This is a genomic window from Hymenobacter jeollabukensis (assembly GCF_005771675.1).
In the GTDB taxonomy this organism is placed as follows: domain Bacteria; phylum Bacteroidota; class Bacteroidia; order Cytophagales; family Hymenobacteraceae; genus Solirubrum; species Solirubrum jeollabukense.
In genome coordinates this window covers 401,099-458,769 of record NZ_VAJM01000002.1, presented here as the reverse complement: position 1 = coordinate 458,769, position 57,671 = coordinate 401,099, and the positions used below count along the sequence as shown (strand labels likewise).

General features: G+C 65.2%; 47 protein-coding genes (2 of these 47 running past the window's edge). 28 read left to right on the top strand and 19 right to left on the bottom strand.

Annotated elements, in window-relative coordinates:
• Positions 1–603: the beginning of a T9SS type A sorting domain-containing protein gene (locus FDY95_RS06030; protein WP_138075848.1), read on the bottom strand. Its footprint begins 1,944 nt before the window's first position; only the first 603 of its 2,547 coding nucleotides appear in the window; its start codon is at positions 601–603; its stop codon lies off the left edge, out of view.
• A gap of 97 nt (positions 604–700) precedes the next feature.
• On the opposite strand from FDY95_RS06030, the gene polA reads away from it, so the two are divergent.
• Positions 701–3,595, top strand: coding sequence for a DNA polymerase I (polA, locus tag FDY95_RS06025; RefSeq protein WP_138075847.1), 2,895 nt, complete (start codon positions 701–703; stop codon positions 3,593–3,595).
• Between the two features lie 79 nt (positions 3,596–3,674).
• Here polA and FDY95_RS06020 read toward each other — a convergent pair whose 3' ends face one another.
• Positions 3,675–4,127 (bottom strand): hypothetical protein, encoded by a 453-nt coding sequence (locus FDY95_RS06020; RefSeq protein ID WP_138075846.1) that lies wholly within the window; start codon positions 4,125–4,127, stop codon positions 3,675–3,677.
• Positions 4,128–4,316: 189 nt separating this feature from the next.
• Here FDY95_RS06020 and FDY95_RS06015 point away from each other — a divergent pair, with 189 nt between their 5' ends.
• Positions 4,317–5,303 carry a YpdA family putative bacillithiol disulfide reductase gene (locus FDY95_RS06015; protein ID WP_138075845.1) on the top strand — a complete coding sequence of 329 codons (987 nt, stop codon included), beginning with the start codon at positions 4,317–4,319 and terminating at the stop codon, positions 5,301–5,303.
• Positions 5,304–5,387: 84 nt separating this feature from the next.
• On the opposite strand, the gene FDY95_RS06010 is transcribed toward FDY95_RS06015, so the two are convergent.
• The 4 genes from FDY95_RS06010 to FDY95_RS05995 all read right to left on the bottom strand — a co-directional run bounded on the left by FDY95_RS06010 (position 5,388) and on the right by FDY95_RS05995 (position 9,951).
• Entirely contained in the window at positions 5,388–5,879 is a 492-nt protein-coding gene (locus FDY95_RS06010; protein ID WP_138075844.1) for a hypothetical protein, read from the bottom strand.
• 277 nt (positions 5,880–6,156) lie between these two features.
• Entirely contained in the window at positions 6,157–7,638 is a 1,482-nt protein-coding gene (locus tag FDY95_RS06005; RefSeq protein WP_138075843.1) for a hypothetical protein, read from the bottom strand.
• Positions 7,639–7,663: 25 nt separating this feature from the next.
• Complete coding sequence (locus tag FDY95_RS06000) at positions 7,664–8,938, bottom strand: OmpP1/FadL family transporter (RefSeq protein WP_138075842.1); 1,275 nt, start codon at positions 8,936–8,938, stop codon at positions 7,664–7,666.
• A gap of 155 nt (positions 8,939–9,093) precedes the next feature.
• Positions 9,094–9,951, bottom strand: a complete 858-nt coding sequence (locus FDY95_RS05995; protein ID WP_138075841.1) for a cyanophycinase — start codon at positions 9,949–9,951, stop codon at positions 9,094–9,096.
• Between the two features lie 437 nt (positions 9,952–10,388).
• On the opposite strand from FDY95_RS05995, the gene mgtE reads away from it, so the two are divergent.
• Positions 10,389–11,780, top strand: coding sequence for a magnesium transporter (gene mgtE, locus FDY95_RS05990; RefSeq protein ID WP_138075840.1), 1,392 nt, complete (start codon positions 10,389–10,391; stop codon positions 11,778–11,780).
• 51 nt (positions 11,781–11,831) lie between these two features.
• On the top strand, positions 11,832–12,617 hold the full coding sequence (locus tag FDY95_RS05985; protein WP_138075839.1) for a hypothetical protein: 786 nt from the start codon (positions 11,832–11,834) through the stop codon (positions 12,615–12,617).
• A 103-nt stretch (positions 12,618–12,720) separates the two neighbouring features.
• Here FDY95_RS05985 and arfB read toward each other — a convergent pair whose 3' ends face one another.
• The 3 genes from arfB to FDY95_RS05970 all read right to left on the bottom strand — a co-directional run bounded on the left by arfB (position 12,721) and on the right by FDY95_RS05970 (position 14,148).
• Entirely contained in the window at positions 12,721–13,128 is a 408-nt protein-coding gene (arfB, locus tag FDY95_RS05980) for an alternative ribosome rescue aminoacyl-tRNA hydrolase ArfB (protein WP_138075838.1), read from the bottom strand.
• 82 nt (positions 13,129–13,210) lie between these two features.
• A complete protein-coding gene (locus FDY95_RS05975) occupies positions 13,211–13,633 on the bottom strand; it encodes a hypothetical protein (protein ID WP_138075837.1) in 423 nt (140 codons plus the stop codon).
• A 44-nt stretch (positions 13,634–13,677) separates the two neighbouring features.
• The gene (locus FDY95_RS05970) at positions 13,678–14,148 is read right to left on the bottom strand and encodes a nuclear transport factor 2 family protein (protein WP_138075836.1); all 471 of its coding nucleotides are present in this window, start codon (positions 14,146–14,148) and stop codon (positions 13,678–13,680) included.
• A gap of 219 nt (positions 14,149–14,367) precedes the next feature.
• Between FDY95_RS05970 and FDY95_RS05965 the strand changes: the two genes are divergently transcribed.
• On the top strand, positions 14,368–15,111 hold the full coding sequence (locus FDY95_RS05965) for a head GIN domain-containing protein (RefSeq protein WP_138075835.1): 744 nt from the start codon (positions 14,368–14,370) through the stop codon (positions 15,109–15,111).
• A gap of 98 nt (positions 15,112–15,209) precedes the next feature.
• On the opposite strand, the gene FDY95_RS05960 is transcribed toward FDY95_RS05965, so the two are convergent.
• The 3 genes from FDY95_RS05960 to FDY95_RS05950 form a co-directional block, all read right to left on the bottom strand.
• Positions 15,210–18,101, bottom strand: coding sequence for a PA14 domain-containing protein (locus FDY95_RS05960; protein ID WP_171025551.1), 2,892 nt, complete (start codon positions 18,099–18,101; stop codon positions 15,210–15,212).
• Positions 18,102–18,462: 361 nt separating this feature from the next.
• Complete coding sequence (locus FDY95_RS05955; RefSeq protein ID WP_138075833.1) at positions 18,463–19,035, bottom strand: hypothetical protein; 573 nt, start codon at positions 19,033–19,035, stop codon at positions 18,463–18,465.
• A gap of 106 nt (positions 19,036–19,141) precedes the next feature.
• Positions 19,142–21,265, bottom strand: coding sequence for a T9SS type A sorting domain-containing protein (locus tag FDY95_RS05950; RefSeq protein ID WP_138075832.1), 2,124 nt, complete (start codon positions 21,263–21,265; stop codon positions 19,142–19,144).
• Positions 21,266–21,420: 155 nt separating this feature from the next.
• On the opposite strand from FDY95_RS05950, the gene FDY95_RS05945 reads away from it, so the two are divergent.
• A complete protein-coding gene (locus tag FDY95_RS05945; RefSeq protein WP_138075831.1) occupies positions 21,421–22,110 on the top strand; it encodes a hypothetical protein in 690 nt (229 codons plus the stop codon).
• Positions 22,111–22,131: 21 nt separating this feature from the next.
• Here the strand turns inward: FDY95_RS05945 and FDY95_RS05940 are convergent, their stop codons facing one another.
• Positions 22,132–23,043: a DUF72 domain-containing protein gene (locus FDY95_RS05940; RefSeq protein ID WP_138075830.1), complete on the bottom strand. Its 912-nt coding sequence runs from the start codon at positions 23,041–23,043 to the stop codon at positions 22,132–22,134.
• Positions 23,044–23,389: 346 nt separating this feature from the next.
• Here FDY95_RS05940 and FDY95_RS05935 point away from each other — a divergent pair, with 346 nt between their 5' ends.
• From FDY95_RS05935 to FDY95_RS05905, 7 genes are all read left to right on the top strand, one after another.
• Positions 23,390–24,142 carry a septal ring lytic transglycosylase RlpA family protein gene (locus FDY95_RS05935; RefSeq protein ID WP_138075829.1) on the top strand — a complete coding sequence of 251 codons (753 nt, stop codon included), beginning with the start codon at positions 23,390–23,392 and terminating at the stop codon, positions 24,140–24,142.
• A 161-nt stretch (positions 24,143–24,303) separates the two neighbouring features.
• Positions 24,304–24,903: an outer membrane beta-barrel protein gene (locus FDY95_RS05930; RefSeq protein ID WP_138075828.1), complete on the top strand. Its 600-nt coding sequence runs from the start codon at positions 24,304–24,306 to the stop codon at positions 24,901–24,903.
• A 19-nt stretch (positions 24,904–24,922) separates the two neighbouring features.
• Positions 24,923–25,546 carry an outer membrane beta-barrel protein gene (locus FDY95_RS05925; RefSeq protein ID WP_171025550.1) on the top strand — a complete coding sequence of 208 codons (624 nt, stop codon included), beginning with the start codon at positions 24,923–24,925 and terminating at the stop codon, positions 25,544–25,546.
• Positions 25,547–25,756: 210 nt separating this feature from the next.
• The gene (locus tag FDY95_RS05920) at positions 25,757–26,392 is read left to right on the top strand and encodes a hypothetical protein (RefSeq protein ID WP_138075826.1); all 636 of its coding nucleotides are present in this window, start codon (positions 25,757–25,759) and stop codon (positions 26,390–26,392) included.
• A 100-nt stretch (positions 26,393–26,492) separates the two neighbouring features.
• Positions 26,493–28,931 (top strand): penicillin acylase family protein, encoded by a 2,439-nt coding sequence (locus tag FDY95_RS05915; protein ID WP_138075825.1) that lies wholly within the window; start codon positions 26,493–26,495, stop codon positions 28,929–28,931.
• A gap of 6 nt (positions 28,932–28,937) precedes the next feature.
• Positions 28,938–29,477: an energy transducer TonB gene (locus FDY95_RS05910; RefSeq protein ID WP_138075824.1), complete on the top strand. Its 540-nt coding sequence runs from the start codon at positions 28,938–28,940 to the stop codon at positions 29,475–29,477.
• Positions 29,478–29,486: 9 nt separating this feature from the next.
• Positions 29,487–29,864 (top strand): hypothetical protein, encoded by a 378-nt coding sequence (locus FDY95_RS05905; RefSeq protein ID WP_138075823.1) that lies wholly within the window; start codon positions 29,487–29,489, stop codon positions 29,862–29,864.
• Between the two features lie 84 nt (positions 29,865–29,948).
• On the opposite strand, the gene FDY95_RS05900 is transcribed toward FDY95_RS05905, so the two are convergent.
• Positions 29,949–31,184, bottom strand: a complete 1,236-nt coding sequence (locus FDY95_RS05900) for an alpha/beta hydrolase family protein (protein ID WP_246073941.1) — start codon at positions 31,182–31,184, stop codon at positions 29,949–29,951.
• Positions 31,185–31,524: 340 nt separating this feature from the next.
• On the opposite strand from FDY95_RS05900, the gene FDY95_RS05895 reads away from it, so the two are divergent.
• The 5 genes from FDY95_RS05895 to FDY95_RS05875 all read left to right on the top strand — a co-directional run bounded on the left by FDY95_RS05895 (position 31,525) and on the right by FDY95_RS05875 (position 37,249).
• Positions 31,525–31,926, top strand: coding sequence for a BlaI/MecI/CopY family transcriptional regulator (locus FDY95_RS05895; protein ID WP_138075821.1), 402 nt, complete (start codon positions 31,525–31,527; stop codon positions 31,924–31,926).
• Positions 31,904–33,211: a TonB family protein gene (locus FDY95_RS05890; RefSeq protein ID WP_138075820.1), complete on the top strand. Its 1,308-nt coding sequence runs from the start codon at positions 31,904–31,906 to the stop codon at positions 33,209–33,211. Before FDY95_RS05895 ends, FDY95_RS05890 begins: the two co-directional genes overlap by 23 nt.
• A 128-nt stretch (positions 33,212–33,339) precedes the next feature.
• Entirely contained in the window at positions 33,340–34,320 is a 981-nt protein-coding gene (locus tag FDY95_RS05885) for a hypothetical protein (RefSeq protein WP_138075819.1), read from the top strand.
• 362 nt (positions 34,321–34,682) lie between these two features.
• Positions 34,683–35,993: a cysteine dioxygenase gene (locus tag FDY95_RS05880; RefSeq protein ID WP_138075818.1), complete on the top strand. Its 1,311-nt coding sequence runs from the start codon at positions 34,683–34,685 to the stop codon at positions 35,991–35,993.
• A 218-nt stretch (positions 35,994–36,211) separates the two neighbouring features.
• A complete protein-coding gene (locus tag FDY95_RS05875; protein ID WP_138075817.1) occupies positions 36,212–37,249 on the top strand; it encodes a hypothetical protein in 1,038 nt (345 codons plus the stop codon).
• Positions 37,250–37,432: 183 nt separating this feature from the next.
• Here FDY95_RS05875 and FDY95_RS05870 read toward each other — a convergent pair whose 3' ends face one another.
• On the bottom strand, positions 37,433–39,004 hold the full coding sequence (locus tag FDY95_RS05870; protein ID WP_138075816.1) for a DHA2 family efflux MFS transporter permease subunit: 1,572 nt from the start codon (positions 39,002–39,004) through the stop codon (positions 37,433–37,435).
• A 79-nt stretch (positions 39,005–39,083) separates the two neighbouring features.
• On the opposite strand from FDY95_RS05870, the gene FDY95_RS05865 reads away from it, so the two are divergent.
• Positions 39,084–39,458, top strand: coding sequence for a four helix bundle protein (locus tag FDY95_RS05865; protein WP_138075815.1), 375 nt, complete (start codon positions 39,084–39,086; stop codon positions 39,456–39,458).
• Between the two features lie 102 nt (positions 39,459–39,560).
• Here the strand turns inward: FDY95_RS05865 and FDY95_RS05860 are convergent, their stop codons facing one another.
• From FDY95_RS05860 to FDY95_RS05850, 3 genes are all read right to left on the bottom strand, one after another.
• Entirely contained in the window at positions 39,561–40,679 is a 1,119-nt protein-coding gene (locus FDY95_RS05860; protein WP_138075814.1) for an HlyD family secretion protein, read from the bottom strand.
• Between the two features lie 143 nt (positions 40,680–40,822).
• The gene (locus FDY95_RS05855; protein WP_138075813.1) at positions 40,823–41,254 is read right to left on the bottom strand and encodes a universal stress protein; all 432 of its coding nucleotides are present in this window, start codon (positions 41,252–41,254) and stop codon (positions 40,823–40,825) included.
• Between the two features lie 116 nt (positions 41,255–41,370).
• Positions 41,371–42,717 (bottom strand): TolC family protein, encoded by a 1,347-nt coding sequence (locus FDY95_RS05850; protein WP_138075812.1) that lies wholly within the window; start codon positions 42,715–42,717, stop codon positions 41,371–41,373.
• 215 nt (positions 42,718–42,932) lie between these two features.
• Between FDY95_RS05850 and FDY95_RS05845 the strand changes: the two genes are divergently transcribed.
• From FDY95_RS05845 to FDY95_RS05805, 9 genes are all read left to right on the top strand, one after another.
• A complete protein-coding gene (locus tag FDY95_RS05845; protein WP_138075811.1) occupies positions 42,933–45,038 on the top strand; it encodes a sigma-54-dependent Fis family transcriptional regulator in 2,106 nt (701 codons plus the stop codon).
• A gap of 595 nt (positions 45,039–45,633) precedes the next feature.
• Positions 45,634–47,028 carry an AAA family ATPase gene (locus tag FDY95_RS26220; RefSeq protein WP_171025549.1) on the top strand — a complete coding sequence of 465 codons (1,395 nt, stop codon included), beginning with the start codon at positions 45,634–45,636 and terminating at the stop codon, positions 47,026–47,028.
• A 118-nt stretch (positions 47,029–47,146) separates the two neighbouring features.
• On the top strand, positions 47,147–48,178 hold the full coding sequence (locus tag FDY95_RS05835) for a 5-methylcytosine restriction system specificity protein McrC (RefSeq protein WP_138075810.1): 1,032 nt from the start codon (positions 47,147–47,149) through the stop codon (positions 48,176–48,178).
• A gap of 238 nt (positions 48,179–48,416) precedes the next feature.
• Positions 48,417–50,060, top strand: a complete 1,644-nt coding sequence (locus FDY95_RS05830; RefSeq protein WP_138075809.1) for a TldD/PmbA family protein — start codon at positions 48,417–48,419, stop codon at positions 50,058–50,060.
• Positions 50,061–50,115: 55 nt separating this feature from the next.
• Positions 50,116–51,444 carry a TldD/PmbA family protein gene (locus FDY95_RS05825; RefSeq protein ID WP_138075808.1) on the top strand — a complete coding sequence of 443 codons (1,329 nt, stop codon included), beginning with the start codon at positions 50,116–50,118 and terminating at the stop codon, positions 51,442–51,444.
• 152 nt (positions 51,445–51,596) lie between these two features.
• Entirely contained in the window at positions 51,597–53,090 is a 1,494-nt protein-coding gene (locus FDY95_RS27055; protein ID WP_138075807.1) for a TlpA family protein disulfide reductase, read from the top strand.
• A gap of 200 nt (positions 53,091–53,290) precedes the next feature.
• Positions 53,291–54,937 (top strand): TldD/PmbA family protein, encoded by a 1,647-nt coding sequence (locus FDY95_RS05815; RefSeq protein WP_138075806.1) that lies wholly within the window; start codon positions 53,291–53,293, stop codon positions 54,935–54,937.
• A gap of 158 nt (positions 54,938–55,095) precedes the next feature.
• The gene (locus FDY95_RS05810; RefSeq protein WP_138075805.1) at positions 55,096–56,421 is read left to right on the top strand and encodes a TldD/PmbA family protein; all 1,326 of its coding nucleotides are present in this window, start codon (positions 55,096–55,098) and stop codon (positions 56,419–56,421) included.
• 78 nt (positions 56,422–56,499) lie between these two features.
• A complete protein-coding gene (locus tag FDY95_RS05805; RefSeq protein WP_138075804.1) occupies positions 56,500–57,222 on the top strand; it encodes a hypothetical protein in 723 nt (240 codons plus the stop codon).
• Here FDY95_RS05805 and FDY95_RS05800 read toward each other — a convergent pair whose 3' ends face one another.
• Positions 57,223–57,671 carry the 3' portion of a porin family protein gene (locus tag FDY95_RS05800; RefSeq protein WP_138075803.1) on the bottom strand. Its footprint extends 190 nt past the window's final position, so the window shows 449 of its 639 coding nt (coding positions 191–639); the start codon falls outside the window, past its right edge — the gene reads right to left on this strand; its stop codon occupies positions 57,223–57,225.

The following is a 57,671-nucleotide window of genomic DNA, read 5'->3' as shown; positions in this document are numbered from 1 at the left end:
AGCGCCGTTGGGCAGCAGCCGGAACAGACGGTTGACGCTTACGCCGCTAAAACTCTGAAAGTCGCCTCCCACCAGAATTTTCCCGTCGGGCTGTATCGCCGTAACGTACCGTACCGCCCCGGCGTAGGCCCCAGAACCAGCGTCAAAGCCTGGGTCAGGGGAGCCATCGGTATTCAGCCGCATCAGGTTGAAGCGGGTCAGATTGCCGTAGCGAAGGGTATCGGACCCAACCAGCAGCAGTTTTCCGGAGGGCAGCTGAGACACATTTAGGGCGCCCCCGGCTCGGCTGCCATTCAGGTTGGCGTTGAAGCTGGTATCCGGCGAATGGTTGGCATTGTAGCGCATCACCCCCACCGACCTGCGCCCTTCGGCCTCACTGAAAAAGCCTACTACGACGTGCTTGCCATCGGTCTGTTGGATAGCCGACGTTATTCCCACTGGGGTATTAAGCTCCGAAAGGTTGGGCGTTGGCTCCAACGTCTGTCCTACCCCGTGCTGCCACTTGGCACCCATGCAACACAGCAACCACAAGATTAGTAAGCGTTTATTCATATTATTTTGTCTTATCTCAAAGCAAAAATACGCCAATAATCTGTAGCCCATGAAGTCGTACGGCGGTCGGGGTGCCTACTAATTTGCCAACTACTTTAGTCGTAAAACCAGTATACGACCCTGCCTAATGCCTACCTTAGCTCCTGCTATGTCCGACACCGCTGCCCGCCCCAAGCTCTTCCTGCTCGACGCCTTCGCGCTGATTTACCGCTCGCACTTCGCGTTCAGCAAAAACCCGCGCATCAACTCCAAGGGCCTGAACACCGGGGCCATCCTGGGCTTCACCAACACCCTGGTGGAAGTGCTGCAGAAGGAAAAGCCCACCCACATCGGCGTGGCTTTCGACGCGGCCAAGAAAACCTTCCGCCACGAGCAGTACGCCGACTACAAGGCCCACCGCCAGGCCATGCCCGAGGACATCGGCGTGGCCATTCCCTACATCAAGCAGATTATCACGGCTTTCCGCATTCCCATTCTAAAAGTGGATGGCTTCGAGGCCGACGACGTCATCGGCACCTTGTCGTGCAAGGCCGAGAAGGAGGGCTTCGAGGTGTACATGATGACGCCCGACAAGGACTACTGCCAGCTGGTGACCGAGCACGTGAAGCAGTACCGCCCGGCCTTCATGGGCAACGCGGCCGAGGTGGTGGACGTGGAGCGCGTGAAGGAGAAGTTCGGCGTGGAGCGCGTGGAGCAGGTTATCGACATCCTCGGGCTGATGGGCGACGCCTCCGACAACATTCCGGGCATTCCGGGCATCGGCGAGAAGACGGCCAAGGCGCTGATTGAGAAGTTCGGCTCGGTGGAAAATCTGCTGGCCAACACCGACCAGCTCAAGGGCAAGCAGCGCGAAAACGTGGAAAACTTCGCTCAGCAGGGCCTGATGTCCAAGGAGCTGGCCACCATTCACACCTCGGTGCCCATTGAGTTCCGGGCCGAGGAGCTGGCCCTGGAAAAGCCCGACGGCGCGGCCCTGAAGGCCCTGTTTGAAGAGCTGGAGTTTCGCCAGCTGGCCGCCCGCATCCTCGACGACGCCGGCGCGGGCCGCGGCAACGTGCCCCCCGGCAGCGCCGGCGGCACCCGCGGCGCCCGCCGCCCCAAAGTGGCCAGCCCCGGCGGCCCCGGCCTGTTCGACTCGGCCGACGGCTCGGTGCAGCGCGCCGCCGAGGGCGCCGACGCCGACGAAATCGAGCTGGACGAGCCGGAGTTCGTGGGCTCGCGCCGCACCCTGGGCGACGTGCCCCACCAGTACCACCTCGTCGATACGCCCGGCGCCCGCAAAAGCCTGGTGCAGTTCCTGGTGAAGCAGAAGGAAGTCAGCTTCGACACCGAAACCACCGGGCTCGACACCATGACCTCGCGGCTGGTGGGCCTCTCGTTCAGCTGGCACGTGGGCGAGGCGTACTACGTGCCCGTGCCCTGGGGCCCCGACGACGTGGAAGCGGCCCAGGCCATCGTGGACGAGTTCCGGCCCTTCTTCGACGCGGAAAACGTGCGCAAGATCGGGCAGAACATCAAGTACGACCTGAGCATCCTCAAGCACTACGGGGTGACGGTGCGCGGCCCCCTGTTCGACACCATGTTGGCCCACTACCTGCTGGAGCCCGACATGCGCCACAACATGGACGTGCTGGCCGAAACCTACCTGCACTACTCCCCCATCAGCATTCTGGAGCTGATCGGGCCCAAGGGCAAAAACCAGAAAACCATGGGCGACATCCCGCCCGCCGAGGTGAAGGACTACGCCTGCGAAGACGCCGATGTGACCCTGCAGCTCAAGCACGTGTTTGAGCCCCGCTTGGAAGCCCAGGGCCTGCTGCCCCTGCTCAACGACGTGGAAAACCCGCTGGTGCCCGTGCTGGCCGACGTGGAGTACGCCGGCGTGCGCATCGACGCCTCGGCCCTGGCCGACTACTCCGGGATTCTGCAGGGCTACATCACGGAGACGGAAGAGCAGATTTTCAAAATCAGCGGGGAGCCGTTCAACATCGGCTCGCCCAAGCAGCTCGGCGAGGTGCTCTTCGACAAGCTGCAGGTCGGCGGCAAGCCCAAAAAGACCAAAACCGGCCAGTACGCCACCGGCGAGGAAGTGCTGAGTCTGCTGGCCGCCGAGCATCCTATTGCGGCGCTGATTCTGGAATACCGCCAGCTCACTAAGCTCAAGAGCACCTACGTCGACGCGCTGCCCCAGCTGGTGTGCGAGCTGGACGGCCGCATCCACACCTCCTTCAATCAGGCCGTGGCCGCCACCGGCCGCCTGAGCAGCACCAACCCCAACCTGCAGAACATTCCGATCCGCACCGAGAAAGGCCGCGAAATCCGCCGCGCCTTCGTGCCGCGCGACAATGACCACCTGCTCGTAGCGGCCGACTACTCGCAGATCGAGCTGCGCATCATGGCCTCGTTCTCCCAGGACCCAACCATGATTGAGTCGTTCCGCCAGGGCCTCGACATTCACCAGAGCACGGCCAGCAAAATCTTCAAGGTGCCGCTGGACCAGGTGGACTCAGACATGCGCCGCAAGGCCAAAACGGCCAACTTCGGCATCATCTACGGCATTTCGGCCTTCGGCCTGGCCCAGCGCCTGAACATCAACCGCAAGGAAGCCACCGAGTTGATCGACGCTTATTTCGCCGAGTTCCCAGCCGTGAAGCAGTACATGGACGAGAGCATCCGCAAGGCCCGCGACCTGGAGTACGCCGAAACGCTGCTGGGCCGCCGCCGCTACCTGCGCGACATCAACTCGCGCAACGCCACGCTGCGCGGCTACACCGAGCGCAACGCCATCAACGCGCCCATTCAGGGCACGGCGGCCGACATCATCAAGGTGGCCATGATTCACATCCACGACTGGCTGGAGCAGGAAAAGCTGGGCACCAAGATGATTCTGCAGGTGCACGACGAATTGGTGTTCGACGCGCCCAAGGACGAGGTGGCGCACATTCAGCCCAAAATCCGGGAGCTGATGGCCAATGCCCTGCCCATGCAGGTGCCCCTGGAAGTGGAAATCGGGACGGGCGCGAACTGGCTGGAAGCCCACTAAACTGCCGGCGCTGCCACGAAAAAGCCCGCCCACTCCTTGAGGAATGGGCGGGCTTTTTCGTGGCGGCGTCGGCGCGGGTCTATTGCGCCGTGAAGGTGGTTTTGGTTATCGTCGTGACGGTATCCGCCCGCTGAGTGGTTACCAGTAGCAACGTTGTGCGGTCGATGGTGCGGATGACGCCGGTGAAGCTGTAATTGCGGGTGGCCGTGGCATTGGTGACGCTCAGCGTGCTGTCGGCCAGCGTCCAGCGCCCCGTCGTCGACTGCGCGTCGGCGGTGGCGCACTTCAGCAAGCCTTCGTCGGTCACCACCTCGTTGCTGTTGCCGAAGCGGTAAGTGTTGTCCTTGACGCAGTCGGCCCGCGGGCGAAACACGTCGGTGGCCGTGCGGCCATTGACCCGCGCGGTGGCCGCCGTGATGCGCCAGGCCCGGGCCAGCAGCAGTTCGGTGGTCGACAAGGGTTGCTCGTTGTCTTTTTCGCAGGCGAAGGCCGCCAGCAAACTCAGGGCGGCAAAAACAGTAGCGCGTTTCATACGGTATACCAACGGAAGCAAGCCGCTCGGCGTATGCGGCTCCGGTCCGCGCCGCCCAATGGCCCGCCAAAGCTACGGCCGGCGGCCACACCCGGCGCGGAATTTCTTTACCGCGCCCGCCGAACTTCCCCCGGTATACGCCGGTTGTTGGCCCAACGTGGCCCGCTTCCGGGCTTTTTTTCTTTCCGTATGCAGCCTTCCGATGCTTCTGCCATTGCCGCCACCGACGCCGTCGTTATCGGGGCCGGTCCCGTCGGGCTGGCCTGCGCCATCGAGCTACAGCGCCGCGGCCTGCGCGTCGTCGTCATTGATAAAGGGGCGCTGGTCAATTCGCTGATCGGCTACCCCACCAACATGGAGTTTTTCTCCACGCCCGAGCTGCTCGAAATCGGCGGCCACCCCTTCGTGACCAGCAACTACAAGCCTCACCGCGAGGAAGGCCTCGACTACTACCAGCGCGTGGCCCGCGCCGAAAACCTGCCCCTGCGCCTCTACGAGCGGGTGCTACGGCTCGAAGGGGAGCCGGGCCAGTACCGCGTCGTGACCGACAAAGGCGACATCAGCACCCGGTACGTGGTGGTGGCCACGGGCTTCTACGACGTGCCGGTGCTGCTCGGCGTGCCCGGCGAGGACCTGCCCCACGTCAGCCACTACTACAAGGAGCCCTACCAGCACGCCGGGCAACGCGTGCTCGTCATCGGGGCCAAGAACTCGGCGGCCAAGGCGGCGCTGGCCCTCACCCGCGCCGGCGCCCACGCCACGCTGGTGGTGCGCGGGGCCGAAGTCAGCGCCTCGGTGAAATACTGGATTCGGCCCGATTTGCTCAACCGCATTGCCGAGGGCCGCATCACGGCGCACTTTCAAACCACCGTCGAGGCCATCCGCCCCGGCGCGGTAGACCTGCTTACGCCCGCGGGCCCGCTCACCGTGCCCGCCGACTACGTGTACGCCCTCACCGGCTACCGCCCCGACTACCGCCTGCTGGCGGCCCTAGGCATCAGCACCCAGCCCGACGCGGCCTGCACGCCCAGCTACAACCCGGACACCTTCGAAACCAACCGGCCCGGCGTGTACCTGGCCGGCACCGTGTGCGGCGGGCTGAACACCAGCCGCTGGTTTATCGAAAACGGCCGGCACCACGCCCGTGTCATTGCCGCCCACGTGGCCCCGGATTAACGGAGCGGCCGCTATGACCTAGCGGGAAACGAGCGCGCCCCCGCCAAGTGGCGGGGCGCGGCGTAGCTGCAACTGAGGCCAGATTTACTGCTTGGCGAAGGTGTACGTGTAGGTGTAGCGGGTCGTGCCCTCGGTGCGCGAGCCAGAGGTGCGCAGCGTGTTTTCGCTGAGTTCGAGCACGTCGTAGCTGCTGCTGCCCAGTACTTCGGCTTCGGTGCGCAGCACTTTGTCGCTATCGGTCAACGACCAGGTACCGTTGTAGGCCTGGTGGGTGGTGTTGCCGGGGGCGCGCGTAGGGCCTTCGTCCTGGCGGAAGGTGTTGGGTTTCTCGAACCGGAACAGGTCGTCGCGGTCGTAGCTGGGCATGAAGTCGTTGTAGTAGTCCGTCGACGTGCGGCCGCCGGTAGTGGGCTTGGCCGGGCTCACGGTGCAGGCCGTCAGCTTCCAGTCCTTGCCCACGAGCAGCTCGGTCGGCGTCTGGGGCTTGACGGTTTCTTTGTCCTTGTCTTTGTCGCAGGCGGTGAGCAAGGTGGCGGCAGTCAGGGCCAGCAGCAGGGGGAAACGAAGCGTTTTCATAGCGGTTGGGAAGTGGCGTTGAATTGTAGTGCAATGTTACGCCGCCCGGTAAACGCCGCATAATTTTACCCAGACACGAATAGGTTATACCCAGCCCGACAGTCCGGCAGCCTTAGCAGAAAATCAACCCACCGCATCACATCTACGTGTTAGAGCACGGGCGCTTTTTGCAGGCTCAACCATTTACCCCAACCGTCATAATCACTTCACTGCCAACAAAAAACCCCGCGCTGCTCGAGGCAACGCGGGGCTCTGAAATGCCACACGGCAATGGGCGCTAGGGAATGCGCACGCCGCGGTAGGCATTGGGGTTGACGAAGGGAATGGTCGAGCCGTACTGGGCGTTGATGGCCTTGATCATCTCGTTTGCAATAACCGCGTAGCCGCGGGGCGTGGGGTGCACGCCGTCGAGCGAAAACAGGTTGCCGGTGATGAAGCTGGCCGTGTTGTTCACGCCGTTGGTGATGAACCCGCTCTGGGCTACGCCCGAAAAGAACGCATTCGAGTCGAACACCGCCAAGCCCTTGGAAGCGGCTTTGCTGCGGATGGCCGTGTTGAAGGCAGCAGTAGCCGTCAACACCTGCTGCTGTTCCTCATCATCCAGGATCAACGCGCTGGGCAACGGATTTTCCGGCGTCCCGAATGCCTTCGTCGTATCCACGGCGGCGGTCCTGATCAGTGCCCCCAGCAGCGTTTGGTAGTCCAACTGGTTAACGGCCCCGGTGGTGGGGTTACGCAGCTGCGAAATGGCCAGTTCACGCCAGTATCTGCCCCCTACTGTACCCAGCAGCCCGAGGTAGGGCGAGGACGTCAGCGTCAACAGCTGGCGGCCGCCGGTATCGTTGCGGATGTCGTCGCGCGCAATAAGCTTGCGGGTGCTGCCGGCGCCGGTCAGGGCCACAAAGCCCGTGGAGCCCAGGCGCGTCAGCTGGGCGCGGAAGCGCGGGCCAACGGTCGTAAAATAGGGCACGTTGGTCACGTCCGGTATCGTGGCGACAATGCCTTTGGCACCGCCCGCCGTCAGCGCGTCGATGACCTTGCTGTTCTTGTCGGCGAAGTCCGTCGGGGAGGTAATAAAGCTCGAGTAACCGCCGGCCGTAGCGTAGCCCAGCACGTCGTTATTGCCGAGCCAGTTGGAGAAGAACGTCGGGTTCGATGCCGTCACCCGGGCCAAATACGTCTGGGTCGCCTGCGCATCAGGCGTAATCCGCTCGAAGTAAGGGTTGCCGGCCTGACTGCCGTAGCCCACGGTTTCGATATCTGAGAGTCGGATGCCCGGTACGCCGAGGTTGTTGATGTTGAAATCAGTAATCTTGGTGTAGAGCGGGCGGGGAGGCATCTGCAGCGGAATCGGGGTAGTCTGCCGCGGCGGGGTGTAGAAGCCGCGCACGGCCAGGCCCGTCGTCACGTTAGCCGTGATGGGCGAGGGCTCATCAGGCGGCGTAGCCGTCGTGAAGCCCGCCAGGCGCAGGTAGCCCGAGCCGTTGGACTGGGCGTCGGAAAACAGCGGCTGCGTGAAAGGCCCGCCCCCTACTTTGGCAAACTGCTGCGAGAGGATGTTCGGGTAAGAATACACCTGCCCTTCCAGGTATAAGCCCCCGTCGCTGAAGCCCGCGGTGAGTGAGTTGCCGACGGCAACGTACTTGGAGAAGTCGGCCGTGCCCCGGTCGTACTTGGGGGAGTGCATTTCGGGCTGGCAGCCCGCCAGGCCGAGGCCCAACAGCAGCGCCGACGAGGAATATTTCTGAAGCGTGTTCATGGGATGAACGTCGGAAAGTCTGGTATTAGAAGGTGTAGTTCAGCCCGATGCCCGGAATGACGATGTTCGTCTTGTAGGTACCGGCCACGCGGTCGGTGGTGCCATTGGCCACCAGTTCTTCCTGCGTCTGAGTGCGCTTTTTCAGGCTGATGAACTGCGTGGAGAGGTCCACGCCGAAATGTTCACCGAACTTGTAGCTCAGGCCCGCGGTGGCGCCGAGGCGGTTGGCGTCGGGCGTTTCGGGCGTCACGTAGCCGTCTTTCACCGGCGACTGGTCGAGGCTGCCGCCGAGGCGCACGGTGAAGGCATCGGTCACCTTGTACTGGCCACCGAGGCGGAAGGTGAACGAGTTTTTGTAGTCGCGCACTGAGCTGCTGGTCGTCGAGCCGTTCACCGGCTGGTCGAAGGTGAATTCCAGCTGCTTGTACTTGCTCCACTGGGCGTAGTTCACGTCGAAGCCGATGGTCAGCTTCTCGCTGGGCATCACCCCGATGCCAACGTTGAAAGTAGCGGGCAGCGGCAGCGTCACGTCGAACTTGCTGGCGGTGAAGCGGCTGGCCACCACGGCACTGTTGGGCAGGTTGGAGAAGGTCACGTCGCCGCCCTTCACGTGAGCATCGATCTGCGAGCGGTAACTCAGGCCCACGCTCACTTTGTCGAGGGGCTTGTAGTACACGCCCACGTTGTAGCCGATTTTCTGGTCGGCTTTGCCGTCGAGTTCGATGTGGCCAAATTCCCCGTTGCCGGCGTTCTGCACCGGAATGTCACGCTGCAGGTTCACCGCGCCGTAGGCAAACACCACCAGGCCCGCGCCCACGCTGAGCTTATCGGTAATGGCGTAGCTCACGGTGGGCTGCACGAAGACGGACTTCAGGTCGATTTCCGTCAGGGCGGAGCGGCCTTCCCAGCCATCGGCGTAATCGAGCTTGGAGCCGAAGGGCGTGTACACGGCAATGCCCGCGCGCCACTTGCCCTCGGTGGGCCCGAAGCCGGCGTACACGTTGAAGGGCGTGGTCACGGTGTTGTCCAGCTGCCGGTCGAAGCCGTACTGCGCGTACTGCGGGCGGAAAGCTTGGCGGGCCATCGTCGCGTTGACGCCGATCTGTACGCCCCGCTCGCGCACCATGGCCAGCGCACCCGGGTTGTAGAACATGGAAGCCTGGTCCAGCGCCAGGCCGGTGCCGACGCCGCCCATGCCGTTGTTCTTCTGCCCGGCCAGCGTAACCTGGAACCCGCCCGCCTGTGCGACGGTGGTTCCCAGCAGGGCGCCCCCGGCGAGGAGTAGTTGTTTTAGGTTCATACCCAAAGGAAAAAAGGGAAAAGGGGGTTGTGTGAGCTAAATGTAGGGGGTTGCCGCGAACAAACAAGGCGGCATGCCGAGTATTTCAGTACTCAAAGTGAGTAATTACTATACCGGGCGCAAAGCTGGTGAAAATACCATTATCTGTATGTAGATCATTCAACTTCGCGACGGGCCGATTCATCGGTCGTTTCATCGGTTTCGGCCGGCAGCACGCGGCGGGTGCGCAGGTCCAGCCGGCGGCCGGCCACCAGTAGGTGCACATGCAGGTTTTCGCCCGCCACCGGCTCGCCGCGCCCGATGCGGCCCAGGTTGTCGTTGCGCACCTGCCGCCCGTCCACCACCATCACCACCCCGTCGCCGAACACCCGCAGGTGCCGCCCGCCCTCAACGATGACGCCCGTTTCCTGGCCCAGCCCCAGCCCGATGGCGGCCGGGTGCTGCAGCACGGCGTGGGCCAGCCGCCCGAAACGGCCGCGCTCGGCAAAGTGCTGATCTACAATCATTTGGGGCAGCAGGCCGAAGCCCGGCGCGGTGTGCATGCCGCCCTTGGTGAGCGAGCGGGCCCCGTGCCCAGCCACGATCATGCTGGCCGAAACCACCGAAGCGCCGGCGCTGGTGCCGGCCAGCACGAAGGCCGGGTCGTGGTGAAAGCGGTGGCGCAGCACCTCCAGCGCGGGCGTGTGCAGCCAGTGCTCGGTGATGCGCTCCTGGTCGCCGCCGGTGAAGAACACGGCGCCGGCGCGGTGCAGGCGCCGCAGGGTGGCGGGCCGGTCGGCGGGGTTGTGCTCGTCGACGCGCAGGTGCTGGGCCCGGCCGCAGCCCAGCTCCAGCAGCCCGTCGACGTAGGCCCGGCCGGTTTTGACGGGGGAGCGGGTGGCCGCGGTGGTTACCACTTCCACCGGGCCGGCGTGGGGCGAGAGCCGCTCGCAGAGCAAGGCCAGCAGCGCGTCGTCGTCGCCGCCGCCGAGGAGCAGGGCGGTGCCTTTGGGCAGGGTACGAACTGGGGGCATAGGCAAAACGCGGAAAGCGAGCAAACCGCCGGCTCGGGCATGGCAGCGGCCAAAGCTACGCGGCCGGGCCGAATAAGGCGGCGTAAGCAGGTGTACGGCCCGGCCGTGCCCCACAAGGCCGGCGCTGGGGGCAGCTGATTCCCACCGCGTTGCCCTTCCGATGCTCCGCCGACAATCCGTCGTCCCGCTGGGCAGCCAGCGGCTAAATCAGTGGTTTTTGAGACCCGACGGGCGGCGGCGGCGCACGTAAACGCGCGGGGCACTGTTGAGCCGGCAGAACCCACGCCGCCGGCCCGTTGGTAGCCTAAAAAAAATCGGCCGCAATGGGCCGGAATTCGGCCGGGCCCGTTCCAAATCCGGGAGGCAAAAACTACTTTTGCGCGCCCTTTCACCAAAACCCGTTTTGCCTAGCGAAACACCTTCATTGCCGCCGTTTTATGACCACGCAACAGCAACTGGCCCTGGCCCAAATTCCGGACCTGCTCGAACAGCGCGACTTGTTTCGCCTCAAGAAGCTATTGCGAAGTCTTGACACGCCGGAACTGGTGGAGCTGATTGAGAAGCGGACGGAGCAGGACCAGCTCATCATCTTCCGGCTGCTGCCGCTCACGCGGGCTACGGAAGTGTTTGAGTTTCTGGACCTGGAGGTGCAGCGCCACTTCCTCGAAAGCCTCTCGCAGGAGCGTATTGCCGACATTCTCAACGAGATGTCGCCGGACGACCGCACCGCCCTGCTGGAGTTTCTGCCCGACGACTTGGTTCGGGAGCTGATTCAGACCCTCTCGGAAAAGGAGCGGCGCGTGACGCTGGAGCTGCTGGGCTACCCCGAGTACTCGGTGGGCCGCCTGATGACTCCCGACTACATCGCCGTGCGCGAGGAGTGGACGGTGCGGCAGGTGTTCGACTACATCCGGGAGCACGGCTCGGGCTCCGAAACGGTGAGCGTGGTGTACGTCATCGACGAGCGCGGCGTGCTTATCGACGACATCCGCATCCGCGAGTTCCTCTTCGCCCAGCCCGAGCAGCGCGTGAGCGAGCTGATGGACCGCCGCTTCGTGCGGCTGCAGGCCATGCAGGACCAGGAAGAAGTCATCGACGTGTTCCGGCGCAACGACCGCACGGCCCTGCCGGTAGTCAACGAGGAAGGCGTCCTGTTCGGCATCGTGACGATTGACGACATCCTAGCCATCCGGGAAGAAGAAGACACCGAGGACATCCAGAAACTCGGCGGTTCGGAAGCTCTGGACGAGCCCTACCTGGCCACTTCGATCTGGCAGATGGTGCGCAAGCGGGCGGGCTGGCTGGTGATTCTGCTGCTGGGCGAGATGCTCACCACCTCGGCCATGCACCACTTCGAGGACGACTTGCAGCGGGCGGCCGTGCTCGGGCTGTTCATTCCGCTGATCATTTCGGCGGGCGGTAATGCCGGCTCGCAGGCCACCTCGCTGATCATCCGCGCCATGTCGCTGGGCGAGTTTACCTTGAGCGACTGGTGGATGGTGATGCGCCGCGAAATTGCCTCGGGTTTGGCGCTGGGCGCCATCCTGGGCGTGGTGGGCGCGGCCCGCATCATCCTCTGGGCCACCGTCATCGACCCGGGCTACTTCGGCGAGTACTGGCGGCTGATTGCCGTCACAGTGGGCATTTCCCTGTTGGGCATCGTGCTCTGGGGCGCGCTGTCGGGGGCCATGCTGCCGATGATTCTCAAGCGCCTGGGCCTGGACCCGGCTACGGCCTCGGCGCCCTTCGTGGCCACGCTCGTGGACGTGACGGGACTGATCATCTACTTTTCGGTGGCTACGGCGGTGCTGTCGGGCACGCTGCTGTAGGCAATGATTGAATGACGGAATGATTGGAAGGCTGAAAAACAAGTAACTCCCATGACTTCAGCCTTTCACACAGCCCGACCGGCGCCCGCTGCCGGCGCCCCTGCGAAGCGGGCCCGTTGGCATTATTCAATCATTCGGTCATCCATTCATTCACTCCTCGTCCTGCTGCTGAGCGGCTGCGCCACCGTGGGGCGGCTGAACCAGGTGGCGCAGCTGCCGGCCGGTCAGTACACGGTATGGGCCACCGACGACGCGGCCCTGCGCACCACCGCGCCGAGTCGGGTCCAGTACCAAGTGTACCAGCTCGGCGACACACTGCGTTTCGACCATTACCCCGCCCCGGACTCGGCCCCGACGCAGCATTTCTACCAGCTGCCGCTGCGCCGCTACGTCACGCTGCAGGCCCGCCGCTTCGACGTCGACGTGTTTACCATCCCGTTTAAGGTGCGGCCGGCGCGGGCGGGCGTGCCGGTGCAGCTGAACACCAACTTCAACGGGGCGCTGTACTTCGGCCGGCGCCTGGATTTTTACCGCTTCAGCACCTACCGCGGCCCGGCTGGGCGCGTCGTGCCCGCCATTCGGGCCACGGGCTTCGGCTACGGCGGCTTCGTGGGGTTGGGCTCCACCTTCATTACCGGCGACGTGACGCGGCAAACGCCCGGCCCGGAGTATGAGGGCTTTGTGGTCCATGCGGGCGCGGCCGGCATTTTCGATGCCCGGGTGTTCAACGTGGGCCTGGCCGTGGGCGTCGACCACCTGCTCGGGCCCGACGGGCGGGTCTGGATTTACCAGCACCGGCCCTGGTTCGGCATCCTCTTCGGCCTCGATCTGAACTAACCGGCGCCGCGCTAATAGTCCGAATCCGGGCGCGCCTGTACCGGGCAGCCGACGACCGGGCGGCCGGCTGCCCGGTGCGGAACCCGACAACGGAGTTGACCTCCTAGAAATCCACCCGGCCGCGGTTCGACTTCTTGTCGCCGTGCTTCTTCTTGCTTTCCAGGCGTTTGCGCACAGCGCCTTTGCTGGGCTTGGTGGCTTTGCGGGCCTTGGGGCGGTGCAGGGCCTTGGTCAGCAGCTCGTAGAACTTTTGCTGGGCCAGCTCCTTGTTGCGGCCCTGGCTGCGGTCTTCCTGCGAAGTCACCAGCAGCTCGCCCTCCGAAGTGAGCTTCGAGGCCAGCTTTTCCAGCAGGCGCTGCTTCTGTTCGTCATTGAGCACGGCCGAATCGGCCACGCGGAAGCGCAGCTCCACTTTGCTTTCGACTTTGTTCACGTTCTGCCCGCCCGGGCCGCTGCTGCGGGCGGTCTGGTACTGCAGTTCGGGCAAGAAGGCGTCGAGGGGCGGAAGCATGCGGGCAGAGCAGGAAAAATAACCACGGCTACGCACCGGGCGCCGCCTTGGGTTGCGTAAGTTCGGGCTTTCTGCGGCTTGCTCAGGGCAATAAGCCCAACAGCACCCAGCCCAGCAGGCCCAGGCGCAGCGTCCAGGCCAGGGTACGCAGCCAGTTGGTGCGCACCAGTCCGTACACGGCGGCGTAGCTCCAGCCATCAGCGGCGAGGCGGTTGTGCAGCGGCACCGACACCAGAAACGTCACGGCCCAGATGAACCCGACCAGGGCCAGCGCCCCCAACGCTGGCGCGGTGCGCGCCTGCCAGGTCCAGGCACCCGCCAGCAGCAGCTCGCCCACCATCGGTGCCATCACCACCCAGCCCATACGCTTCAGATGGGCACGGTGAAACGCCGGAAAGCCGGCGGCCGGTACCAGCGCGAAACTGGGGTAATGCACCAGCTGCACCGTCCAGATGACGCCGGTGAGGTAGGCCGTTATGGCCAAATTCAGCAACAAAAGCAGCATCGGCGAGATACGCAGGGCGCTGGCTGGGGAGACGAAACCCGCTTCTACAGGGCCCGCAAGGTGCGGAACTGCTGCAGGCCCTTCTCGGCTTTGGCCCGCACCTGCCGCTGCAGCCACGGCGACCAGCCCAGCAGCCAGCCCACCGGCCCCAGCGCCTGTCGCGACCAGCGCCAGAAGCTGAAGTCGTCGTGATGGGTCAGGATGCGGCCGTCCTGGAAGGTGAAGTGCGCCCGGATGTGGTTGTGCACCTTGCGGCCGGTCTGCGAGAAGGTGTAGTGCGCGTCCCAGATGGCGGCGCCCTGCTGCTCGTCGGCCCGGATGTCGTTGTAGCTCAGGCGCAAATCTTTGCCCCGCTCGCAGAGCATGCGCCACATCAGCCCGATTTCGGCGCCCCGCAGCCGGAAAGCGGCGTCCTCGAAGGTGGCCTCGGGGTGATAACAGGCCGCCATTCCGGCGGCGTCGCGGCGCTGAAACGCCTGGTAGAAGCGGTGCAGCAGTTCTTCGTTGGGCGTCATGGCAGCGGACTGATCGTGGGCCTAAAGCTCACGAAAAAACCGCTTCCGCCGGCGGAAACCAGTTTGGGCGGCGCGTTAAGCGTGCCCACCGCGGGCTCCTTTGGGCAATGATGCATTGGCTAATGGGTGGAGCTATAACAATTACCTAAGCCGGCCCAGGCAACGGGTGGCGGTATTGCCAACATCTGCTACCTTGAATATCCCATTCAATCTTCGCCTATGAAAACCTCCCGCCTCCCCCACCTGGCCTGCCTGCTGCTGCTGCTGGCCGCCGCCACCGCTTTCCGTCCCGTCGCCCCGGGCCCGCCGTCCGCCCTTCGTGCCGCGGCCGATACCCGCGAGGTCCGCACGGTGGGCGCGTTTACCCGCGTGCAGCTCGCCGGCTCCATGGAAGTCATCGTGACGCAGGGCAACGCGCAGAAAGTGGAAGTCGTGGGCCAGCCTGAGGACGTGAAAGAAGTCGAAACCACCGTGGAAAAGGGCCGCCTGCGCGTGGGCACCGTCAACCACACCGGCATGAGCTGGCGCAACTTCAAGGGCCCGGTAAAAGTGTACGTGACCGTGACGACGCTGGAAGGCCTGAGCGTGAGCGGCTCGGGCAACCTGCACGCCGACAACACTTTGACGGGCAAAGCCGTGACGGTAGCCGTGAGCGGCTCGGGCCAGCTGCGGGCCCCGCTGCAGGCCGAAGTGGTGGAAGCCAGCGTGAGCGGCTCGGGCCAGATGCGCCTTAACGGCAGCACCCGCTCCCTGTCGGCCAGCGTGAGCGGCTCGGGGCGAATCGAAGCCGCTGAGCTCAAGGCCAGCACCTGCGAGGCCCGCATCAGCGGCTCGGGCAACTGCCGCCTGAACGTGGCCGAAACCCTCGACGCGCACATCAGCGGCTCGGGCAACATCTACTACGCCGGCTCGCCCCGCGTAACCAGCCACGTTGCCGGCAGCGGCCGCGTCAGCAAGGGTTAAGCATCTGCTCAACTCTTGCTGACGCACACCGCTGGTACAGCCGAACGGCCCGCCCCGCCATCTGCGGAGCGGGCCGTTCGGCTGTGGCCCGCAGGCCATTATTGCACCAGCACCTTGGTTACGCAGCTGCCGGCCGGCGTGGTCAGGCGCAGCTGGTACGCCCCGCGGCCCAGGCCGGGCGCCGCCAGCTGCTGCTCCTGCACGCCCGGCAGCAGCACTTGCCGCAACAGCACGCGCCCGCTCAGGTCCAGCAGCTCCAGCCGGGCATCGGCCGGGGCGGGCTGCTGCAGCTTCAGCGTGAAGCGCCCGTCGTTGGGATTGGGATACACGCTGATGGCCATGGTTTTGCCACCCGGTCGCGTCACGGCCACGGCGTCGCTCACGGTGGTGGCTCCGTCGTAGTCGACCTGCCGCAGGCGGTAATAGCTCAGGCCCGGCAGGGGCTGCGCGTCGAAGTGGCGGTAGCTGCGGCGGGTGCTGCTGTTGCCGGCGCCCGTGATGCGCGCCACGCTGCGGTAGCTGCGCCCGTCGGCCGAGCGCTCCAGCTCGAAGTGCTGGTTATTGATTTCCTGGGCCGTTTCCCAGGTTAGCTCCACCTGCTCGCCCTGCACCCGGGCGCGGAAGCCCACCAGCGTGATGGGCAGCGGCCCGCGGGGCGCCTGCAGCGCCGAGCAGAACGAGGTGCCCGCCACCAGCTGCCGGGCCAGGCCGGTATCGGTGCTTTCCCATTCCAGCTGCAGCACGTTGCTGCCGTTGAACTCGCCGTAGTGCACCAGCAGGTTGTGCAGCCCCACCGGGAGGAATACCGTGGCGCTGATGGTGCGCGGCGAGTGGCCGGTGCCGTTGTCGATGAGGGCGGCGGCCAGCGTGGGCGGCGAGGCCAGGGCCGCGTCGTCGAGCCAGAGGTAAGAAGCGTCGTCGGAGGTCAGGTAGAACGTGTAGTTGCCGGCCGTGGGCACGTAGAGGCTGCCGCGGTAGCGGGCGCTGAACTGGTCGGGGTTTTCATTGGAGCCCTGGGCCGGCGGCACGATGTCGCCCCAGCTGCCCACGGCCCCAAAGTTCAGCTGCGGGTCGATGCGGGAGAAGGCCGCCGTAGTGCGCTTGAAAAAGCCCTGGTTATCCGTCTGGTCATCGAAATAGCCCGGGTAGTATTCCCCGAACAGGCCCGCCGACACCAGGCTGCCGCCCGGGTCGCTGCCGCTGCAGCCGCCGGGCGGCGGGGGCGTCACCACGAAGGCAAAGGCCAGCGGCTGTTCCAGGGCGCCCTCGGCATTGTACACCGCCACGCCCGCCGTGTACTGGCCCTGCGGCACGGTGGAGGCGGCCGTGAGCACGCCGGTCGTGCTGTTGATGCTGATGCCCGCCGGCAAGCTGCCCGCGTTCAGCAGCGCAAAGCCCTGCACGGGCAGCGGGCTGGTCGCGCTGGGCGTGGGCGACGAGGCCGCCCGCCCGCTCACCGTCGACAGACTGGCCGGAGAGTAGCTGAGCGCCGTGGGCGGCTGGCGCAGCGGCTGCACCACCGTGCAGAGGGCCGCCGCCGGCACGGGCTGGCGCGTGATGCCCGCCGCAGTGCTGGCCCATTCCAGCATCAGCACGTTGCCGCCGCCGCTTTCCCCATAGTGAATCAGCAGGTTGTGCAGGCCGGCGGTCAGGAACACCGTCACCGAGTCGGTGCGGGCGGCGTGCAGGCCGCCGTTGTCGATGGTGGCCCGGCTGGTCTGGGCCGGCGCGTCGAGGGCGGCGTTGTCGAGCCAGAGGTAGGAGGCGTCGTCGGAAGTCAGGTACAGCTTGTAGCTGCCGGTGGTGGGCACGTAGAGGCTGCCGCGCAGCCGCACGCTGAAGTCATCGGGGTCGGCGGCCGAGCCCCCGGCCGGCGGCACGATGCTGCCCCAGCTGGGCGTGTTGGTGAAGTTCACCAGCGCATCGACGCGCACCAGATCGGGCGCGGTCTGGAAGAAGCTATGGTCGCTGCCGAAAAAGCCCGCGTAATACTCGCCGTACAGCCCGCGCGAGGGCGCCGCCCCGCCGGGGTCGGTGCCGGTGCAGCCCGAGGGCGGCGGCGGGGCAATGTCGAAGGTGAAGACGTTGCCGAAGGTGCTGGTGCCGCTGGCGTTGGTCAGCGACACGCTCACGCTATACACGCCGCTGGGCACCGTAGCCGCCGCCGTGAGCACGCCCGTCGCAGTATTGATGCTGATGCCCGCCGGCAGGCTGCCGGCGTTGGCCACGGCAAAGGCCGTAATGGGCTGGCCGCCGTCGTTTACCACCGGCACGCCCGAGCTGATGACCGAGCCGGCCGCCACCCCGGCCGTAGCGGGCGAGTAGGCAATGCTCTGGGGCAGCTGCAGCAGGTTTTGCACGGCGGAGCACAGGGCCGAGCTGGGCACGATCTGGCGCGTGATGCCCGCATCGGCGCTTTCCCATTCCCAGGTCAGGTTGTTGCCGTAGAGGTCTTCGCCGTAGTGAATGAGCACGCCGTGCAGGCCGGCGGTCAGAAACACCGTGGCGCTGCGTTCCAATGTGCCGTGGCCGCCGCCGTTGTCGATGAGGGCATCGGCCGTTTGCGCCGGCAGGGCCTGCGCGGCCGCATCAATCCAGAAATAGGAAGCGTCGTCGGAGGAGAGGAAAAAGGTGTAGTTACCCGCCACGGGCACGTACAGGCTGCCGCGGTAGCGGGCGCTGAAGTCGGCGGGGTCGTCGGGCGCGCCGCCGGCCGGCGGCACGATACCGGTGCCCCAGCTGTCGGAGTCCGGGAAGTTCAGCTGCGCGTCGATGCGCGTGAGGCCCGGGGCGTTGGAGGTAAAGAAGCTTTGGTCGTCGTTGAAATAACCGGTGTAGTATTCAGCATAAAGTCCATTGGTGGCGGGGTTACCCCCTGGATCGGGGCGGGTGCAGCCGGTGGGTTGGGCCCAGCTCCTCAGCTGCGTGGCGAACAGCAGGAGGAACAGGAGCCAGCCGCTTCGGAGCATGAGCAGCGAAAAGTGCTTCATGGTCATTCAGCGTTGATGGTGGAAAAAAGGATCGGCAAGGCTTAATAAATATACTCTATCCAAGTACTTTTTGTATGATATTTATAATAATATTTTCTGAAAAGTGAACTTGTCCATGGAAATACACAAAATTCACCTATCATCTGATTTGATTCCGCCTGCCTGCCCGCCAAGAGCAGCCACTCCTATTTCCCCGCAGACACCGAATAGAAATGGTTTATTCGCTCACAAAGCCGCCGCGCCGCGGGCGCCAATTACAGATGATGCAATTGGCACCCGCGGCGCGGCGGCTTTGTACACTGTAGTTTCTACATGGCTTCAGGCGGCCTCAGCAGCAGTCCTACCTGAACACGTGCTCGTCTTAATTACCGAACAGCCCGCCGGACTTGCGCGGCTCGGCCTTGGTTTTCTGCTTGCTTTTGCCGCGCTCCTTGTCTTTGTCGCCGCCGAAAAGGCCGCCCATGAAAGGCTTTTTCTTCTCCTTGATCAGCACGTAGCGCACCGATACGGCCGTGGGAAAGCGGAACCAGTCCTCGTTGTTCAGCTCCACGCTGGGCTTGAAGTCGACGCTGAGCTGCAGCGGCACGATGGGCAGCTTCCACTCGGCGCCCACCATGCCATCGAAGCCGCCGACGGTGCCGTAGTCCTTGTGGCCGCCGGCGTGGGCCCCGGCGCCGAAGTAGTAGTTGAGGGCCGGCCCGAGAATGTGGAAGTGCCGCTCGATGAGCAGCGTGCCCATCACCTCGCGGCTGCGAAACGTGGCCAGGCCCTCCAAAGTGGTTTTCTCGAAGATGCGCTGCTGGGCCGTGAAGCCGTAGTTGCCGCTGCCCAGGCGCAGACCTACGGCCGTGCGGTATTTCTGGGCCGAGGCGGCGTGGGCGAGCAGGCTGGCGGCGGTAAGTAGCAGCAGCGGGCGGAGGCGGAAAACGGGCATGCGCGGGGAATGGTAAAGCACGACTCTAACGAGCCAGCCGCTGGCAAAGTACGGGCCAGTTCGGCGGATTCGGCGGCTCTACGGTACGCGCCGGGGCCGGCCAGCGTTATTGCACCCGCACGAAGGGCACCGTGCCGTGGGCGCCGCCGTCGTTCCAGCGCAGCACGTACCAGCCGGCCCGCAGCGTGGGCAGCCCAATGCGCAGCGTGTTGACGCCGGCCTGCGGCACCGTCAGGCGCTGCCCGCCGTAGTAGCGGCCCAGGGCATCAAAAACGCGCACTTCCAGGGCGTTGGAGGCCGCCGGGGCGTTGTACTCCAACGTTAGCAGCGGGCCGGTGGCCGGATTGGGGTACACCAGCAAGGCCGCGCCGCTTTCGCGCACGCCCACCGGCGCGGCGGGCAGGTTCAGGCCGTTGGCCAGCTGCACCTGCAGGCGGTAGAAGCTGGTGCCCCCGAGCGGCTGACCATCGGTGTAGGTGTACGTGGTGGCCCCGGTAGTCGGCACCTGCGCGAGGCGCGTCCAGGTCTGGGCATCGGGGCTGCGCTCCACGCTGAAGGTCATGCCGCTGCACTCGTTGCGGGTGGTCCAGCTCAGCAGCGCGCGGCCGTTCTGAAGCTGCGCGGCCAGCGGGGCCGTGAGCGGGGCGGGTTGCTCGGAGGCAGGCCCACAGGCACCCGGCAGAACGCTGCCCAGCTGCACGGCGTAGCCCCCCAGCACGTCGCGGTTGAAGTTGAGCTGGCGCGTCAGCTGGCCCCGACCAATGGCGTAGTGCATCACCAGCTGCGGCACGCCCCCCACCACGGGCGCAATGACGTGGTTGAGCTGCTGGCCGTGGCCCAGCTCGTGCAGCACCACGGTTTCAAAATCGAACTGCGAACCGCTGGGCGTGCCAGGGCCGAACTGCCAGCTCACCCCGTCGTCGAACTGCATGTCGATTTCCCTGACCCAGAAGCGGATGTTCCCGTTGGCTTCGCGGCAGCCCAAGTAAGTGCTGGTGGTGCGCCCCAGGATGTTGGCCGGCAGCTCCGTGCCCTGGTCAAACTCCAGGGCGTTGACGCCGTCGTTGCCGATGCCCCGGGCGGCGCGGGCACTACCCAGGTCCCAGTTGATGGCCGTCTGGCAGCGCCAGTTGCTCAGCGCCCGGCCGAAAGCGGCCAGCGCCGCCGCGTTCGGGGCCAGGGCCGGGTCGGGCTGGAAGGTGTAGCCACCAGCGCCGTTCTGGTTGATGTGGCCGGCGCGGTAGGTCACGCCCGAAGTGGTTTCCTGCACGTTGGTCAGCGCGTAGCGTACCGTGAAGGGCAGCAGCACCGGGCTGGTGGCCATTTGCTGATCGGCCGTGACGACCCGGAAGGTGCCGCTGCCGGCCGGGTCGGCGGTGCTGCTGTAGGAGGGCACGCGCACCTGAATGCGCGCATCAGACCAGCTCAGCACGTCGCGGGCATTGACGCGGGTAAAGGACACCCCACCGTCGTCGGCGTTGCGAAACTCCACGCCGCCCGGGGCCGTGCCAAAACCCGCCCCGCTGATGGTCAGCACCGAATCGGCGCCGGCCACGATGGCGCGCGGGCTGAAGCCGGTGATGAGCGGCGCGTTGACGCCCCGGGCCTCGGCGGGCTGCTGGCGGCGGAGCAGCGCGGCGGCCAGGGCGGGGTTTGGGGCCAGCTCACGCAGGGCTTGGCCGGTCAGCGCGGTCTGGGCGCGGTAGAACGCCTCGTCGAGCAGCGGGTATTGGCGAAACGGCTCATTGGCCGTGGCCGTCACGACGTCGTAGCGCACGAAGCCCTGCCGGCTGGCGTAGGCGGCCCAGGCCTCGGGCCGGGCCGCGCCGGCAAAGCTGGCGGGCGTCAGAAACAGCAGGCCCTGCTGGCCGGGGCTGAGGCGCAGGGTGTTGGTCAGCGTCTGCAGCGTATCCCCCACCGCCCCGCCTTCGGTCACGACGGTAAGCGGCGCGGCGGCGGCCCACTGCCCCTTCAGCAGCTTGTACACGCGTAGGGTGTTGGCGGTGTAGATGCGGCGGTGCGCGTCGTTCCAGAAGCTGCGCTGGCTGAGCACTTCGGCTTCCACTACCAACGTGGCAGCCTGGGCGCGCCGGGCCGGGTCGAGGGGCAGCAGCAGGCAGCGCGTTTCATCGGCAGCAGCGGGAGACTGAGCGGAGGCTGGCAACTGGCTCAGGCTGAGCAGGCAAACAAGCGCACTGACGAGCAGCGGCGGGAGTATAGGTGCGGGCATAGGAGCAGAACGACAAAGGGCGGAGCAACATACGAGATTTGGCGCGCAGCCGGCTTACGCCCCGCGCCACATTGCCCGTCGCGGACTCACATGATGGGGTGAGGGGTGCAACACCGCCGGGGCCGATGTGCATCATGGCCACAACTCTCCTTGTTATGGCTACTCTCATCCAATCCGTCGGCAGCGCGCTGCTGCTGGCGCTACTCGGCGCCCCCGCTCATTCATCGTACGCCCAGACGGCCCCGCTCAGCAGCAGTGAGTTGCTGCGCGGCCTGCCCCCGGCCTCGCTCACGCCCGCCGCAGCTTCCGCCAGCTGCCCTCTGCGCCCCGAGCGGGTGGGCGTGCTCAAGGTGGGGCTGGCCGCCAGCCAGTCCTGGACGCGCCAAACCGGCCTGACCCTGCCCGTCAGCCTAGGCTACGAGCGGCGGCTGTTTTTCGGGCTGAGCGTGCTGGCTACCTTCACCTCCGTCTACGACCCTGCGCGCCAGCCGCTGCCGGGTCAGCCCGAAGCACCCGGCCTGACGCAGTTCGACGTCACCTCGGGCCTGCGCTACTACCTGCCGATCAAGGGCCTGCGCAACGAAGCCCGCGAAGAATTCAGCGGCCCCTACGTCAGCCTGCTGGCCAGCCGCACCTTCCAGAGCACGCTGCAGCCTGAGGTCAGCGGCGGCGCAGCTTACACCTATCAGCTGCGGCGGGCCAATCAGCTCGTGGCCGGCTACCAGCTCCCGCTGGGCCAGCGCGGCTTCCTCGACGCCTCGGCGGGCCTGAAGCTGGGCCGCGGCAGTCAGGCCGGGCACAAGCTGGCGCCGGCGGCCGGACTCACCGTGGGCATATTCTTTTAAAAGAATTGCCCCACCGTCGCCTCAGAACAGCCGGCCCTGCACCGGCTGCACCACTAGCTGCGGCATCGGCAGCTCGCGACCGGTGAGCTTGCCGAGACGCTGCAGGAAGTACTGAGCCCAGGTGGGCGCGTCGTTCACGTCGCGCTGGTGGATAAAGAAGTAGGCTTCGTGCAGGCCGGTGGCCAGCCAGTCGGCCAGACGCTCGGCCCAGGCGTCGGCGCGCAGGTAGTCGGTGCGGTGCAGGGCGTGGCCGTTGAAGCGGATGAAGGCCCGGGGCGTGGTCAGGCGCTGGTGCAGCACGTCGCGGCGGCCGGCCACGTCGCTGATAACCCAGGTTTTGCCCAGGGCTTCGAGCAGGGCGCCGGTTTCGGCCAGCACGCCGGGGTCGTGGTACCAGGCGGGGTGGCGCAGCTCCACGGCCAGCGGCAGGTGGGCGGGCCAGTCGAGCAGGTAGCGTTCCAGGCGCGGCAGCTGGGGCGGCGCGAAGTTGGGGCCCATCTGCAAAAACGCCATGCCGAGCTGCTCACCCAGGTTTTCGAGGGCGCGGCAGAAGCTGTTGGTCAGGTCGTCGGCGCGGTACAGTTCCCGGTCGTGGCTGATGCTCTGGGGCACTTTGGGGCAGAAGCGGAAGTGCGCGGGCACGGCGGCCCGCCAGCGGCGCACCATCTCGGCATCGGGAATGCGGTAGTGCGTCACATTGACTTCCAGCGAGTTGAACTGCCGGGCGTAGTACTGCAGCTGCTGGTCTTCGCGCAGCCCCAGCGGGTACCAGCTGCCCAGCCAGGCTTTGTTGGTCCAGGTGGGGCAGCCAACCCAGATGGGCGCCGGCGCAGCGGGTGGGGCGAGGCGGGCCAGCAGGGCGGCGGTGTCGGGGTGGTCGGGCGGCAGGCGAAAGTCGATGCCGCGCACGTCCGGAAGTCGGCCAAAATCCATGGGTAAACTTACGAGAAGGCGTCGGCCGGGGCTACTAGTTGCTTAAGCATTATTTTTCACTCCTGCAACCGGCACTTGGACAAAAGGCGGAGCCAGCTCGGCATTTTTTTTCAGCGGCGGATAATCTTATTTCCGCCCGCCACCCGGTTTCGTCTATATAGAATCCAAACGTACCCTTCAGGAAACACAATCATGGATTTTGCGCCAATGGCCGAGTTAGGGCTAATGCAAATTTTACAGGTAAAGCACAATTTTTAATCTATATTGACAGCAAGCCGGGCTTCTGGTTTGGATTGTATTTCGGATAGGCTAATAGATTTGGCCTGTTCACAATAGCAGAGAATGAATGAAGTTTAAACAACGACAGAACCTCTCGGGCTTGCTGATGATGTGGCTGACGGCCCTGCTGCTGGTAGCCACCTCGCTGTCCTCCTTCGCCGACGATACGCCCACTGCCACGGCCTCTAAGGGCGCCGTGCTCCGGGGCCGCGCCTCCTGGTACGGCCGCGAGCATCAGGGCCACCGCACCAGCAGCGGCACCCGCTTCGACCGCAACAAGTACACCTGCGCGCACAAGACCCTGCCCTTCGGCACCAAGCTGCGCGTGACCAACCCCAGCAACGGCAAAGCCGTGGTGGTGGAAGTAACCGACCGCGGCCCGTACCGTCACCAGCGCATCCTGGATCTGTCGGAAATTGCCGCCCGCCCACTCGACATCGTGCGTATGGGCGCCCTGGGCGTCGTGGCCGAAATCGTGCCCGATGATACGCCCCTCGGCCCGGTGGCCGGCACCGTGACGGTGCCCGAGCCTGAGGCTACTGACGTAGCCGTGACCGAAACCACGCCCGAAACCGAAGCCACCTACGTGGTACAGGCCGGCACTTTCGGCGAGCTGCGCAACGCCGAAGCCCTGATGGCCCAGATCAAGTCGCTCGACGCGCAACTGCCCGTGGCCGTGCGCCAGGACAACGTGAACGGCCGCCCGCTCAACCGCGTCATCGTGGGTCAGCGCATGCCCCGCAGCGTGGCCGACGACGTGTGGCAGCGCCTGCAGAATCGAGGTATCAACGGCCTCGTGCGCCAGGCGGAGAATTTATAACGCCTCCCGGCCAGCACCTTATTCCTGAACGCCCCGACTGCCCGGCAGCCGGGGCGTTTTTGGTTGCAACCTTTATTTTCGGAGCTGGCTCCAGGCAATAGCGGCTGCCTTCCGGCAGTTTATGGAACCGCTTTTTCTATCCTCATCCGTTTTCATCCGGTATGCGAAAACCCTTATTAGCACTGGCCGCCTGCGGTCTGCTGCTGCCCGCTGCCCAGGCCCAGACCGAGCGCGGGGCCAAACTGCTGGGCGTCTCGTTGGGCGACCTGAGCTACAGCCGAGCCAAATACTCGGGCTCGACCTTTTCGGCGGCGCTACACCCCTCGGCGGCGTACTTTCTGGCCGATAATCTGGCTCTGGGGGCCGGCCTGAACCTGCATTACGGCCGGCAGCGGTCGAACGGCATTCAATACTACCGCGAGTTAGGCTACGGCCTGGCGCCTTTTGTCCGCTACTACCTGCCGGGCAGCGGCCGGCACCGCGTGTTCGGGGAAGCTGGGGTCGATATAGGAGTAACCCACTACCGTAGCCTGGACTACCGCCTAGTCAGCGGTCCGCGTCCGGAGGATTATTACACGCGCAACACGGGTACCTACGGCTACCATGGCGCCGTGGGCTACAGCTTCTTCCTGACGCCCAACGCGGCGCTGGAGGCCTCGGCGGGCTATTACCGCGTGGCGTATGACCGGATTTTGCATCCGCGCAACATGGTCGATGTGCGCGTCGGCTTCAGTGTATTTCTGCCCGCGGTCGACAACTAACGCTTTATTTTTCAATACGATGCACAAATACCTACTATTACTGGCCGCCGCTTCCCTGGCGCTGCCGGCCCGGGCCCAGACCGAGCGTGGCGCCAAGCTGCTGGGCGTGTCGGTGGGCAACCTGAACTACACCAGCTACGCCGACAAAGACAACTCGTTCACGGCCGCCGTATACCCCAGCGTCGGCTGGTTCGTGGTCGACCGGCTGGCGGTGGGCACCGGTCTCCCGTTCAGCTACAGCCGCGACCGAACCACTTACTCGGGGGCCGACGGCCCGGTTGTCAGCATTGCCCGCAGCTGGAGCTACGGGCTGGCGCCCTTTGCGCGCTATTACTTCGTCGATGCCAGCAAGCACAAACTGTTTGCTCATCTCAGCGGGGAAATAACGCGCTACAACAACAGCGGCGCGCGGCGCGAAAACGGCCTTACCATCAATGAAACCCGCTATAATGAAACCATTAAAGGCTGGTTTGCCGGGGCCGGCTACAACTACTTCCTGGCGCCCAGCGTGGCGCTGGAAGCCACGCTGGGCTACCGGCGCAACAACCAGTACTCCTACCTCAGTAACCACAGCCGGGGTACGGTGGACGTACACCTGGGCCTGAGCGTGTTCCTGCCGTCGGGCGGCACCGGTACGCCATAAAGCACGCCTGGCCAGCCTATGCGCCGCGCTACCCCTGCTAAACCGGGGTAGCGCGGCGTTTTTTGGTATCAGGGGCCGGCTGACACCAAGTGCCAAGCCGCGCCCCGAAACGCCAGTTTTCGGACATCACGCTGCGGGCTTGCAACTATAAACCGCCCCCAGGCCTCCGGTATAAAGCGGCGCAGCCGTTGTTATTTCCCTCCCCTTCTTATGACTAAACACTTGTTACTCCTGGCGGGCCTGGTAGGGCTGGCCGGCGGCTCGGCCCATGCCCAAACCGAGCGTGGCACTACACTCATCGGTCTGTCGGCCGGCAACCTGAGTTACGGCCGGGCTACCGACGGTTTTCGGCAGTTCTCAGGCACGCTAACGCCCACGGTGGGCCGCTTCGTGGCCGACAACCTGCTGGTGGGCGTGGGCGCGCAGGTCGGCCACGGCCGCTCCCAATCTACCTTCACCGGCTACTACTATGCGCCCTGGACGTCGACCGTCGGGTACGGCACCATCGGGTATTCGCGCCAAAACTGGTCGGCGGGCGTCACGCCGTTTGCCCGCTATTACTTCCTGGGCGGGGGCCGGCACCGCCTGTTCGCCGAAGCCAGCCTGTTCGCCCAGCACAACTGGGTGCTGGAACGGTACGAAACCGAGCAGGGGCGCCTCAGCAATCCGCAGCGCTTCATGTCATTCGGCGCCCGGGCGGCGGTGGGCTACAGCTACTTCATCAGCCCGCGCACGGCGCTGGAGGTCAGCGCGGGGTACCGGCGCACCTACGCGCCGGGCGGCAACTCGGGCAAGCTAGACGGCCGCATCGGCATCAACTTTCTGCTGCCCGCGGGCAAGCGCTAAGCCGGCGCCTCGACCGGTGCGCGGCGCGCAAACCCCGGCCGGGGTTTGCGCGCCGCGTTTTTTTGTCGGATGTTGTAGCGGCTGACTTCCCTTTTGTTCTATGCTGCGTTACGTCCGGGCCGTGCTGGCTCTGCTCACTACCGGGGTGCTGGTGTGGGTGCTCGATACCAACCACGGCGAAATTCCGGCCTTCGGGCGCTTTCTGAGCCCGTTTCAGGGCTTCTGGCGCAACGGCGAAGCCCCCGGCGACTTCGCCCGCGAGCAAACCCTCACGCTGCCCGGCCTGCAGCAGCCGGTGCAGGTGCGCTTCGATGACCACCGCGTGCCGCACATCTTCGCCCAGAACGACCACGACCTGTACTACGCCCAGGGCTACCTCACGGCGCGGGACCGGCTCTGGCAAATGGAGTTTCAGACCCACGTGGCGGCCGGGCGCATTTCCGAAATCGTGGGGGCGCGGGCCCTGGAGTACGACCGGTTTCAGCGCCGCATGGGCCTGCCGCACGGGGCCGAAAAGTCCTTGGCGGTGATGATGGCCGACCCGACCACGCGCACCGTGCTGGAGGCCTACTCGGCCGGCGTCAATGCCCGCATCAGCGAGCTAAGCCCGCGCGACTACCCGCTGGAATACAAGCTCTTGAACTACGCACCCGAGCCGTGGAAGCCGCTGAAGTGCGCCCTGCTCTTGCAGCTGATGGCCTGGGATTTGAGCGGCCGCTCCGACGATTTGCGCCTCTCCAACGTGCTGGGCAAGTATGGTCCGGCGGTGGTGCGCGACCTGTTTCCGGATTACCCCACCCGCGAAGACCCGATAGTGCCCGCCGGCACCCCGCTGGATTACGCGCCGGTGAAAGTACCGCCGGTGCCCGAGGTGTTTGCCGCCACGGCCTCGGACAAGGTGCCGCAGAACGAGCCCGCCGCCGACTTGGGCTCCAACAACTTCGCGTTGAGCGGCAGCCGCACGGCCTCGGGCCTGCCCATCCTGGCCAACGACCCGCACCTGCAGCTGAATCTGCCCAGCATCTGGTACCAAGTGCAGCTGGTGGCGCCGGGCGTGAACGTGTACGGCGTGACCATCCCCGGGGCGCCCACCATCATCATCGGCTTCAACCAGGACGTGGCCTGGGGCGTGACCAACGTGGGCGGCGACGTGCTCGACTGGTACCAGTTGAAATTCAAGGACAACACCAAGCAGCAGTACTGGCACGACGGGCAGTGGAAGCCGGTGCGCCGGGTGGTGGAGCGCATCCGGGTGCGCGGCCAGGCCGAGCGCCTCGACACGGTGCTCTACACCCACCACGGCCCGGTGGTGTACGACCACGACGAGAAGCCCTTCAACGCCCAGACGCCGGTGCGCCACGCCATGCGCTGGACGGCCCACGAGGGCGGCAACGAGGTGCTGACCTTCTACCGCCTCAACCGCGCCCACAACTACCAGGACTACGCCGCCGCGCTGAGCACCTACGCCGCCCCGGCCCAGAACTTCATCTTCGCCTCCAAGCAAAACGACGTGGCTATCTGGCCCAACGGCAAGTTTCCGCTGAAATGGCGCGACCAGGGCAAGTTCATCCTCGACGGCTCCGACCCGCGGCACGACTGGCAGGGCTGGATTCCGCAGGTGCAGAACCCACACGTGAAAAACCCGGCGCGCGGCTTCGTGTCGTCGGCCAACCAGTTTCCGGCCGGGCCCGACTACCCGTATTACCTGGGCTGGAACTTCGCCAGCTACGAGCGGGGCCACCGCATCAATACCCGCCTGGCGCAGATGACGCGGGCCACGCCCGATTCGCTGCGCCTGCTGCAGACCGACAATCTGAACCTGAACGCCCAGCTGATGCTGCCGCGCCTGCTGGAACTGGTGAATCCGGATCAGCTGCGGCCCGCCGAACAGCGCGCCTACGACGAGCTACGCCACTGGAACTACTTTCACGACGCGCACGCCGTGGCCCCGAGCATCTTCGACCTGTGGTATTCGCAGTTGGTCAGCCGTCTTTGGGAGGATGATTTCGGCCTGCAAGCCACCGGCCTGGAAATGCGCTACCCGCCCCGCGACCGGACCAACAACCTGATCATGCAGGAGGACACCTCGCGCTGGATTGATGACCACCGGACGTCGGCCCGCGAAGCCTTGACGGATCTGGCCCTCGAAAGCTTCCGCTTCACCACCGACTCGCTGACCCGCAAATTCGGGCCGCTGGGGCCGAAATGGGCCTGGAGCAACCAGAAAAGCACCGACATCCTGCACCTGGCCCGCCTGCCCGGCTTCGGCCACCTGGACGTGGACTGCGGCGGCGGCGCGGCCATCGTGAATGCCACCACGGAGCGCAACGGCCCCTCCTGGCGCATGGTGGTGGCGCTGGGCCCCGCGCCCAAGGCCTACGGCGTATTCCCCGGCGGGCAGAGCGGCAACCCCGGCTCCCATTACTACGACGACCTGCTGGAAACCTGGCGCGTGGGCCAGCTCAACGAGCTGATTTACCTGACTTCGCCCACGCAGCCGCACCCGCGGGTGTCGGCCGCCTGGCAGCTTAAGCCCTGATCCGCCATGCCTCCGCTCCCCCCGCGCCGCAACGGCCTCTCGACGCGCCAATTCGCCTGGATTTTCGGCGGGCTCCTGGCGCTGCTGACCATCTATCAGCTGGCCCAGCACCGGCCCCAGCGCTTCGAGCCGCCGCCCAGCGGTACCACCGCCGAAATCGGGAGTGAGGCGCCGGCCCAACCCGCTCCGATGCCGAATGCCTTGCCCGAGCAGCCGGCCGTCCGCGACGCCCGCATCTACACCTACGTGGAGCAGATGCCCCAGCCGCCTGGGGGCATAGAAGGCCTGATGCAGCACCTGCGCAAGCACATCAAGTACCCCGCTGAAGCCCGGCGCAACCAGGTGGAAGGCAAAGTCTTCGTCCGCTTTGTGGTGCAGCCCGACGGCCGCATCAGCGACGCGGAGGTGACCAAGGGCATCGGTGCCGGCTGCGACGAAGAAGCCCTGCGCGTTATCAGCCAGATGCCGGCCTGGACGCCCGGCAAGCAGAACGGCCAAGCCGTGAGCGTGTACTACACCGTGCCGGTCACCTTCACGATCAAATAATTCCGACTGATGCGTAGCTCCTGGCTTCTCTTTCTCTTGATTTTCGTGCTGGCGGCCGCCGCTCAATGGCTGCTGCCCTGGTGGAGCGCTGCCGTGGTTGCCCTGCTCCTTGCCTTTTTACTTCCCCAATCCGGCGGCCGGGCCTTTCTGGCGGGCTTCGGCGGCGTGGGGCTGGGCTGGCTGCTGCTGGCCGGCTGGCTGCACGTGCAGGCCGATGGCCGCCTGAGCCACCGCGTGGCGGAGCTGCTGCCGCTGGGCGGCAACGGCTGGCTGCTGGTGCTGGTAACGGCCATCCTCGGCGGCCTGGTCGGGGGGCTGGCGGCCCTTAGCGGGGCCTGGCTGCGGCAGGCTTTCGGTTCAGCGGAGCCGGCGCGGCAACGGGCATAAAAAACGCCGACCAGACCTTGCGGCCCGGTCGGCGTGAAATCATTCCGGCAGTGGGGCCAGTTCGCCACTAACTACCGAATATCCTTAGTTGTACTGCGAGATGAACGCAAAGGCCTCCAGCGTGTAGGGCATGGCCGAGGTGAAGTGGTTGCCGCCCTGAATCGGGTGCAGCTCCACCTGGGTGGCACCGCGGGCGCGCATGGCGTTGTAGGCGTCCTGCGAGTTGAAGAAGGGCACGTAGTCGTCGGCGGTGCCGTGGAACAGGGCCAGCGGGGCGCGGGGCTTCCAGTCGTAGATGTCGTTGGCCAGGAAGGTCTTGGTCAGCGGCTGATCGGTGCCATTGAGCACGGCGGCGCGCAGGCCGGGCGTAAACAGCGTGGCGGGCAGCGTGGGCACCGGGCCGAGCGGGTTGGCCGCCAGCTGGGTGGCGTAGGGCTCGTTGTAGTAGAAGGCGGCGGGACGGTTCAGGCCGTAGACGCGGTTGTAGGTGTCGAGCACCCACACGTAGCTGCTGAGGAAATTCAGCGGCTGCGTCGCGTTCATGATGTAAGTGGCGAAGGCCGACTTGTGATAGGCCCCAGCGCCCGGCGCGCTGGCCGTCACCGTAAACTCGGCGGTGGCCGTGACTTCCATCAGCCGGTGCAGGGCCAGGGTGGCAAAGCCGCCTTCGGAGTAGCCCAGCAAAAAGGTTTTGGCGTTGAGGCCGGTTTGCTGCTGCTGGCAGAATTCCTTGGCCGCCCGCAGCATGTCCAGCGAAGTCGACGCCAGCGACTCGGCGTGCTCGTAGGGGTGCGGCTGGGTTTTGGAGGCGCCGTAGCCGATGTAGTCGGGCGCCGACACCACGTAGCCCGTGGACGCCAGCACCGATACGGCCGAATAGATTTCGCTGCCCGAGCTGTAGTACGAAGGCGCCTTGCCCTCGTCGGCGGGGCTGATGGTGCCGTGCTGGTAGCTGAGCAGCGGCAATTGCTGGCCAACGGGCACCGTGGGCACCAGCAAGGCCCCCGAGGCCGTTACCGTCTGCCCGGCAGGCGTTTTGGTGGCGTAAGTGAGCCGGTATACGCGGATGGGGTAGCGGATCAGGGCGGCGGCGAAAGGAATACCGCTCACGTGCGTGGCCAGCTGCTGCGGGGTGTACTCGCCCACGAGCGTGCTGCCCAGCAGGCGGCTGGTGGAGCTGGTACCGGGTTCTTCGGCGGCGGGCACGGCGGCCGGCGAGGCGACATCCTTCTGGCAGCCCAGGCCGGGACCCACCAGCAGAATGGTACTAAACAGCCAGGTCAGGCGCGCCAGGCGCGAGGAGAGTTTATCGAATAGCACGATGGTCAGGAAGTTAAGGTGGGAATCTGCTTAACACCGGCCGGCCCAAAAGATTTCGTTTCGGGAAATGAAATCCGGGCGGGCACCGGCGCTGAAGCGTCCTCAGAGCCTATCCGGAAAGTCCATAACGTCATGCTGAGCGCAGTCGAAGCATCTCTACCGCTTCGTTGAATCGGTGCAGACGAAGCGGTAGAGATGCTTCGACTGCGCTCAGCATGACGCCTTTTTGTTCGGACGACTTTCTGGATGGACAATTAAGCGCCTAAATCAGTCACAAAAAGAAGATTTTAGTTGTATAACTAATTATTTAGTTATACGTTTAACCACCAAACAATCAACCATGCAGCAACTCCCCGAACTCACCCGCGCCGAAGAACAGGTGATGCAGGTGCTCTGGCGCCGCGGGCCCTCCTTCGTGAAGGACATGCTCCCGGACATGCCCGCGCCCACGCCCGCCTACAACACCGTGTCGACCATCGTGCGCATCCTGGAGCAGAAGGGCTACGTGGGCCACGAAGCCTTCGGGCGCACCCACCGCTACCACGCCTTGGTGGCCCAGGACGAGTACCGCCGCTTTTCGCTCGGCAAGCTGCTTGGCGGCTACTTCGGCGGCTCGTTTACGCGCCTGGTGTCCTTTTTCGCCAAGGAAGAAAACCTCAATGCCCAGCAGCTCGACGAGCTGCTGCGCCACGCCCAACAAGACCTCGACAAGCCTGCCGATGACGACGCCCACCCTGCTTAGCTGGATGTGGCAGAGCACCTTGTGCCTGGCCGTGAGCTGGTTGTTTTACCAGCTCGTGCTCCGGCGCGAAGCCTGCTTCGGCTACAACCGCGCCTTCCTGCTGCTGGCCCCAGTGCTGGCGGCCGTGGCCCCGCTGCTGCCCTGGGCGCAGTGGTGGCCGGTAGCTGCCGCGGTGCGCGTGGTGGGCGTGCCGCACGCGGTACTGCCGGTGCTCCACGTGGGCGCCGAAGCTCCGGCGGCCAGCACGCAGCACTGGCTGCCCCTGCTCTACGCGGCCGGGGCAGCACTTAGCCTTGCGGGGCTGCTATGGCGAGTCGGGCGCCTGCTGCTATTGGCCCGCCGCCTCCCGGGCACCAAGCACCGCGGCTACACCCTGCGCCTTACCGGCGGGCAGCTGCCCACCAGCTCCTTCGGCCGCACCGTGTTTTGGGACGATACCCAGCCCCTGGCCCCCGCCGAAGCCGCGCAGGTGCTGGCCCACGAGCTGGCCCACGTGCGCCAGGGCCACTCGGCCGATCAGCTCTGGCTGCAGCTCTGGCGCGCCGCGCTTTGGTTCAATCCGCTCATGCACCTCTTCCTGCGGGAGCTGGCCCTGACCCACGAATACCTGGCCGACGCCGCGGTGCTCCGCCACGACGCCGCCGACCCTGCCGCCGCGCAGTACGCCCGCCTGCTGGCCCGCCAGGCCCTGCGGCCGTGGCAGGCGCCGGCCCTGGCCCATGCTTTCACCACTTCCCATACCCTCAACCGTATTGCCATGCTACACCGCCTGCCCCTCACCCGCGCCTGGCGCAAATGGGCCGCCCTGCCCGTGGCCGGGCTGCTGCTGGGCCTCGTTGCCTGCGAGCAACTGGCGTCCTTCGGTCCGCCGCCGCCCCCGCCCCCGCCGCCCGCTCCGATGGCGCCGCCGCCCCCGCCTCCCCCGCCCGCATTCCTGGGCCGCGTGCTCGAGGTGGCCGACGAAATGCCCGAGTACCAGGGCGGCATGGACCAGCTGATGCAAGACCTCGGCGCCCTGGTGAAGTATCCCGCCGCCGCCCGCGAAGCCCGGCTGGAGGGCAAAGCCTTTATCGGCTTCGTGGTGGACGCCGACGGGAGCATCCGCGACGTGAAGCTGCAGAAGGCCATCAGCACCAGCCCGGCCAAGCAGGCCCTGGCCGACGAGCTGAACGACGCGGCGCTGCGCGCCGTGCGCGCCCTGCCCGGCCGCTGGACGCCGGGCCGGCAGGACGGCCAGCCGGTAGCCGTGGCCTACACCATTCCCATCACCTTCGCGCTGAATTAGCACCCGCCCGCGGTGAACCATCCGCCCGCATTGTAGTTTATAGACAGACCACCGGCCTCGCGTCGGTGGTCTTTTTTGTGGGCTGCCGCGGCCCGCAGGTGTTTCGTACAACCACTGACTGCAAGGCCATGCTGCACTGCCGCCAGCGGCTGGGGCGCCCCGGGGCGCTGGAGTTGCTGCTTTTCTTTCTGCTGATCCTGCTCGTCGGAGCCTGCCAGGAGCGGCGGCCCGACCACCAGGCCGCCCGGCTGCCGCGCCGGGAGCTGCTGCGCCAGGATTCGCTGCGGGCCGATTCGGTGGTGCGCGCCGGGGGGCAGCTGCCGGGCGCCATTCTGCCCGAGCAGCGCATTGTGGCCTTCTACGGCAGCGCCACCCACAAAACCATGGGCGTGCTCGGCCAATACCCCAAAGCCGAGATGCTGCGCCGCCTCGACCAGCAGGTGCAGGCCTGGCGCCGCGCCGACCCGGCGCAGCCCATCCGGCCGGCCCTGCATATGGTGGCCGTCATTGCCCAGCGCCACGCCGGCCCCGATGGCAAGTACCGCGAGCTGCAGCCCGACAGCGTCATTCGCCGCATGATTCGCTGGGGCCACGCCCACGGCTGCCTGGTGTTTCTCGACGTGCAGGTGGGCCTGAGTACCCTGCCGGCCGAGCTGCCCCGCCTTGCCCCTTACCTGCGCGACTCCATCGTGCACCTCGGCATCGACCCGGAATTCTCGATGAAAAACGGCCGCCGCCCCGGTACCGAAGTCGGCGAGTTCGACGCGGCCGACGTGAACTACGCCCGGCAGTTTCTGGCCCGCCTCGTGAGCCAGTACCACCTGCCGCCCAAGGTGCTGGTGGTGCACCGCTTCCGGCAGGACATGCTGACCAATTACCAGGCTATCAGCCTGGACCCGCGGGTGCAAATTGTGATGCACATGGACGGCTGGGGCACGCCCGGCATCAAGCGCAGCTCCTACCGCAAGTTCATCCGGGCCGAGCCGGTGCAGTACGCGGGCTTCAAAATCTTCTTCAAACAGGACCGCAAGATGGACCACTCGCGCCTGATGACGCCCCAGGAAGTAGCCGCCCTGCACCCCGATCCGCTGTACATCCAGTACCAGTAGACGAGCGGCTGAGCGGGTAAACAAGAACGTCATCCTGAGCCTTAGCGAAGGACCTTCCTCCCACCCCGCACCGCTGCGGCCGACGAAGTGCCGACGCTTTTTTGGATGCACGGAATAGCACCGAAGCGCAGCCGCCATTCCCGAGAGCAGGGAGTTGGTGGCTGCGCTTCTTGGTCAGTGCTAGCTCTGAGGAAGGTCCTTCGTCCTCGCTTGATGCGCGACATGCTCAGGATGACGTTCTTGTTTTACATCAACACCGCATTCAAGCCGAAAACGGGTAAAACTACGCGGACTCTGCGCTGGAGAAATCAGCAGCTTTACCGGCTACTACTGCTGCCTTTTTTCCTGCTTACGCCCGCTTTATGTCGCACCACGAACAACTGTTTCTGAATGCCCCGTCGTCCCGGCTGATTGCCCCGCCGCCCCAGGCTGCCCGTCCCATGCTGCGAAACGCCCCGGCCGATAAGCCGGGCACCGAGCGCCTGATCGTGGTTGGGCAGGGCGTGCTGGCCGTGCATTTGACCCAGCAAACCGCTTTCAGCCTTACCCTGCAGGACCCGACGCACCGCCACGGCTTCCGCCTCGACGTGACCGAGAAGTATGCCCGCTTCGCGCGGTTACAGGACGGGCACTGGCTGCCCTACGAGCCCGATGCCACTCACGAACCGGGGCTGACGGTGTATTATAAGGAAGGCAGCGGCCTGGACAAGTCGGAGCAGTGCCCCTACTGGCTCAGCCTCGACTCGAACAACGGGCTGCTGCGCTACGGCAAGGGCGAAGTGCGCCGCAACACCCTGCTGGCCGAGCTGCGCTTCCCCATTCAGCCGCCGGTGCCCGAAAAGCAGGCCGATGACCCCTACGCCTGGGTGCGCACCGTGGCCACAGTCGCCTTCGACCCCGCGGTGGTGCAGCCGTTCAAAATGTACCGCGACCCGGTCATCGTGGACCCGGCCATGGTGGTGGTCGACCGCAACCGGCTGACCATGGACGACATTGCCCGCAACCGCGCCACGGTGGCCGCCAACCTCACCGCCACTTGCCAGTTGCTCTACGACAACGTGTCGGGCGAACAGTTCACCCTGAATACGCCTGACTTCCCGGACTTCGCCCAAGCCATCGAAGCCAGCATTGCCAGCCCCGACGGCTGGTGCTACCGGACGCTGCAGGAAAAAGCCGGCGAGTTTGGCGGCTCCAACCCCGACGAAACCTACCTGCGCATCACGCTGGGCCTCAACCAGGGCGACTCGCCGGGCATTCCGTACGTGATGGAAATCTGGCCGCCCGGCCACTACTCCCCGCTGCACAACCACGGCGGGGCCAACGCCGTCATCCGGGTGCTGCACGGCGAAATCACGGTGAGCTTGTTCCCGATGCTCTCCCGCTACCACCAGCAGCCCTTCATGATTGCCAAGTTTGGCACCGGCGACGTGACCTGGATCAGCCCCGAGCTCAACCAGAACCACCAGTTGCACAACACCAACGTGACCGGCCCGACCTGCATCACCATTCAGTGCTACCTCTACGGCGAGGGCGACACCACCCACTACAAGTACTTCGACTACCTCAACGAGCACGGGCAGATCAAGCAGTTCACGCCCAACTCCGACATGAGCTTCCTGGAATTCAAGGCCCTGATGAAGCGCGAGTGGCTGAGCCGCTACCGCCCGGCGTAATTGAAATCAGTTGTTATGCGGAGTTCCGCATGAGGTTCTGAAAAATACCGGACCTACTCAAAACACCCCGGCAGCCGCTCACAGCTGCCCCGAAGCCGGCCCCGCCTCGCGGGTTGCCGGCTTTTTTTGTCGGCCCCGGCGGGCTGAATGCCCGGTGGTGGTCGGACGAAAAGGCGTACCTTCGCGGTGTTTCCGACCTCTTTGCTCCTTCTTTTCTAGTGCCTCATTTTCAGTCCCTCACCCGCCTGACGGCGCCCGCCCTGACGGCGCTGGGCCTTGCCCTCACCCTCTCGACCCTGCCCGGCTGCGGCAGCCGCTCCGACAACGAAGCCTCCGGCACCGATACCGCCACGGCCGATACGGCCCGCCCCGCCGTCGTCGACACGGTGAAGCTGAAGATGGAAGCCATGCGCCGCGACTCGCTCAAGGCCGACTCTATTGCCAAGAAAAGCGGGCAGCTGCCGGGCGCCATTCTGCCGGGCCACCGCATCGTGGCGTTCTACGGCAACATTCGCTCGAAGGGCATGGGCATCCTGGGCCGCGAGCCGAAGGAGCAGATGTTCCGCAAGTTTGCGGGCGTGCTGAAGGAGTGGCAGGCCGCCGACCCCAGCATCCCGGTGCAGGCGGCTTTGCACAACGTGACCATCACGGCCCAGGGCACGCCCGGCAAGGATGGCAAGTGGCGCCTGATGAACTCCAAAGCCACCATCGAAGAGGTCATCAGCTGGGCCCGGGAGCATAAGTGCATCCTGTTCCTCGACGTGCAACCCGGCCACAGCACCCTGCAGGTAGAGGTGCCCAAGCTGGAGCAGTACCTGAAGCAGCCCGACATTCACCTCGGCATCGACCCCGAATTCTCGCTGGCCACCATGCCGGGCATCCGCCCCAACCAGCGCATCGGCACCCTCGACGCCAAGGACGTGAACTGGACCATCAACTACCTGGCGCGCCTGGTGAGCGAAAATAAGCTGCCGCCGAAAGTGCTGACGGTGCACCGCTTCACCCGGAAGATGCTGACCAACTACAAGAACATCAAGCTGGACCCGCGGGTGCAGGTGGTGATGCACATGGACGGCCACGGCGAACCGACGCTGAAAAAGGACTCGTACCACGACTACATCCAGACCGAGCCGGTGCAGTACACGGGTTTCAAGCTCTTCTACGAGTACGACGCCCGCCCCAAGCCCCACCACATCATGACGCCCACCGAGGTACTCCAGCTGACGCCCAAGCCCCTGTACATTCAGTATCAATAGGTGGTGAGATGGTGAACTGGTGAAATGGTGAGTTTGACGTTCTGTCGGCCCCGGTTTCACTAAACATCCAACCCTCTCAATACAAACGAAACGGCCCCGGCAACATTGGTTGCCGGGGCCGTTTGCGCATTTAGAAACGATTGAACGTCAACTCACCAGTTCACTATTTCGCTATTTCACCGCTTAGTGCGCCGCGTTCAGGTCCACTTTCGCGCCGGGCTTGGGGCGCTTGATGAGGAAGATAAGCGGGATGCAGAGAATGAAGAACACCCCGATGATCAGGAAGGTCTGGGAGTAGGTGATAAGGGCCGTTTGCTTCATCAGCATGCCTTCGAGGGCGGCGTAGGCCTGGCGCTGGGCCACCACCATGTCGGCGCCCTTGGCCATGAAGCTGGCAATCAGCCCCTGCAGGCGCTGCTGGGTTTCGGGGTCGTATATCGAGATATTGGGCAGCAGGCCCACGCGGTTCTGCATGGTTTTGCGCTCCAGGAAGGTGCCGATAAGCGCTACCCCGAACGAGCCGCCGAGCTGGCGAATCATGCCAGTGAGGCCGGCGGCCTGCCCCGCATCCTTGCCACTGAGGCCCGCCAGCGACATGGTGGTAATGGGCAGGAACAGCAGCGCCAGCCCGAAGCCGCGCAGCATCAGCGGCCAGAAGAAGTCACTTTCGCCGGCGGTAGGCGAAATCTGGGTGCTCATCCAGTACGAGAAGACGAAGAACACCACGAAGCCCACCGGCAGCATGAGTTTCTGCGACACGCCGCCCTGAATCATCTTGCCCACAATCGGCATCATGAAGCCAGTGAGCAGGGCGCCGGGCAGCAGCAGGTAGCCCGTTTGGGCGGCCGTGAAGCCCAGGATGCGCTGGCAGAAAATCGGGAAGACGAATACCGAGGCGAACAGCCCGAAGCCCAGGATGAACGAGAGGAAGGCGCCCACGGCCAGGTTGCGGCTCTTGCCGAGCACCCGCAGGTCCACGATGGGCGCCTTGGCCGTCAGCTCGCGCCAGATGAAGCCTACCAGACCGATAACGGTCAGGGCCGTGAACAGCAGGATGCTCTGGTCCTCAAACCAGTCGTTGGATTCGCCCTGCTCCAGCACGTACTGCAACGAGCCCACGCCCAGGATCAGCAGGAAAATCCCCAGCCAGTCGATTTCCCCGATTGGTCTTCGGATGGCGTTTTTGATGCGCTCCGGGTCGCGGATGAACGTGGCCGTGAAGATGCTGGCCATGATGCCCACCGGCACGTTGACGTAGAAAATCCAGGGCCAGTCGTAGTTGTCCACGATGTACCCGCCGAGCGTGGGGCCGATGGTGGGGCCGATAATCACGCCCATGCCGAACAGGGCCTGCCCGAGCGGCAGCTGGTGGGGCGGGAAGGTATCGATGAGGATGGCCTGCGAGGTGGCCATCAGCGCGCCGCCGCCCACGCCCTGAATGAAGCGGAAAGCCACCAGTTCCCAGATATTGGTGCTCTGCCCGCAGGCCATGGAGGCCAGCGTGAAGAGAATCACCGAGAAGAGGTAGTAGTTTTTGCGGCCGAACTGCTCGGCCAGGAAGCCCGTCATCGGAATCACGATAACGTTGGCAATGGCGTAGGAGGCCACCACCCAGCTGACTTCCTGCTGCGTGGCCGAGAGGTTGCCCATCATCTGGGTCAGGGCCACGTTCACGATGCTGGTATCAATAAGCTCCAGCAAGCAGCACATCACCACCGTAATGACGATGATCCACTTGGTAAATCCGGTTTCCATGTGGTGAAATGGTGAGATGGTGAAATAGTGAGTGAATGTTCTTACTTGCTTCTGTAAGACAACTCTACTGATTCACCTTATGGAAGAGGATATTATCCCCAGCATATCATTCAACGAAGCATACCGGACGCGTACAAAAGAAGCCGCGCTACGGGTGATTCGCCTGTTTCAACAATTGCCTCGGACTAGCGAAGCATTCATTTTAGGAAAGCAGCTACTGGGAGCCGCTACCTCGGTAGCCGCCAATTTTCGGGCGGCCTGCCGGGGACGCTCAAGCGCCGAATGGTACGCCAAGCTTTGTATCTGCGTGGAAGAAGCCGATGAAGCCCTGTTCTGGCTCGAACTTCTAAGCGACGCCGGTATCGTTCCGCCCGCCCGCCTGCATAAGCTGCAGCAAGAGTACGTGGAACTGGTATCAGTACTGGCAACCGCCCGCAAGCGAGCCAAGAGGTGAGGTGGAGCCAGGAGGTGGTGAAATAGTGAGATGGTGAGTTTGATGTTCAGAAGGCACAGAACCGCGCAGGTCGAACGTCAAACTCACCAGTTCACCATCTCACTATTTCACCGCTACCGTAGCGGTGACGCTCATGCCGGCGCGCAGCGGGTGCTCGGGGTCGGCCTTGTCGAGCACGATTTTGACGGGCACGCGCTGGGTTACTTTCACGAAGTTGCCCGAGGCGTTGTCGGGGGGCAGCAGGGCGAAGCGGGCGCCGGTAGCGGCCGACAGCGACTCGATGTGGCCCGAAAACTCCTCGTGCGGGTAGGCGTCGACTTCGATTTTCACCGGCTGGCCCACTTTCATGTCTTCTAGCTGCGTTTCCTTGAAGTTGGCAATAACCCAGGTCCGCTCGCTGGCCACGATGCCGAACAGCTGCTGGCCGGGGCCGACCACCTGGCCGGGCTGCACGCCCTTGCGGCTCACCGTGCCGTTGGCCGGGGCCTTGATGGTGGTGTAGCTGAGCTGCAGCTGGGCGTTGTCGAGGTCGGCCTGGCGTTGTTTCACCACGGCCTCGGCCACGGCTACCTGCTGCTGGGCCGCCGCCACCTGCTGGCGGGCCACCGATACCTGCTCCTGGGCCGTGGCACGCTGGGCGCTGGTCGACTTCAGGTTGGCCTGCACCGCGTCGTACTCGCTCTGCGGGATGATGTCCTCCTTGCGCAGGAATTCACTGCGCTTCAGGTCTTTCTCCAGGCGGGAGCGGTTGGCGTCGCTCACGCCGATGCTGGCCTGGGCGGTGCGCACGTTGGCCGAAGCCGTGCCCACGGCGGCGCGGGCGGCCACCACGTTGGCCTGAGCCGCGGCCAACGCAGCTTGGGCGGCATTCACGCGCTGCTGGTAGTCGGCCGGGTCGAGCACGACGAGCACGTCGCCCTTCTTCACCGGCATGTTGTCATCGACTTTCACTTCCAGCACCGGCCCGCCCACGCGGGGCAGCACCGGGTACACGTCGCCCTCTACCTGGGCGTCATCGGTTTCTTCGTGCGTCTGGCCGAACTGGTAGCGCTGGTAGCCGAAGTAGCCGCCCACGAGCAGCACCAGGGCCAGGATAAGCAGGATAATCGGGCGCTTCGAGCGGGCCGCGGGCTCGTCGTCGTAAGCGGTGTCAACGGCGGGCTGGGCCGGGCCGCCAGGCTGCGAAATTTGGCGTTCTACCACCGGTTCTTGCGTTGCCATCTGTGATATGGTGAGTTTGTGAAATGGTGAATTTGGGAGTGGTGAGATGGTGAGGAGGTGAAATGCTGAGCTTGATGTTTGGAAGGCGCACACCGCGCAACCAGAACGACACTCACTATTTCACCACTTCACCATCTCACCGCCTAGGCCGATTGCCGGTACGCGGCGTCGGCCTGGGGTTTGACGAGCAGTGTGGCGCAGGGGGCGATGCGCACGACGTGCTCGGCGGTATTGCCCATCAGGAAGCGCGTGAGACCCGTCTGGCCGTGCGAACCGATGACAATCAGGTCAGTAGCCGCATCCCGGGCTTCGCCTACGATTTCGACGGAAGCCTCGCCGCGCCGCAACCGGGTAGTTACGCGGGCCGCGCCGGCTTGTTCGGCCAGCACCTGATAACGAGCCAGTTCCATTGCCGCTTCCGGCACGTCGGCGTCGCTGAGGGCGGGCTGGGGCTCCTGCACGTGCAGCAGGCACAGCTCGGCCCCGGTGGCCCCGGCCAGCGCCGTGGCGTAGGCCAGCAGCGGCCCCGAAGCGGCCGAGAAATCCAGCGGGCAAAGAATCTTGGACAGGTGCATGGGATGGTGAGATAGTGAGGTGGTGAATTGGTGAGTTTGATGTTTGGGAGGCCATTACCGCGCATTTCGCGCCAGCTGAACGACACTCACCATTTCATCATCTCACCATCTCACCACTACCAAATCTGCTCGCCGGTGGCGCGGCGGAGCTGGTACTGGCCGAGGGTGTAGTTGTAGATGGCCTGCAGGCGGGCCAGGCGGGCCTGGGCCAGCTGGGTTTCGGCGTCGAGCACGTCGAGGTTGTTGCCCACGCCATAGCGGTAGCGCGACTTGGCGCGGGTCAGCGCGTCGGTGGCCTGCTCGATCTGCACCTGCGAGTTGTCGTAGCGGGCGGCGCTGGACTGCATGTTGTTGACGGCCTGCATCACGTCGGCGCGCACCTGCTCCTGGGTGTCCTGGATGCGGGCCTGCGCGCCCTTCACGGCCGACTCGGCGCCCACGCGCTGCACTTTGTTGCGGTTGCCGTCGTAGATGGGCACGTTCAGCTGGGCCCCGACGACCGTGTTGAAGCGCATCCGGTCGATGTTGGGCAGGATGTAGCCATTTTTGGCGCCGGCCTGGCCCAGCACGTTCAGCGTGGGGCGGTTATTGGTTTCCACCACGTGCTGCTGGGCAATGGCCGTCTGCTCGGCGTCCTTGGCCAGCTTCACCTCGGGGCGGTTCTCCGCGCCTTTGGCCAGGGCCGCATTCACGTCCACGGCCTGGGGGTTGTACTCGAAGCGGCCGCGCACCGGCGTCACGGTGTTTTCGGGGCGGTGCAGCAGGCGGGCCAGCTGCACTTCCTGGTTGCGCAGCTGGTTCTGCAGGTCAATCTTGGTGTTCTGGGCCTGGGCGATGCGCACCTTGGTGGTCGTCACGTCGAAGTTGGTCGACACGCCGCCTTCCACGCGCTTTTCCATTTCGCGCTGGTGCTGCTGCAGGGAGGCAATCTGCGCGTCCTGCACCCGGATGGCTTCGCGGGCAAACAGGATGCTGTAGTAGCTCTGCGCGGCCGAGAAGGCCAGGTCGCGGCGGGTCACGTTGATCTGGTCGGTGGCCGAGGCAATGCGGCTCTGCGAAAGGTCGATGTTGGCCCGGGTGCGGCCCAGGTCGAGCACCGTATACTGCGCGGCCACGTGCAGGTCGTAGTTGTTGTTGGGCGCGAACTGCAGCACCTTGCCGTCGAAGGGCAGCTTCACCACCGGGTCGATGCGGGTATAGGTGCCGGTGCCGTTCACCACCGGGCGCAGGTAGGTGCGGGTTTCGGCCAGGCGGGCCTGGGCCTGGTTCACCTCTTCCTGCAGGGCGTTGATGCTCGGGTTGGCGTCGAGCACCGTGCGGACGGTGGCTTCCAGCGTGAGCGAGTCGCCCACCGTGGCGGTGGTCAGCGGCGTCTGCGCGTGGGCCGCGCCGGCCGACAGCAACCCCAGCGTTGTGAGCGAGGTCAGCAGGAACGGCGCGGCGAGTTTGGGTTGAAAAGACATAGCGGATGACTGATGAAGGTCGCTCCGCTATTACCCAAGCTTGTGCCAGGGAGTTGCGCGGATTAAAAATTTCTTCCAAAACTGACTTAAACACCCTGAAAAGGCCGTTTATTTTTTAATCACCTCCTCGTAACCCCACCTTTACCCTCTTAGTATTTTCCTTACATATCAGAAATTCCTCGTTTATTAGTCCTCACATTTCAGGAAAAACAGTCATGCCCGATCAAGACGACTCCCTGCTGCTCTACCTCAACGATGCTATTGCCAGCTCACGGAGCAAGGAGGTATTGTTCCGCACCGTCACGGAAAAGCTGCGCCTGATTTTCCCTTTCGACGCCATTACCATCCTCACCCTCGACGACAACCAGCAGTACCGCCGCGTGTTCCTGCGCGACTACCTGGGCGAGCTGCTGTTGCCCGAAAAAGGCTCCCCCGGCAGCCAGAAAATCGGTTCCAGCCGCATCGGCGGCACGCCGGTGGAGCTGTTCGTGCGCCAGCAGCACCTGCAGCAGTACGACGTGCAGGAGCTGATCCGGCAGTACCCGCACTACGAGCCCATGTGCCTGCTGCGCGACCGGGGCATGCGCTACTTCGTGGTGGTGCCGCTGCGCACCGGCGGGCAGCTTATCGGCACGCTGTCGTTGGTGTCGCGGCGGCAGCCGGAGTTCAACGAGTCCGACATCGACCTGCTGGAGAAAATCGGCAGCCTGGTGGCCGTGGCCGTGACCAACACGCTGGCATTCGAGGACATAGCCCGTCGCGAGCAGGAAAAAACCACCCAGCTGGCCCTGACCAACGCCCTGCTCAGCATCAAGGAGCGCGGGGAGCTGTTTCGCACCATTGCCACCGAAATCAGCCACGTGGCGCCCTTCGACTATTTCGGGGTGCGCACGCGCCGACCCGGCTCGTCGGTGCGGGCCTTCGTGGAGTTCAACAAGGAGCCCGACGGCAGCTTCGCGCCGCTGGACGAGTCGCGCTACGACGACCTGCCCGAGGTCAGCGACAGTCTGCAGCACGTGGCCGAGACGTTTACCACGCCCAGCGTGTACGTGGGCGAGGCGTTTCAGGAGCTGACCGAGCGGTTTGCCCTGCTGCGCTACATCCGCGAGCAGCGCGGCACGCAGTCGGTGCTCTACGCCCCGCTCAGCACCGGCGACGAGCCCGCCACGGCCCTGATTCTGGCCAGCGTGCAGCCCTACGCCTTCAACGAGGACATGCTGCAGCTCGTCATGGGCCTGGTGCCGCAGATTCGGCTGGCCATCCAGAACGTATCGGCCTTCGAGCAGATCGACGCGCTACGCACCCAGCTGGAGCGCGAGCGGACCTACCTCATCGACGAAATCAACACCAGCGCCGCAGCCCGCTTCGGCGACTTCGTGGGCGGCAGCCAGGTGATGCAGCAGGTATTCGTGCGCGTAGAACAGGTGGCCCCGACGGATTCCACCGTGCTCATCACCGGCGAAACGGGCACCGGCAAGGAGCTGGTGGCCCGGGCCTTGCACAACTTCTCGCCGCGCAAGGAGCGGGCGCTCATCAAGATCAACTGCGCGGCCCTGCCGGCCCAGCTCATCGAGTCGGAGCTGTTCGGGCACGAGAAGGGCGCCTTCACCGGGGCGCACGATAGGCGCATCGGCAAGTTCGAGCTGGCCGACGGGGGCACCATCTTCCTGGACGAAATCGGGGAGCTGCCGCTGGACTTGCAGGCCAAGCTGCTGCGGGTGCTGCAGGAAAAGGAGTTTGAGCGCATCGGCGGGCGCCGCGTCATCCGCACCGACGTGCGCGTCATCGCGGCCACCAACCGGGTGCTGGAGGATGAAGTAGCGGCCGGCCGCTTCCGCGCCGACCTCTACTACCGTCTCGATGTGTTCCCGATTCACCTGCCGGCCTTGCGCGAGAGGCCCGAGGATGTGGAGGCGCTGGTAAGGCACTTCCTGGAGCGCTTCACCAAGAAGCTGGGCAAGCCCGTGCGCGGCCTGCGCGCCCGCGACCTGAAGGCCTTGCAGCGCTACCCCTGGCCCGGCAACATCCGCGAGCTGGAGCACGTGGTGGAGCGCGCCGTCATTGCCAGCAGCGGCCCGTTTCTGGAATTCGCGGGTTTCACGGCCGCGCCGGTGGCCGCGGCGGCGCCCGTGGCGGCGGGCAGCGGGCCGCTCAAAACCCTGCGCGACCAGGAGCGCGACCATATCCTGACGGCCCTGCAGCAAACCGGCGGCCGGGTGAGCGGGCCCCAGGGCGCCGCCACCCTCCTCGACATCAACGCCAAGACCCTGGAAGCGCGCATGAAAAAGCTGGGCATCCGGCGGGAGCACCGCGCCGACTGATTGCGGGCGTCGGATGCGTTCTGCACCGGTGAAGGGTGTATCCGAAGAGCTCATGAGTCACCCTGCACCGGTGCAGGACCTATCCGAGGTGCTCAGGGGGCATCCTTCACCGGTGAAGATGGCATCCGAAGGGCTCATGAGTCACCCTTCACCGGTGAAGATAGTATCCGACGGGCTCAGGGGTTATCCTTCACCGGTGCAGGGTGTATCCGAAGGCCTTATGAGCCGCGCTTCACCGGTGAAGGAGGTATCCGGAGGCTTCTGCCGTTGTGGCTTCGCTGTACTCGTCGGGTCCTGGCAGCTCGGGTAGCTCTGCTACCGGGGCTGGCCGCCGTTACGGGCTGCGACGCCCCGACTACCCCAGAGCCTCTATTCGTCGGGACGCCCGCTGCTGCGCCTCCGGGGTTTGCAGATGGGATGGATGGGGGTCTTTGCGCCCCCAGGCCTTCCGCGTGGTTCACGCCTTTGCGTTGGGTCCGGGCATCGTGCTGGCGGCAACCGGTCGGCCGGCTTTAGGCCGGCTGACCGGCGCCGAACCGTCTTACAACCGAACCTCCGGCGCGGCGTTGGCGTTTTGCTCCTACCTTACCGCCGCATGTCCACCACGCCCTCCGCGCCCCCGTCCGACCTCTCCGCCCTCACCCGCGACCATGTGCTGCGTGCCCTGCGCCACATCGACCGGGCCGGGCTGGAGCTGCCGCCGAGCACGGTGTACGAGCTGGTGTACAAGGGCCGCCGCTACCCGCCGCGCCCGGTGGCCGAGCTGGCGCTGCGCCTGGCCCTCAAGCAGCCCGCCGCCCTCTTTCCCCTGCCCGCCGGGGCGCCCACCAACCGCCTGCTGGAGCGCCTGAGCTTCACCGTTACGACCAAGCGCCCGGTGCTGGCCGGCTCGCCCCACGACGGCGACGTGGCCGCCCAGCAGGATATGCAGCAGCTCTACACCGGCGCCGAAGACGACGAGCCGGAAGAAGCGCCGCGCAGGAAGAAGACCGGAAAGAAGGCCGCCGCGCCCGTAGCACCTTCAAAATCCCAGGCGTTGGCCGTTGAGCCGGAGCCGGCCGCGCAGGCCGAAATAGCCGAGCCGGCGCCGGATTACCTCCTCACTACGCCCGCCGCCCCTTATACTAAGGCTGAGGCGCTGGCGGAGCTGTTTATCGACGAAGCCCGACTGGATGATGCGCTGGCGGGGCTGGAGCGTAAGAAAAATCTGATTCTGCAGGGTCCACCGGGCACGGGTAAGACCTTCCTGGCCCGGCGGCTGGCCTGGCTGCTGCTCGCGGCCCGCGACGAAAGCCGCATCGAGCTGGTGCAGTTTCACCCCAGCTACAGCTACGAGGACTTCGTGCAGGGCTTCCGGCCCGATGGCCACGGCGGCTTCCGCCTCACCGACGGCGTGCTGCCCGACGTGTGTCGCCGCGCCGCCGAGCAGCCGCAGCGGCCCTTCGTCTTGCTCATCGACGAAATCAACCGGGGGCACCTGAACCGCATTTTTGGGGAATTGCTGGTGCTGCTGGAGCCCGACAAGCGCGGCCCCGCCCACGCCCTGCGCCTGCCCTACGCCCCGGCCGAGGCCCCGCGCTTCTTCGTGCCCGACAACCTCTACCTCATTGGCACGATGAACACGGCCGACCGCAGCCTGGCCCCGCTGGACTACGCCCTACGCCGCCGCTTCGCCTTCGTGCCCATGCAGCCGGAGTTTGGCGAGCCGCTGCGCCGGCTGCTGGCCGGGCAGGGCGTGCCCAACGTCGTCATTGCCCGCCTGCTGCTGCGCCTGCGCGAGCTGAACCAGGCCATTGCCGACGACCCGGAGCTGGGCCCCGACTTCCAGCTCGGTCACAGCTACTTCTGCCAGCCGCCCGCGCACCCCGCTCAGGCACCCGCGTGGCTGAACCTGATTCTGGAGCAGGAAATAGCGCCCCTGCTCGATGACTACTGGTTTGACCAACCCACGCAGGCGGCCGCGCACAAGAAGCGGCTGCTTGGTGCTTAGTGCATCGTTCAGGAGTTTTTAGCCTGCAGAGGGCGCAAAGGCAACGAATATAATCGTCCACAAAATCCGTGAACCGGAGGAAGGCGCAAGCCAAATCCAGATGCATCCGCAATAATCCGTGGTCCCGATACAGAACCTCTATTACCTGCTCTGCTACGCCTGGAACCGCCTGCCGGAGCCGGGCGAGTGGCAGCAGGTGGCCGAGCAGGAGTTTCACCGGCCGCTGGAGCTGCTGACCCAGCTGCTGCTGGTGGGCACGCGCCGGCTGCTGCAGAAGGGGCTGCCGCTGGGCTACGCCGAGCGCGAAGAGGAGCGGGCTGAGCTGCGCGGGCGCGTGCTGCTCACGCCCACCATCACCCGCGACTTGCTGCGCCGGGGCCGCGCCGTGTGCGCCTATGACGAGCTGGGCCCGAACACCCCGCTCAACCGCCTGCTGGCCGGCACCCTCGACGTGCTGGGCCGCACCCGCCACCTGCCCGCCGCCCTGCGCCAGGAAGTGCGCCGCGTGCGCAGCCGCTTCCCGGAGGATATCGAGCCCGCGCCGCTGACGCGCGCCGAGCTGCGGGCCGTGCGCCGCCTGCGCCTGTCGGGGCCCGAGGGCTTTCTGCTCAACGTCTGCGGCCTGATTTACCGCACCGCCCTGCCCGATACCGATGCCGAGGGCCGCACCCGCTTCCACGATTTCCGCCGCGACGAGGGGCTGATGGCTGGCATCTTCGAGCGGTTCGTGCGCAACTTCTACCGGCTGGAGCAGCGCCGCTACCGGGTGCTGAGCGAAACCATCAGCTGGCAGGCCAAAGCCGAGCGGACTGAGGACCTGGCCCTGTTGCCCAGCATGATTACCGACACCTCCCTGGAATCGGCCGAGCGCAAAATCATCCTCGACACCAAGTACTACAACGCTGCCTTCAAGTCCCACCACGACCGGCAGCGGCTCATCTCGCCCCACCTCTACCAGCTCTTCGCCTACCTGCAAAACCAGGCCGCGCAGACCACCGTGCCGCTCGAAGGCATTCTGCTTTACCCCGCCGCCACCCACGAAACCGATTTGCGCTACACGTTGGGCGGCTTTCCGGTGCGCGTCGTCACGCTGGACCTGAACCAGCCCTGGCCGGGCATTGCCGCTGATCTGCTGAAGCTTATTGCCTAGCACATTGCGACATTGACAGCGTGCTGGGCGCTGAACCAGGCAGCCGATACCGATAGTCGCCCCGGTTTTTGCGAAGTTGACGGCCCCGAAGCGGTGCCCGCGCATTAGCACAATGCGCGGGCACCGCTTTATATTTCTCCGGGAAGTAGCCCGCCCGGCCGTGCATCCCTGCCCGGGCGCCCGCGTCACTTCCGCACTTCTTCACTCAACTCTTCTCACTCACCAAACATCTATTCTCTTGAAACGACGTGATTTTGTCGGGCTAACCGGCCTGGCCGCCGGCGCCCTGTTCCTGCCGGGCCTCAGCTTCGGCGGCACCGAGGTGGACGTGGCCGAACTGCTGCGCCCCGCCGATGCGGCCCTGAACAAGCGCCTGGCCGACGCGGCCCTGAACGCGGCCAAAGCCGCCGGCGCCACCTACGCCGACGTGCGTATCGGTCGCTACCTCAACCAGAGCGTGTTTACGCGCGAAAAGCAGGTGCAGAACATCGTCAACGGCGAGAGTTTCGGGGCGGGCGTGCGCGTCATTGCCAACGGCACCTGGGGCTTCGCGGCCACCAACCAGGTGACCGAAGCCGGACTGGCCAAAGCCGCCCAGACGGCCGTGCAGATTGCCAAGGCCAACGCCAAGGTGCAGAAAGAGCCGGTGAAACTGGCCCCGCAGCAGGGCTACGGCGAGGTGTCGTGGAAGACGCCCATTCAGCAGAACGCCTTCGAGGTGCCGGTGAAAGAGAAAGTAGAGTTGCTGCTGGCCGCCAACGCCAAAGCCCTGAACGGCGGCGCCAACTTCGTCAACTCGGCCCTGTTCCAGGTCAACGAGCAGAAGTACTTCGCCTCGACCGACGGCAGCTACATCGACCAGGACGTGCACCGCATATGGCCGACCTTCGGCGTGACGGCCATCGACCGGGCCTCGGGCAAGTTCCGCACCCGCGAGGCCCTGAGCGCCCCGATGGGCCTGGGCTACGAGTACCTAGTGCCCAAAGCCGCCGACAAGATTGCCGGGCCCAACGGTTCCGGCCTCATCGGCTACAAGAACAGCTACGACATCCTCGAAGACGCCGAGCTGGCCGCCCAGCAGGCCAAAGCCAAGCTGACGGCTACTTCGGTGACGCCCGGCAAGTACGACCTCGTGCTCGACCCCAACCACCTGGGCCTGACCATCCACGAAAGCATCGGCCACGCCACCGAGCTGGACCGCGTGCTCGGCTACGAGGCCAACTACGCGGGCACTTCCTTCGCCACGCTGGAGTGGAAAAAGCAGAACAAGCCCTACGGCTCGAAAATCGTCAACATCGTGGCCGACAAAACCCAGCCCGGCTCGCTGGGCGCGGTGGGCTACGACGACGAGGGCGTGAAGACCGGCCAGTGGGACATCATTCGGGACGGACAGCTGGTGGACTACCAGAAAATCCGCGACCAGGCCGCCATCGTGGGCCAGGACCACTCCGACGGCTGCTGCTACGCCCAGTCGTGGCAGGACGTGCAGTTTCAGCGCATGGCCAACATCAGCCTGAAGCCCGGCGCGCAGAAAATGTCGGTCGACGACATGATCCGGGGCGTCGACAAGGGCATCTACATTGCCGGCCGCGGCTCGTTCAGCATCGACCAGCAGCGCTACAACTTCCAGTTCGGCGGCACGGTGTTTTACGCCATCGAGAAGGGCAAAATCACCGGGCAGATCGAGGACGTGGCCTACCAGGCCAACACCCAGGAGTTCTGGAACTCGTGCGCGGCCATCTGCGACCAGTCGGACTACCGCCTGTTCGGCTCGTTTTTCGACGGCAAGGGCCAGCCCAGCCAGGTGTCGGCCGTGTCGCACGGCTCGGCCACCACGCGCTTCAACGGCGTGAACGTGATTAACACGGCCCGCAAAGTTTAATGTGGATGAATGCCTCCCATTCCCGCACCATCCCCACATTCAGCACATTAACAGCATGATATTAAGCAAAGACGAAGCCCAGAGCATTCTGCAGAAGGTGCTGGGCTTCAGCACCGCCGATGAGTGCGAAGCCACGCTCAGCGGCACCACCGGCGGCAACATCCGCACGGCGCGCAACACGGTGAGCACCGCCGGCGCCCTCGACAACGTGTCGCTGACGGTGGAAGCCCGCTTCGGCAAGCGCGCGGGCATTGCCACCTGCAACCAGTTCGACGACGCCACGCTGCGCCGCTGCGTGCAGCGGGCCGAGGAAGTGGCCCGCCTCGCCCCGGAAAGCCCGGAATACGTGCCCATGCTCGGGGCCCAGCAGTACCTGAGCACGCCCGCGTTTGCCGCCAGCACCGCCGGCATCACGCCCGATTACCGCGCCACCCAGGCCGGCAAGGGCATGGCCCTGTGCGAGCAGCGCAAAGTCAGCTCGGCGGCTTTTCTGGAAGACCAGGCCGGCTTCGTGGCCAAGCGCAACAAGAAGGGCCTGGAAGCCTACCAGCAGTTTACCAACCTCGACTACTCGGTGACGGTGCGCACGCCCGACGGCACCGGCTCGGGCTACGCCACGGCCGACTTCACCGACATCAGCAAGTTCGACGCGGGCCGGCTGACGCAGATTGCGGCCGACAAAGCCACCTCCTCGGTAGGGGCCAAGGCCATCGAGCCGGGCAAGTACACCGTCATTCTGGAGCCCGCCGCCTTGGTGGCCAACTCCGACGCCTCCCTGCTCGGGGCGCTGATGAACGCCTTCGACGCCCGCTCGGCCGACGAGGGCCGCAGCTTCCTCAGCAAAAAAGGCGGCGGCAACCGCAAGGGCGAAAAGCTCTTCGATGAGCGCGTGACCATCTACTCCGACCCGGCCAGCGCCGACATTCCGACCCTGGCCTTTGCCGGCGACGGACGCCCGCGTCAGAAGGTGACCTGGATTGAGAAGGGCGTGGTGAAAAACCTGTTCAGCTCGCGCTTCTGGGCTCAGAAACAGGGCATTCCGGACCTGCCCCCGCCCAGCGGCTTCATCATGAGCGGCGGCACCCAGAGCACCGCCGACCTGATCAAGAGCACCCAGAAGGGCATCCTGGTCACGCGCCTGTGGTACATCCGCCCCGTCGACCCGCAGACGCTGCTTTACACCGGCCTGACGCGCGACGGGACGTTCTACATCGAGAACGGCAAGATCAAGCACCCGATCAAGAACTTCCGCTTCAACGAGTCGCCCATCATCATGCTCAACAATCTGGAGGCCATCGGGCGGCCCCAGCGCATCGGCGGCAACCTGGTGCCCCCGCTGAAAATCCGTGACTTCACCTTCACCTCGCTCTCCGACGCGGTGTAGGCTCCGGCCTCCTTGTTCCAAACTGCGCAACGTCCCCGTGGCCCCTGGCTGCGGGGACTTTTTTTATGCGCGGCGGCCAAAATCCACTGCCCGGGTATTGCGCCGTAACGATATAATCCGAAGCTTTAGCGCTACCATCCAAGTTACTGTATATGACTTTTTTGACTTCGCGCCCCGCTATTGCCTTCGGCGCTGCCCTGCCGGCCCTGCTGCTGCTCGGCGCCTGCTCCCAAACCGCCCCGACCAGCCAGCCGGTCACCATCAGCGGCCACATCGACCACCCGAAGGGCCCGAAAGTGTACCTGACGCTGTTCCGGGACCCGTTGCGCCTAGCCTCCGACACCGTGTCGGCCCGGCTCGACGCGCAGGGCAACTTCCGTCTTGCACTGCCGCAGGTGGCCGCGCCCGGGGAGGCCCTGCTGGGCGCCGGCGACGAAATGGCGAACCTATTCGTGGAGCCCGGCGACTCCCTGCACCTTTCCCTGGATACGGAGCAGTTCGACGAGACGCTGCGGTTCAAGGGCCGTGGCGCGGCGGCCAACAGCTACCTCGCCCAGAGCTTTCTGCGCTTCGACGACGGCGACAATGCCTCGCCCATGCGCTTCGTGGTGAAAAAGACGGCAGCGCAGATGACGCACCTGGTGGAAGCCAACGAGCAGGAGCGCCGCAGCTTCTGGCAGCAGTACGCCGCCCAGCACCCGGTGACGCCGGCCTTCCGGGCCTACGTGCGCCAGACGTTGGCTTACAACGCTGCCAACCAGCGGATGATGTGTACCATTTTTTTCCGCCACCTCCACAAAGACGACCAACCGGCTACCCCGCTGCCCGCCGCGTTCCTGGCGGGCCTGCAGCCCCTGGCTACGCCTAACGATTCGGCGCTGAACAACAACGCGTACCTGTCCTTCGTGCAGCAGTACCCGATGCACCTGGTGCAACTGACCCGGCCCGTTTCGGATAACCCCATGCCGGAAGACGCCTTCGAGCCCGCCTTTGAGCAGGCCATCCGCGTCTACGGCAATACCCGCACCCGCGACGTGGTGCTGGCCCAACTGCTGCTGCAGGAGCTGCAGATGGGCAGCTTCCAGAACGCCCAGGCCAAGCTGCCGGTCTTCCGACAGCTGAACCGCGACTCGCTGGCCGCGCGTGAAGTGCGCAGCACGTACACCAAACGGCTGGCCCTGGCCCCGGGCAGCGCCGCCCCGGCCTTTACCCTTCAGGACGAAACCGGCAAGCAGGTGGCGCTGAGCAGCTTCCGCGGAAAGGTGGTGTACCTCGATTTCTGGGCCAGCTGGTGCGGGCCCTGCTTGGCCGAAATACCCGCCGCCACCGAGTTGAAGCAGAAATTCGCCGGCCGCGACGTGGTATTCCTCTACGTATCCATCGACGAGCGGGAAAAGGACTGGCAGAACATGCTGGCCAAGCGTAAGCTGCTCGGCCACGGCAGCGTGCACCTGCGGGCGCAGGGCTTTAACTCGGCCACGGCCAAGGCCTACCAGATCAACGCCATTCCCGCTTACTTCATTATCGGCCGCGACGGGCAGCTGGTGGCCGACCAAGCGCCCCGACCCAGCTCCGGGGCGCAAGTAGTGGCGGCCCTGGAAGCCGCGCTGGCCGCCCCGGCCGTCGACGCTGTGGCGGCCCGCTAGCGGCGGCCGTCTGCGGCGGAGCGCCCTGGCGCCGTCAACTCCGGTAAGCGCCCCGTCGAGCACGATTCGACGGGGCGCTTACCTATATTTAGACAGCCCTATGTTTTTCGCGGGCGCATTGATTACGTGCAGCCCCGACACCCTGGGCCACGCCCTTCTCCCGACGCTTCTTCTCTCTCCAACCAAAACCCTGACCGCTTGTGAAACGACGACATTTTATGGGCCTGACCGGCCTCGCGGCCGGTGCCCTGCTGCTGCCGCGCATGCCCCTGCTCGGCGGTACCGAAGTGGATGTGGCCCGCCTGCTGGAACCCTTCGACGCGGCGCTGAACAAGCGCCTGGCCGACGCGGCCCTGAACGCGGCCAAAGCCGCCGGCGCCACCTACGCCGACGTGCGCATTGGCCGCTACCTCAACCAGTACCTCTTCACGCGGGAGCGGCAGGTGCAGAACATCGTGAGCACCGAAAGCCTGGGCGCGGGCGTGCGCGTGCTGGTGGGCGGGGCCTGGGGCTTCTGGGCTACCAACCAGCTGACGGAGGCCGAGCTGGCCAAAGCGGCCACCACGGCCACGCAGATTGCCAAGGCCAACGCCAAGATTCAGAAGGAGCCGGTGCAGCTGGCCCCACAGAAGGGCTACGGCGAAGTGGCTTGGAAAACGCCCATTCAGCAAAACGCGCTGGAAGTGCCGGTGAAGCAGAAGGTAGAGCTGCTGCTGGCCGCCAACGCCAAAGCCCTCGACGCGGGGGCTTCGTACATCAACTCGGCGCTGTTTCAGGTCAACGAGCAGAAGTATTTCGCCTCGACCGACGGCAGCTACATCGACCAGGACGTGCACCGCATCTGGCCCACGTTTACGGTGACGGTGGTTGACAAGGCCTCGGGCAAGTTCCGCTCGCGCGAGGCGCTCAGTTCGCCCATGGGCCTGGGCTACGAGTACCTGGTGCCCAAGGCCGCCGACAAGGTGAAGGGCCCGGCCGGCACCGATGTCATCGGGTACAAGCAGAGCTACGACCTGCTGGAAGACGCCGCCCTGGCGGCCCGGCAGGCCAAGGCCAAGCTCACGGCCCCGAGCGTGGTGCCCGGCAAGTACGACCTGGTGCTCGACCCGGCCCACCTCGGGCTGACCATCCACGAATCGGTGGGGCACCCGCTGGAGCTGGACCGCGTGCTCGGCTACGAGGCCAACTTCGCCGGTACCAGCTTCGCCACGCTCGACTGGAAAAAGCAGGGCAAGCCCTACGGCTCCAAGCTCGTCAACATCGTGGCCGACAAGCTGCAGCCGGGCTCGGTGGGCGCGGTGGGCTACGACGACGAGGGCGTAAAAACCCGGGAATGGGACCTGATTCGGGACGGGCAGCTGGTGGACTACCAGAAAATCCGCGACCAGGCGCACATCGTCGGCCAGGACCACTCGGATGGGTGCTGCTACTCGCAGTCGTGGCAGGACGTGCAGTTTCAGCGCATGCCCAACGTCAGTTTGCGGCCGGGCAAGCAGAAAATGTCGGTCGATGAGATGATCAAGGGCGTCGACAAGGGCATTTACATTGCCGGGGCCGGCTCCTACAGCATCGACCAGCAGCGCTACAACTTCCAGTTCGGCGGGCAGACGTTCTACGCCATCGAGAAGGGCAAAATCACCGGGCAGATCGAGGACGTGGCCTACCAGGCCAACACCCAGGAGTTCTGGAACTCGTGCGCGGCCATCTGCGACCAGTCGGACTACCGCCTGTTCGGCACCTTCTTCGACGGCAAAGGCCAACCCTCGCAAAGCTCGGCCGTGAGCCACGGCAGCAGCACCACGCGCTTCAACGGCGTGAACGTCATCAACACGGCCCGGAAAGTCTGATTTAATGTGAAAATGTGTAGGATGTGGAAAATGAGTTGCTGTACCGATGATGAATAAGACGCCCGGCGTTGCATTCTGATTATTCAGCTCATTTTCAACCACATGCTACCATTCCTGGCACATTATCCACATTCCCACATTTTGCACATTAGATACCAATGCCCATCATTCCCAAAGACGAAGCCCAGGCCATCCTGAAGAAGGTATTGAGCTTCAGCACGGCCGACGAGGCGGAGGCCAACCTCTACGGCGGCACCCGCGGCAACGTGCGCTACGCCCGCAACACCGTCACCACCGCCGGCGGCACCGACAACGTGTCCTTGGCCGTGCAGGTGTGGTTCGGCAAACGCTCGGGCGTGGCCACCTGCAACCAGTTCGACGACGCCACGCTGCGCCGCTGCGTGCAGCGGGCCGAGGAAATTGCCAAGCTCGCCCCCGAAGACCCCGAGTACATGCCCCGCCTCGGGCCGCAGCAGTACCTCACGGCGCCCTCCTACGCGGCCAGCACGGCCGGCATCACGCCCGACTTCCGGGCCCAGGCCGCCGGCGACAGTATTGCCCTGTGCGCGGCCAAGCAGCTCACGGCGGCGGGTTTTCTGGAAGACGGCACCCGCTTCGAGGCCATCCGCAACTCCAAGGGCCTGGAGGCATACCAGCAATCCACCAACCTCGACTTTTCGGTGACGGTGCGCACGCCCGACGGCACCGGCTCGGGCTACGCCGTGGCCGACTTCACCGACGCCAGCAAGTTCGACGCCAAGGTCCTCACCCAGCGGGCCGCCACCAAGGCCAGCTCCTCGGTGGGCGCCAAGGCCATCGAGCCGGGCAAGTACACCGTCATTCTGGAGCCGGCCGCGCTGGTGTCGGACGAAGGGCTGATCAACCGGCTGGTGTACGCCTTCGATGCCCGCGAAGCCGACGAGGGCCGCAGCTTCCTGAGCAAGAAGGGCGGCGGCACCCGCAAGGGCGAAAAGCTGTTCGACGCGCGGGTGAGCATCAGCATCGACCCCACCAACGCGCTGGCGCCCAGCGGCACCTTCGACAACGAAGGCCTGCCGGTGCGGAAGCTGCCCATCATTGAGAAGGGCGTGGCCAAAAACCTCTACTATTCACGCTTCTGGGCCCAGAAAAACAAGACCGAACCGACGGGCTTCACCGGCAACTTCATCATGGAAGGCGGCACCCAGAGCCTGGAAGACCTGATCAAAAGCACCCAGAAGGGCATCCTGGTCACGCGCCTCTGGTACATCCGCGACGTGGACCCGCAGACCTTGCTGGTGACGGGCCTCACCCGCGACGGGACGTTTTACATCGAAAACGGCAAGATCAAGCACCCGATCAAGAACATGCGCTTCAACGAAAGCCCGGTCATCATGCTCAACAACCTGGAGGCCGTGGGCCGGGCCCAGCGCCTGGGCGGCAACCTGGTGCCCCCGCTGAAAATCCGCGACTTCACCTTCACCAGCCTGTCGGACGCTATTTAACGGCTTCGTTGCGTAAATTCGGCATCCGTCAGCGCCCAACGGCCTGGCGGATGCCGTCATTTTATTAGCTGCCTATCGATGCCCTACCCTACCCTGGCAAGCCACCGCTGGCTACTCATTCCGGCCTTACTTAGCGCCACTCCGGCAGCTTTCGGCCAGAGCCCCGGCGCCCCGCCGGCCGACAGCCTGCGCTGGCGCGACACCAAACCCGATGCCCGGCACGGCCTGGGAGCCATGATTGTGGAGGCCGACGGCCGCCGCGTGCGGGCGTACCTGCCCACCGATGCCTTCGGCTTCGAGGCCCTGGTGCCTTACCTGTCAACCAACCCCGAAGTGCGGCCTTTCCCCAAAACCAAAGTGGTGAAGGTGGAGCTGCTGCGCTCGATGACGGTGCGCGAGCGGTACTACGAGACCATGCGCCTGCCCGGCGACGCCCACCCGCGCATCATGGCCTGGCGGGTGGTCAACAACGGCCCGGTGGAGCTGTTCGTCTACTCCGATTCGGCCGTGCCCATGGTGCCGCTGCTCGGCCTCGGCGTGGGGCTGCTCACCGCGGCTTTGAGCACCATTCCCAACAGCCACTGGTACTTGCGCCGCGACGGGCAGCTCGTGCCGATGGAACGGGTCAATTTTCGGGAGCAGATGAGCCAGTACGTGCAGGACTGCGTGGCCCTGCGCACCCAGATTCAGGGCGGGGCCGACGGCTTCCGCTACTCCGACATGCCCAACATCGTCTCGCTCTACAACCAGTACCTGCTGGAGCAATCCACGCGCCCGGCCAGCGCCCCGAGCCAGCCCTGATCAGTCCTTGTTACCGAATTTGATGGCCAAATAGCCCTGGATGACGCGGTTTTTCAGGCGCGCGTCGTTCACCGAGCGGATGTCGCGGTAGTCGGCCACATCGTTGAGGCCCGCGTTGAAGCGGCCGCCCACGGCGAAGGTTTTGCCCAGGTCGATTTCGGCTCCGGCGCAGAGGCTGAAGTCCTGGCGCTTGAACTGATCGGTGACCTGCTGCTGCACCGGGCCGGCCTGCGGCGTGCCGTTGCTGACGCTGCTGATGCGGGTGCCCTTCTGCTCGGCCTGCAGCAGCACGCCGAACTGCGGCCCGCCCTGCAGGTGCACGGGGCCCAGCTTCAGGTCGAGCAGCACGGGCACGCTCAGGTAGTAGAGCCGGGTGGTGTAGTCCTCGTCGCTGGATTTGAACTCGGAGCCCTGCACGGAGTACTGCGCCTCGGGCCGCAGGGAGAGCG

Coding starts and splice junctions, on each gene's coding strand:
- polA (WP_138075847.1), top strand. CDS start 701: ATGTCCGACACCGCTGCCCGCCCCAAGCTCTTCCTGCTCGACGCCTTC.
- FDY95_RS06020 (WP_138075846.1), bottom strand. CDS start 4,127: ATGAAACGCGCTACTGTTTTTGCCGCCCTGAGTTTGCTGGCGGCCTTC.
- FDY95_RS06015 (WP_138075845.1), top strand. CDS start 4,317: ATGCAGCCTTCCGATGCTTCTGCCATTGCCGCCACCGACGCCGTCGTT.
- FDY95_RS06010 (WP_138075844.1), bottom strand. CDS start 5,879: ATGAAAACGCTTCGTTTCCCCCTGCTGCTGGCCCTGACTGCCGCCACC.
- FDY95_RS06005 (WP_138075843.1), bottom strand. CDS start 7,638: ATGAACACGCTTCAGAAATATTCCTCGTCGGCGCTGCTGTTGGGCCTC.
- FDY95_RS06000 (WP_138075842.1), bottom strand. CDS start 8,938: ATGAACCTAAAACAACTACTCCTCGCCGGGGGCGCCCTGCTGGGAACC.
- FDY95_RS05995 (WP_138075841.1), bottom strand. CDS start 9,951: ATGCCCCCAGTTCGTACCCTGCCCAAAGGCACCGCCCTGCTCCTCGGC.
- mgtE (WP_138075840.1), top strand. CDS start 10,389: ATGACCACGCAACAGCAACTGGCCCTGGCCCAAATTCCGGACCTGCTC.
- FDY95_RS05985 (WP_138075839.1), top strand. CDS start 11,832: ATGACTTCAGCCTTTCACACAGCCCGACCGGCGCCCGCTGCCGGCGCC.
- arfB (WP_138075838.1), bottom strand. CDS start 13,128: ATGCTTCCGCCCCTCGACGCCTTCTTGCCCGAACTGCAGTACCAGACC.
- FDY95_RS05975 (WP_138075837.1), bottom strand. CDS start 13,633: ATGCTGCTTTTGTTGCTGAATTTGGCCATAACGGCCTACCTCACCGGC.
- FDY95_RS05970 (WP_138075836.1), bottom strand. CDS start 14,148: ATGACGCCCAACGAAGAACTGCTGCACCGCTTCTACCAGGCGTTTCAG.
- FDY95_RS05965 (WP_138075835.1), top strand. CDS start 14,368: ATGAAAACCTCCCGCCTCCCCCACCTGGCCTGCCTGCTGCTGCTGCTG.
- FDY95_RS05960 (WP_171025551.1), bottom strand. CDS start 18,101: ATGAAGCACTTTTCGCTGCTCATGCTCCGAAGCGGCTGGCTCCTGTTC.
- FDY95_RS05955 (WP_138075833.1), bottom strand. CDS start 19,035: ATGCCCGTTTTCCGCCTCCGCCCGCTGCTGCTACTTACCGCCGCCAGC.
- FDY95_RS05950 (WP_138075832.1), bottom strand. CDS start 21,265: ATGCCCGCACCTATACTCCCGCCGCTGCTCGTCAGTGCGCTTGTTTGC.
- FDY95_RS05945 (WP_138075831.1), top strand. CDS start 21,421: ATGGCTACTCTCATCCAATCCGTCGGCAGCGCGCTGCTGCTGGCGCTA.
- FDY95_RS05940 (WP_138075830.1), bottom strand. CDS start 23,043: ATGGATTTTGGCCGACTTCCGGACGTGCGCGGCATCGACTTTCGCCTG.
- FDY95_RS05935 (WP_138075829.1), top strand. CDS start 23,390: ATGAAGTTTAAACAACGACAGAACCTCTCGGGCTTGCTGATGATGTGG.
- FDY95_RS05930 (WP_138075828.1), top strand. CDS start 24,304: ATGCGAAAACCCTTATTAGCACTGGCCGCCTGCGGTCTGCTGCTGCCC.
- FDY95_RS05925 (WP_171025550.1), top strand. CDS start 24,923: ATGCACAAATACCTACTATTACTGGCCGCCGCTTCCCTGGCGCTGCCG.
- FDY95_RS05920 (WP_138075826.1), top strand. CDS start 25,757: ATGACTAAACACTTGTTACTCCTGGCGGGCCTGGTAGGGCTGGCCGGC.
- FDY95_RS05915 (WP_138075825.1), top strand. CDS start 26,493: ATGCTGCGTTACGTCCGGGCCGTGCTGGCTCTGCTCACTACCGGGGTG.
- FDY95_RS05910 (WP_138075824.1), top strand. CDS start 28,938: ATGCCTCCGCTCCCCCCGCGCCGCAACGGCCTCTCGACGCGCCAATTC.
- FDY95_RS05905 (WP_138075823.1), top strand. CDS start 29,487: ATGCGTAGCTCCTGGCTTCTCTTTCTCTTGATTTTCGTGCTGGCGGCC.
- FDY95_RS05895 (WP_138075821.1), top strand. CDS start 31,525: ATGCAGCAACTCCCCGAACTCACCCGCGCCGAAGAACAGGTGATGCAG.
- FDY95_RS05890 (WP_138075820.1), top strand. CDS start 31,904: ATGACGACGCCCACCCTGCTTAGCTGGATGTGGCAGAGCACCTTGTGC.
- FDY95_RS05885 (WP_138075819.1), top strand. CDS start 33,340: ATGCTGCACTGCCGCCAGCGGCTGGGGCGCCCCGGGGCGCTGGAGTTG.
- FDY95_RS05880 (WP_138075818.1), top strand. CDS start 34,683: ATGTCGCACCACGAACAACTGTTTCTGAATGCCCCGTCGTCCCGGCTG.
- FDY95_RS05870 (WP_138075816.1), bottom strand. CDS start 39,004: ATGGAAACCGGATTTACCAAGTGGATCATCGTCATTACGGTGGTGATG.
- FDY95_RS05865 (WP_138075815.1), top strand. CDS start 39,084: ATGGAAGAGGATATTATCCCCAGCATATCATTCAACGAAGCATACCGG.
- FDY95_RS05860 (WP_138075814.1), bottom strand. CDS start 40,679: ATGGCAACGCAAGAACCGGTGGTAGAACGCCAAATTTCGCAGCCTGGC.
- FDY95_RS05855 (WP_138075813.1), bottom strand. CDS start 41,254: ATGCACCTGTCCAAGATTCTTTGCCCGCTGGATTTCTCGGCCGCTTCG.
- FDY95_RS05850 (WP_138075812.1), bottom strand. CDS start 42,717: ATGTCTTTTCAACCCAAACTCGCCGCGCCGTTCCTGCTGACCTCGCTC.
- FDY95_RS05845 (WP_138075811.1), top strand. CDS start 42,933: ATGCCCGATCAAGACGACTCCCTGCTGCTCTACCTCAACGATGCTATT.
- FDY95_RS26220 (WP_171025549.1), top strand. CDS start 45,634: ATGTCCACCACGCCCTCCGCGCCCCCGTCCGACCTCTCCGCCCTCACC.
- FDY95_RS05825 (WP_138075808.1), top strand. CDS start 50,116: ATGATATTAAGCAAAGACGAAGCCCAGAGCATTCTGCAGAAGGTGCTG.
- FDY95_RS27055 (WP_138075807.1), top strand. CDS start 51,597: ATGACTTTTTTGACTTCGCGCCCCGCTATTGCCTTCGGCGCTGCCCTG.
- FDY95_RS05810 (WP_138075805.1), top strand. CDS start 55,096: ATGCCCATCATTCCCAAAGACGAAGCCCAGGCCATCCTGAAGAAGGTA.
- FDY95_RS05805 (WP_138075804.1), top strand. CDS start 56,500: ATGCCCTACCCTACCCTGGCAAGCCACCGCTGGCTACTCATTCCGGCC.